Origin of the sequence: Kitasatospora sp. NPDC048540 (assembly GCF_040651175.1) — a bacterium.
In the GTDB taxonomy this organism is placed as follows: Bacteria; Actinomycetota; Actinomycetes; order Streptomycetales; family Streptomycetaceae; genus Kitasatospora.
In genome coordinates this window covers 1-52,051 of the sequence record NZ_JBEZIR010000055.1, presented here as the reverse complement: position 1 = coordinate 52,051, position 52,051 = coordinate 1, and the positions used below count along the sequence as shown (strand labels likewise).

Here is a 52,051-nt window from a genome sequence, read left to right as displayed (position 1 = left end):
GGCTGGCCGACGACTCCCCGGCGGGCCTGCTGATCGGCGCGTACGCGCTGTTCGGCCCACCCCGGTCGCGTCCCGGCGGCGTGTCGGTTGCCGCCGGGACCGTGGTGTCAGGTGTCAGGTGAGCGGCTTGGCGCCCCGCTCGGCGAGCATGTCCGTGATCAGGCCGATCTCGGCCTGCTGCCCGTTGATCATCGTCTGGGCGAGCCGCTTCTCGGCCGGGTTGGTGCTGGCGTCGACGTACGCCTGGGCCATCCCCAGCCCGCCCTTGTGGTGCTCGATCATCAGCTGCAGGTACCAGACCTCGGCGTCCCGGCCGTTGAGCGAACGCAGCCGGTCCAGCTCGGTGTTGGTCGCCATGCCGGGCATCAGCGAGCCGTCGTGCGCCTCGTAGGTGTGGCCCATCCACGCCATCGGCTTGGCCGCGGAGGTCTGGGTCAGCCCCCACTGGTCGAGCCAGCCCATCAGCATGCCGCGCTGGTTGGCCTGGGTGTTGATGATGTCGAAGGCCAGCGTGCGGACGGCCTCGTCCCCGGTCCGGTCGCGGACGATGAACGACATGTCCACCGCCTGCTGGTGGTGGGCGGCCATGTCCCGGGCGAAGCCCGCCTCCGGGGAGTCGGTGGCGGGTGTCGCCGCGGCGGTGACGGCCGTGCCGGAGGCGGGCGGACCGCCCGCCAGCAGGGCGGGCAGACCGAGGCCGAGCGCCACCACGGCCGCCAGAGCGGCCGGCCACCAGAGCCGGCGCCGGGGTGCCCCGGCCGGTCCGGCGCCGAGCTCCTCGGGCCCGGCCACCGCGGTGGCGGTGGCGCCGGCGTTGGCGTCCGGGCGGTTCTTCCCGGCCGGGGTCACTTCATGGCCCCGTTGCTGCAGGACGCGCCGGGCTCCTGGGTCTGCGGCCCCTGCACGTACTTGGTGAAGAACTGCTCGACCCGCGGGTCGGTGGCGCTGTCGACCTTCAGCTGGGTGCCCCAGGCGTTGAGGGTGATGGTGCCGGCCTCGTCCGGGTACGGGCTCATGAAGGAGTACGGGGTGACCTTGACCTTCTCCGAGAGCGCCTTGATGTCGTCCGGGGTGGCCTTGGCGTTGTAGGTGACCCAGACGGCGCCGTGCTCCAGCGAGTGGACGGCGTTCTCGTTCTGAACCGGCTGGTCGTAGACGTTGCCCATGCAGGTCAGCCAGACCGGGTTGTGGTCGCCGCCGACCGGCGGGGTCTGCTGGTAGGTGACCTTGGTGCTGACGTGGTTGCGGGTGAGGTTGTCGAAGGTCTGGACGCCGTCGATCGGGGCGTTCGCCGCGTCCTTGCGCGCCTTGTCGGCGGCCGCGGCGGCGGCCTTCTTGTCGTCCCGCTTCTGCTTGGCGTCCAGCGCGATCCAGCCGCCGACGGCGACCATGCCGCCGATCAGCACGGTGGCCAAGCTGATGGCGATGAACTTGTTGCGCTTGTCGCGGCGTTCCTCGGCGGCGCGCAGCTCGGCGATCCGGGCCCGGCGGTCGGCGGCCTGGTCGGCGCGGCCGCCGGGGCGGCCCTGCCGGTTCGCCGACTGCTTGGACTGCTTGGAGGCGGAACCCATGGGATGTCCTTGTCCCCGCCGTGCGTTCTGGCACAGCGGTGTGCGGGGTGGTGGGGTGCGGCGGAGCCGCCGGGCCGAGCGGGGTCGGCCGTGATCCGGCGGTGGGTTCCGCTCAGGTCCGGTTGACTTGGAGGATGTGCAGGTCGGGCGAGTGGTCGGCGCCGTGCAGTGCCCCGACGCAGGCCCCGGCCGCGGTCGGCAGCCGGGCCGGGACCAGCCGGGCCGCCACCACGGTGGCGGGCTGCGGGGGAGCGTTCGGGAGCTGGGCCTCGGGTCCGCAGAACGGATGGTTCGAGCAGCCGCTGCCCGGGACCGGGTGCCCGCCGTCGGCGGTGCACCAGGTCAGCGGGGTGTTCTCCGACCCGGCCGGGGCCGCCGGCCGGGCCGTGGTGGCGGTCCTGCTGGCGGTCCTGGTGGTCCGGGACGGCGTGGCCGACCACCGTGGTCACCGGGAGCGGGGCGGCGGCCGGGTGCGCGCCGACGGCGCCGGACCGGTCCGCGCAGGGCAGCAGCGCCATCAGGCCGGTCAGGAGCAGGGACCACAGCACCACGGCCGGACGGGGGACCGCGGGTGCGGCTCTCCCCGGCGGGGGTACGGTCGGCCCTGGCACGGTCATGCGCACATATTAATCAGCCGAACGAGTGATGTGATGCCCCTCGTCGGCCTTCCTGGGCCTGCTGGTCACAAGCGGGTTGCCGCTTCATCGCCCCTGGTTGGGGCACTTCCGACAAGCCCGGACGGATCGTCCCCCGAGATGGCCGGAACGCCCCTCCCACGGGATGGCCGGTTGTCCCGGAATCCCGGACACGGTCGGTTCCGGTCGGGAACAATGACGACGAGGCCGGCACCGGGGGCCGCTCGGCGGTCGGCACGCGCTCGGCAGACGGCACACACGGACGAGGAGCGGCCAGTTGAGCGACCAGGGTGCACACCCGCAGCTGCGGCCGGAGGACGGCTGGTGGCACGCGGTCTACCAGGGCCCGGCCGGCACCCTGCCGGACACCCCGGACGCGGTGCCGGACGCGGGCAGTGTGGACGACTGGTTCAACTCGGCGGCCGGGGTGATCGGTGCCCCGCGCACGGCCGGCTCCGTTCCCCACCCGCCCGAGGGCACCGTCCCCGCGCCGGAGAGCCCGGCGATGGACAGCCCCGCGCCGGCGCTGACCGCCGAGCCTGCCGTGACCGCCCCCGTACCCGCGGCCGCACCTGTCCCCAGTCCTGAACCCGTACCGGTACCGCTACCGGTAGGGGTACCCGTATCCGCACCTGAGCCTGTCCCGGTGCCCGCCACCGTCGAGGCCGAGCCGCCGGCGGCGCCCGAGGCCCAGGCCGGTCCGCGGCCGGCCGCCACGCCCGCCCCCACTCCGGTCCCCGCGCCCACTCCGGTCCCCGCGCCCGCCCCGGCTCCCGCCCCCGCCGCGGCTCCTGCGCCCGGCCCGGCTCCCGGCCCCGTACGGCCGGCGCAGCCGATCCAGCCGCTGCGCCGCCCTCGCGTCGAGCCCCCGGTGCCGCACGTCGGCGACCGCCCGCCCACGTACGGTCCCGAGCCCACCGCGCTGCCCGCGGCCGAGCCGGCGACCCTGGCCGCCCTGGTGCCGGACACCGCGCTGGACGGCGCCCAGTACGGGTCCGCCACGCTGCGGGCGGCCTCGGTGCGCGGTGACTCCGCCCGGTACCGCGGCGAGCCGCGCCGGGACGCCCTGCTGGTCACCCGCTTCGGCGAGGGCGAGGACGGGCTGCTGCTGGCGGTTCTGGCGGCGCCCGGGCGGCGGGAGTCCGCCGAGGCCGGCGCCGGGTCGGCTGCGGAGGCGGCCCGCCGTCTCGCCGCCGCGATCGGCCGCAGCCGCAGCGAGCTCGCCGCGGACCTCCGGGCCGGCGCGCGCGACCGGCTCCGCTACGGGCTGCAGCGGCTGACCGTCCTGGCCTCCGGCCCGCTCGCCACCGCGGTCGACACCACCGCCGACGGCCCGGATCGGGCGGGCGCGGCGGGCGGCCACGACAGCGAGGGCGATGAAGGAGGGGACGGCGACGACGAGGCGGACCGGGGCTCGCTGCACTGCATGTTGATCTCGCTGGATCCGTCGGCGACCCACCGGGCCGCCTTCGGCACCGGCCCGGGCGCGCTCTACCTGCTCCGTTCCGGCCACTGGATCGACGCGTACGCGGCCCGGCTGCTGCACCATCCCGACGGGCAGCCTCCGTTGCCGCCCGCTCCGGCGCCCACGCCCCGGCCGTTCCGGTTCCGGCTGGTACCGGCGACGCCCGGGGACATCCTGCTGCTCTGCACCCCCGGTCTGGCCGCGCCGATCGCCGAGGAGCCGGCGGTGGCGCACTTCCTGTCCAACCACTGGGCGCACCCCCACCCGCCCGGCACGGTCGACTTCCTGCGCCAGGTGCAGGTCAGGGCCAAGGGGTACGCCGACGACCGCACGGCCGCCGCGCTCTGGACGGAGTGAGCAGCCGCCCGGGTCCGGTCACGGGCCGCCGTTGCGGGGCGCGGGTCAGCGCGGTCCGAGCAGGGCGGTGGTCACCGCGGCCACCTGGGCCAGGGCGTCCTCCCGGCGGGCGCCGGGCAGCCCGATCGCGATCGGTACCGCGAAACCGTCCAGCAGCGCCCTGATCTGCGTCGCCACGTCCTGGACCGACCCCCGCCCGGCGGGCGCGGACTCCGGCCCGGTGGACGAAGCGTCCGGCCCGGTGGGTGCCGACTCCGGGGCCGGGCCCGGCCGCGCTCCGGCGAGGGCGAACTCGCCGGTGGCCACGCCGTCCTCGATCACGCCGACCAGATCGGCGTGCCACGGGACCTCGATCGCCTGCTGGCCCTGCCGGATCTCGGCACTGGCGGGGGAGCGCCCCCAGACCTCGACCCACAGGATCCAGCGCGGGTCACCGGGCCCCTCGGGCAGGTACAGCCCGGCGTAGGCGGCCAGCCGTTCCCGGCCCGTCGCGCCGGGCCGGGCGAGGGCGGCGCGTCGGCGTTCGCCGAGCTGCTCCTCGCTCCAGTGGAGGGTCTCCAGCAGCAGCTGGTCCTTGCTGCCGAAGTAGTAGAGCAGGTGTCCGGCGCTCATCTGGAGCTGTTTGCCGAGTCCGGCCATGGTGAGCTTGGCGAGCCCGTGCTCGGCGATGGCCGTGCGGGCCGCCGCGAACACCTCCTCGCGCGGCCGGGCAGCCCGGCGCGCCCGTGGCTCCGCCATCTGCTGTTCCTCCCGGCTGTTCGGCACGATCACTCACGATACGTGGTGCCGCCGCCGGGCCGGCCCTCCGTCCGTCCGCAGGCCGGAGCCGGTCGCGGCCATCGCGGGGCCATCGCCTGGCCATCGCACGGGAACCGGGCGGGGTGCCCGCCGGGGCCGGCCGTTCGGCCGCGGCCCCGGCGGACGTGCGGCGTCAGCCCTTGGTGGCGGCGTACGCGCTCTGTGCGGCGAAGCCCCAACTCGGGGTGGCGTCCCACGGGTTGAGCATCACGTCGTCGGTGACGTAGGCGTAGCCGGCGCCGCGGTCGAAGGCCTTGTCGAGGGCGTCGTGCATCGCGGTGGCGTCCGGGGTGGTGTGCACCAGGTGCCAGAACGCGGTGCCGCTCGGGTCGAGGGCGGCACCCGAGTAGTAGCCCACGGTGTAGTTGAAGACGTTGCCGCCGAGCCAGCCGGCGCCGGTGTACGCGGCGTAGGTGTTCTCGAAGGTGACGAAGGTGTCGGCGGTGCGGTGACCGGGCTCCAGGTAGCAGTCGGCGACGGCGGTGCCGGGGTTGTCCACCACCATCTCCTCGACCTCCGGGTCGAGCGCGGAGACGGTCTCCTGCACGTACGTGCGCAGGGCGAGGTAGTAGTCGCGCAGCGCGTTGTCGGTGCCGCAGTCGCGGCCGGACTGGTCGAAGAAGATGCCGTCGACGTGGACCTTGTGGTCGGCGGTCCTCAGGTAGTTGTCGACGGTCGCCTTCACCGCCGCGAGGGAGCGGTTGCCGTGGTCGGTGTCGACGTAGCCGAGCACCTTGGTGTGGCCGCCGGTGGCGGTGGTGGCGGTGCGGAGCGTGTCGGCCTGGGCCTGCCAGGTGGCGTCGAACGGGTCGTAGCCGTTGTTCGGGTTGAGGATCACGACCGACGCCGCGGGCTGCGCGGACCGGATGCCCGTCAGCATCGGGTGGCCCGGCGCGACGTACGCCGGAACGGCGATCTCCAGGCCGCGGGTGTGCCCGGCGGCGGCTGCGCCCGAGGTGCTGCTCGCGGTCGCGAGTGCGGCGCCGATCAGCGCCACCGGCAGGCTCTTGGTCAACATGCGCATAGCGAATCCCCCATGATCGATCGAACGTGATCGCATTCTTGCACCCGTGGGCGACAGCCTCGTGGCGCTCGCCGTAACCCCCGTCGACCATCGGACGGAACGTCAGCTCAGCATCCCGGTCCGGTGCCCGGCCCGTGGCCGCCCGCGCGCGCATGGCCACGCCCGTACGGCCGCGTGACATCCGACGCAGGGTCAGCCGGGCAGCCCGAGCAGCACCTCGGCGGCCGCCGGTACGTCGCGGACCGCGTGGTCCGGCGCGGGGTGGTCGGCCTGCCAGGGCAGCTCCGGCGAGATCCAGATGCTCCCGACGCCCGCCGCCTGCGCGCCCAGGATGTCGGTGGCCGGGTTGTTGCCGACCATCCAGGCCCCCGCCGCCAGGTCGTGGCCCGAACTCCGGGCCGCGACCCGGAAGATCTCCGGGTCGGGCTTGCGGGCGCCGGCCTCCTCCGAGATGCAGACCGTGTCCACGGCCTCCAGCAGACCGGTCCTGGCCAGCTTGGCGCCCTGGATCGCGGTGTACCCGTTGGTCAGCACGGTCACCGTCCAGCCGGCCGCCCGGAGCCGGCCGACCGCCTCCAGCGCACCGGGCAGGACGTACACGCGTTCCGCCAGCCCGTCCACGTACCGCGTCCACAGGTCCGGCCCGGACCGGTCCGTTCCGTGCGCCGCCGCCAGCCGCTCGAAGGTCTCCGCGGTCGGTGCCGCCAGGATCGCCGGCTCGGCGGCAGGCGGCAGGCCCCGTTCGGCGCAGAACTCGGCGGTCCACTCGGTGGTCGGGCACCGGCGTTCGACGAGGGTGTGGTCCAGGTCCACCAGGACGAGCCGCTGCATGGCGCCAGCGTAGCGACGCGGCACCGCCGGGCCGCGGAACCGCGCCGCACCCGCCGGGCCGACCGCTGAGCGGCCGCCCGGCGGCGGGCCCGAGTGCGGCCTGAGCCGGCCTCAGGCCGGCGGCGCGGGCTTGGCCGCGGTGTACAGCCAGGCGTCGAAGAACGCCCCCAGGTCCCGGTGCGAGATCTGCTCCGCCAGTGCGCGCAGGTCGCAGCTGTCGGCGTTGCCGTAGCGGTACCGGGTCGGCCACTCGGCCAGCAGGGTGGCGAAATCACGCTCCCCGATCAGCTCGCGCAGCGCCTGCAAGGTCATCGCGCCCCGGGTGTACACCGCGTCCTGGTCGAAGATGTTGTCGTGCCCGGGGTCGCCGGTCTTCAGCTGCCAGAACGGGTCCGCGGCCGGGGTCGCGTAGTACCCGTCGAAGGTCTCCCGAGCGGTCGGGCCTCCGTGGTCCTCCTGCCAGCGCCACTCGGCGAAGGTCGCGAACCCCTCGTTCAGCCAGATGTCCCGCCAGGTGCGCGGGGTGACGGAGTCGCCGAACCACTGGTGGGCGATCTCGTGCACCACCGCCAGCTCGTCCGGCTCACCGTCGTACACCGGGCGGCTCTGGGTCTCCAGCTCGTACCCGACCCCGATCCGGTCGATGATCCCGCCCACCGAGTCGAACGGGTACCGGCCGAACCGCCGGGCCTGCTCCACCACCGCCCGCTCGGTCGTCGCCCGCAGGAACGTGTCGTCGCCGCCGGCCGCCGGGTCGTACGCCGTCACCGACGGGATGCCGCCGGCCTCGCCCCGGGTCACCCGGAAGTCCCCGATCGCCACCATCGACAGGTAGCTCGCCATCGGCCGCCGCATCTCCCAGGTCACGGTCGACCGGCCGCCGTGGACCTGTGCCTCACCGTGCTGCTCCCCGTTGGCCAGGGCCTTCACCCCGGACGGGGTGGTGATCCGGAAGGTGTAGGTGGCCTTGTCGTTCAGGTCGTCGTTGACCGGGTACCAGGTCCGCGCGCCGTCCGGCTCGTTGAGGGCGACGGCACCGTCATCCGTGTTCAGCCAGCCGTAGTCGCCGAGCACCGGGTCCGAGATCCGCTGCGGGACGCCCTGGTAGGCGACCTTCACCGTGAACCCCTCGCCGGGGTGCGGCGGCCGGACCGGCTCGACCACCAACTCCTGTCCCTCGCGCCGGAACCGCGCCGGCCGCCCGTCCACCTCCACACCCGTGATCTCCGGCCCCGAGTAGTCCAGGTCGAAGCTGCGCAGGTACCGCTGCGCCGTCGCCCGGATGGTCGCCTCGGCGGTCAGGTGGTGGGTCGCCGGGGTGAAGTCGAGGTCCAGGTCGTAGTGCGCCACGTCGTACCCCTGGTTCCCGGCGAGCGGGAAGTACGGGTCGCCGGACCCGGCGCCCCCGGCGGTGGGCGATCCGGTGTCAGGGCCCGGGGCGGCGAACGCGGCCGAGGCCGTCGCGGCCGGTACGCCGGTGAACAGGGCCATCGCGCAGGCGATCCGCAACGCGACCGCTCCAGCTGAGCTTCTCGTCATACGGCGCATCATCGGCCACTGCGGCCCGCGGGCCCGGTCGGCGACACGGCCCGGACGGCCGGTCGCACCGTCGTCCGGCCCCGGTTCACCCGTACGGGTGGCACCGTCGGCTGGCCACCTTCGGTTGGCTCCATGCCGGTAGCCGTCAGCCCAGTCTGGTTCGGGTGCCGCCGGGGCGGACCCGGCCGCGGCCGGTGCGGGCCGGCCGGGTCGGGCGCCGGTCCGGCCGCCGGGCCGCCTCCCGCCGCAGCCGCGCGGCCAGGGCGGTCCGCAGGGCGCGCACCGCCAGGAGCATCGCGACGGCCGCCAGTTCGGCCGGCTCGGCGACACCGCCGTCCCGGGCGGCCGTCTGGCAGGGGCCGCACCACACGGCACTGGCCCGGCCGCCCCCGGACCGGACCAGGTCGGCCGGCGTCAGATAGCGGGCGCCGCAGTGCTGGCAGACGAACAGCAGCCGCATCACTGGATCACCGTCGCACCGTGGCACAGACTGCACGCCGACCAGTGCCGGTCCTGCCGGTGCACCTGGTCGCCCTCGGCATCCAGCTCGACGGTGTGCGTGACCTTCTCGGTGCCTCCCGCGCCGTGGCACGCGGTACAGAGCTGCGATTCTGACAAACTGCCACCTCCTGTGCACCGACCGTAGCGTGCGACCCACCATGATCGGCGGCAGTTCACCGACTCGCGTCCTGGAGACGAAGGCTTCGGTCGCAGGCGGTGGGTGCGCGGCAGTGCAGCACCGACGGGTCAGCGCACGACCGGGCTGCCTGCACGCCAGTCCGTGAGCCGCTTCCGGATGCTGTCCACCATCGGCAGGCCGTCGGTCTCCTCCGGCGTGAACCAGGCGACCTCGGTGGACTCGTCGGACACCGCGATCGTCCCGCCGACCGGGCGGCCGAGCAGGCAGATCGAGAACTCCTGACGGACCTCGCCGTCGTCGTAGGCGAAGACGTGTCCGGGGTTGGTGCAGGTGCCGACGATGCCCGTGATCTCGATCCGGATGCCGGTCTCCTCCAGGGTCTCCCGGATCCCGCACCCGGCCAGGGACTCGCCCAGCTCCATCTTTCCGCCGGGCAGGGCCCACATGCCGTTGTCGGTGCGGCGCTGGAGCAGCACCTTGCCGTCGTCGCCGACCACCACGACGGATGCGGCCGGTACGAGACTGTTGGCCTCCGGTGCGCCCGGATCGTCCTCGTAGTCACGCCTCGGCATGCTGCGCCTCCATCGTCCGGACGTCACGGCCCGTGCCCCACAGATCCTCCACGTGCCCGGCGAATCTGTCGAACATCCCGTCGTCCTGGGCCCGCCGCAGGTGCATCATCGGGGCGCCGGTGGGGGATCCGGAGCCCGCGGGGCCGTTGGATCCCGACCCGTCCGGCGGGCGGCCGCACCTGTTCGTGTCGAGGGCCGGCGCGGGGCGTACCGGCGGAAGCTGTGGAAGACCGGAGCCGGGTCGGCCCGGGCGCCCGTACGGCGTCCGGCGACTCGGCTCCGGCTCAAGGTGTCCCGGTGTCCTGCTGTGTCAGGCCTTCGGCTGCTGCTGGGTGATGCAGTGGATGCCGCCGCCGTTGGCGAAGATCTCGCGGGCGTCGACCAGTTCGATGACGCGGCCCGGGTAGGCCTTGCCGAGGATGGCGGCGGCCTCCTGGTCGCGGGGGTCGTCGAAGGCGCACAGGACGACCACGCCGTTGCCGACGTAGTGGTTGATGTACGAGTAGTCGACCGGCTCGCCGTCCTCGTCGGTCAGGACGGTGGGGGCGGGGAGTTCGATGACCTCCAGGGGGCGGCCGTGGGCGTCGGTGGCGGCGCGCAGGCCGGCCACGATCTCGCGGCAGACCTCGTGGTCCGGGTGGGCGGGGTCCGGCTGGACGTGGGCGACCACGACGCCGGGGCGGACGAAGGAGGCGACGATGTCGATGTGGCCGCGGGTGCCGAACTCGTCGTAGTCGCGGGTGAGTCCGCGCGGGACCCAGACGGCCTTGGTGGTGCCGAGGTGGGCGTGCAGCTCGGCCTCGACCTCCTCGCGGGTCCAGTCGGAGTTGCGGCCCTCGCCGAGCTGGACGGTGTCGGTGACGAGTACGGTGCCCTCGCCGTCGACGTGGATGCCGCCGCCCTCGTTGATCAGGCGGGAGGCGAACCGCTGGACGCCGGTCAGTTCGGTGATGTGCTCGGCGATGTGCTGGTCCTTGTCCCAGCTGGCCCAGGACTGGGCGCCCCAGCCGTTGAAGATCCAGTCGGCGGCGGCGACCGAGCCCTTGCCGTCGATCAGGAAGGTCGGGCCGATGTCGCGCATCCAGGCGTCGTCCAGCGGCTTCTCGACGATCTCGACCTCGGGTGCGACGTACTCCCGGGCCGCCGCGGTCTCACCGGTGTTGACGATCAGGGTGACCGGCTCGTACCGGACGATGGTGTTGGCGACCTGTGCCCAGGCCTGCCGGGCGGCGTGCAGGTGGTCGGGGGTGTCGAAGGTCTGGTTGTCGGTGGGGAACGCCATCCAGGTGCGGTCGTGCGGGTGCCATTCGGCGGGCATCCGGTAGCCGAGCGAGGCGGGAGTGGTCATGGAGGCAGGTCCTAAGCGGTGAGCGGTGAGCGGTGGGGGAGGGAGGAGGAGGGTACGGAGGTGGCGTCAGAGGAAGTACAGGCGGCTGAGCGAGACGCTCTCGGCGGGTTCGGAGCGCAGCGGGGCGCCGTCCAGCGAGACCAGGCCGGTGTCGGCCTCGACCTGGACCTGGCCGGTCCGGGCGTTGCGGACCATGTTGCGCGGTCCGATGCCGCGGGTGTTGCGTACGCCCACCCGCCGTCTGCGGGTGGGGAGTTGGTCGGCGGCGACGTCCAGGTACGAGCCGTCGGCGGCGGCCTGGGCGACGAAGGCGACGGAGAGGTCGGCGGCGGTGGCGCCGTGGGCGCCGAACTGCGGTCCGAGGACCAGGGGTTCGCACCGGTCGGTGGAGGCGTTTGGATCGCCGGTCACGCCGTACGCGGGGAAGCCGGCCTTGAGCACGAGCTGCGGCTTGGCGCCGAAGTGGTCGGCCCGCCAGAGCACGAGGTCGGCGAGCTTGCCGACCTCGATGGAGCCGACCTCGTGGGAGAGGCCGTGGGCGATGGCGGGGTTGATGGTGAGTTTGGCGATGTAGCGCAGGACGCGCTCGTTGTCGTCGCCGCCGTCGCTGGTCCCGTAGCCACCGTCGAGCGGGCCGAGTTCGGTCTTCATCTTGCCGGCCATGGCGAAGGTGCGGCGGACGGTCTCGCCGGCCCGGCCCATGCCCTGGGCGTCGGAGGAGGTGATGCCGATGACGCCGAGGTCGTGCAGGACGTCCTCGGCGCCCATGGTGCCGGCCCGGATGCGGTCGCGGGCCATGGCGGCGTCGCCGGGGAGGTCGACCTTGAGGTCGTGGGCGGAGACGATCATGCCGAAGTGCTCGCCGAGGGCGTCGCGGCCGAACGGCAGGGTGGGGTTGGTGGAGGAGCCGATGACGTTCTCGACGCCGGCCATCTTCAGCACGTTGGGGACGTGTCCGCCGCCGCAGCCCTCGATGTGGAAGGCGTGGATGGTGCGGCCGTCCAGCACGGCGAGGGTGTCCTCCACCGAGAGGCACTCGTTGAGGCCGTCGGTGTGCAGGGCGACCTGGACGTCGTACTCCTCGGCGACCCGCAGCGCGGTGTCCAGGGCGCGGGTGTGGGCGCCCATGTCCTCGTGCACCTTGAAGCCGGACGCGCCGCCCTCGGCCAGCGCCTCGACCAGGGGGGCCGGGTCGGAGGAGGAGCCGCGGCCCAGGAAACCGATGTTGACCGGCCAGGCGTCGAAGGCGTTGAAGGCGTGGCGCAGTGCCCAGGGGGAGTTGACGCCGACGCCCCAGACCGGGCCGAACTCCTGGCCGATGATGGTGGTGACGCCGGAGGCGAGCGAGGCCTCCATGATCCGCGGGGAGAGCAGGTGGACGTGGGTGTCGATGGCGCCCGCGGTGGCGATCATGCCCTCGCCGGAGACGATCGTGGTGCCGGTGGAGACCACGACGTCGACGCCGTCCATGGTGTCCGGGTTGCCGGCCCGGCCGATCGAGACGATCCGGCCGTCGCGGATGCCGATCGAGGTCTTGCGGATGCCCAGCACCGCGTCGATCACGACCACGTTGCTGATCACGACGTCGCAGGTCTCGCGGACGGCGGTGGCCTTGAGGTGCAGGCCGTCGCGGGCGGTCTTGCCGAAGCCCGCCAGGAACTCGTTGCCGGGTTCCTGCGAGTCGGACTCCACCCGGATGATCAGCCCGGAGTCGCCGAGCCGGATCCGGTCGCCGGTGCGGGCGCCGTGCACCGCGATGTAGTCGTGGGGGGTGATGGCACTCATGCTCCGGCCTCCGGGGTGTGGGACGCGGGGGTGACGGGGGCGGGACGGCCGGTCACGACTCCACCTCCGACTCGTCGAAGGTGGTGAGGTAGCCGGTCGCGCGGGCCTTCGCCAGGGCGGCCTGCCGGGCGCCGGGGGCGTCCAGCGGGCCGTCGACCAGGCCGGCGAAGCCGATCGCGACCCGGGCGCCGCCGATCGGGACCAGGCCGACCTCCACGGTGGCGCCCGGGTCGAAGCGGACCGAGGAGCCGGCCGGGACGGCCAGGTGGGTGCCGTACGCGGCCTCGCGGTCGAAGGCCAGCCGCGGGTTGGCCTCGAAGAAGTGGAAGTGCGAGGTGACCGAGATCGGGACGGCGGAGGTGTTGTGCACGGGGAGCACCACGGTCTCCTCGACCGGGTCGTAGCCCGCGCCGGAGCCGGCCAGGGCCGCTCCGGGGGCGTCGTCGCCGAGTGAGCCGCGGCCGCAGAAGGGGTCGTTGACCACGGCGAGCCGGGTGCCGTCGTCGAAGACGGCCTCGACCTGGATCACGGTGACCACGTCCGGTACGCCCGGCAGCACGTCCTCGGCGCCCAGGACGGTGCGTCCGGCCTCGATCGCCTCGGCGAGGCGCCGCCCGTCGCGGGCGGCCTCGCAGACGGTGTCGGCGATCAGTGCGGTGGCCTCGGGCACGTTCAGTTTCACGCCGCGGGCACGGCGGGCGCGGGCCAGTTCGGCCGCCGTGAAGATCAGCAGCCGGTCCCGTTCGGTGGGGGTCAGTCGCACGGTTCCTCGCTCACGGGTGCCGGTGGATGATCTGGTTAGAACGGCGTTCAAACATCTGCGGCCCATTGAACCCGGGCCCGGCCGTCATGTCCAGCGTTCCTCCTTCCGGGCCGGTCCGCGTGCCGGGCGCGCCGCCGGGCCGCCATCTCGCCCCGATGGCCCGTCGGTGCGGGCCCCCGCGGCCTCCCGCTGATCTCCAGGGTCAGGGTTATGACAGAACTCTGATACAAATAAGAGCACACCCTTTCGGGTGTGGTCTGCCTCGGTGTGGGGCGGACGGGGAGATCGAACTGAGGGGGAGCAGCCGTGCGCGCTGTCCGCTACACCCGTACCGGTGGCCCGGAGGTCCTGGAGACGGTCGAGATCGAGGCCCCCGAGCCGGGGCCCGGCGAGGTGCTCATCGACGTCACCCACAGCGGTGTCCACTTCGCCGACGTGATGTTCCGGCGCGGGCGGTTCCCGCTCGGGCTGCCCGCCGTGCCCGGCATCGAGGCCGCCGGCACCGTCGCCGCCCTGGGTGACGGCGTGACCGGACTCGAGGTCGGCACCCCGGTCGCGGCCGTGCTCACCGGCTTCGGCGGCCACGCCGAGCAGGCGGTCGCGAGCGCCGCGACCACCATCGCGCTGGAGGGCACGCTGGCCGGCCTGAGTCCGCTCCTGGCGGCCGCCACCGCCTGCAACGGCGCCACCGCCGTCGGTACGCTCCGGGGTGCCGCCCGGCTCGCCGAGGGGGAGCGCGTCCTGGTGCTCGGCGCCGCCGGGGCACTCGGCGCCCTGCTCGGCGACCTCGCCCGGTCCTACGGTGCGGGTCTGGTGGTCGGCGCCGCGGGCACCCCGCAGCGGGCCGCCCTCGCGGCCGGACGCGGCTACCACCGGGCGCTCACCTACGGAGAACTCGAGTCGCAGGCCATGGAGTTGACGGACGGCCGGGGGTTCGACGTGGTGGTCGACCCGATCGGCGGCCCGCTCCGGGAGCGGATCCGCCCGCTGCTCGCGGTGCTCGGGCGGCACGTGGTGATCGGGGACGCGGCCGACCGGGACACCTCGATGGCGGCCAACCAGGTCTGGTACGACAGCTACTCGCTGGCCGGCTACAACCTGGGGGCGCTGATCGGCCGCCGCCCCGACCTCTTCCGGGCCCAGTTCGCCGAGGCGCTGCGGCTGGTCGCCGACGGCACGCTGCGTCCGGAGGTCGAGCAGATCGGCTGGGACGCGGTGGCCGAGGCGCACCGGCGGCTGGAGGGCCGCTCGGCCGAGGTCAAGTACGTGCTGCGGACCGCCTGACGCGGGAGACGGTCGCACCCTGGGGCTGATGGGTCGTCAAGGGGCTTGCGGGGGACTGGCGTACGCCTGGGCGCTCCCGGTCCGAACTGGTCATCGGACACCGCAAACCTCGACGGCCCCACCAGATGGATCACTCGCCCGCCCCCGAGCCCCGCTTCACCCCAGGTGGACGCGGATGCACTGTTGCCATCCCCCGAGAGTGGGCAGGAGGATGGTCGGCAAGCGGACGTCGCCGCTGGGGGACTCGGCGCGGCCGTCAGGAGAAGGGCGGGGGCGTACGTAATGGATGGACAGGCAAGGTTTCCGCGACAGCGCTCGGCCTCGGGCAGTGGCCCGGTCACCCCCGGCGGCAGGCTTCCCCGTGGCGGCGCGTCCTCCGCCGACGGCCCCGCCCGGATCCCGGCCCCGGCACCCGGCCCGCGCCACGGCCCCGGGCCCGGCCGGGCCGGACTGCCCGACGGGCCCGGGCTGCCGGACCAGCCCGAGCAGCACGACCACGGCCACCAGGACCGATACGACCACGACCACGACCGCGGCCACGCACATGACGACGAGAGCACGCCCGACGAGGGCTCGCCCCACGACGACGGCACACCCGACCGCGAGGGCGCACCCGCGTACGAGCCGGGCTGCGTGCTGCACCACCGGCTGCACGCGGCCTTCGCCCCGGCGGACCTGGTCGCGGTCGGGGCGATCCGGCACCGGCTCCGGGCCGCGCTCGGCCACTGGGGCGTGCCCGAGCTCGCGGACACCGCCGAGCTGCTCACCTCGGAGCTGGTGACCAACGCCCTGCTGCACACCACCAAGGGGGCCGTGCTGGAGGCGGTGCTCACGGCCGGGCAGCGGCTGCGGATCGAGGTGCAGGACTGCACCACCCGGCTGCCCGGCCGCCGGGTCCCCGAGGAGTGGGCCACCTCCGGTCGCGGGCTGATGCTGGTGGACTCGCTGGCCGACGCCTGGGGCGTCCAGCTGCGGGGCGAGGGGAAGGTCACCTGGTTCGAGCTCGGCCCGGCCGGGGCCGACGCGGCCTGAGCCGGCCCGGCCCGGTCCCGGGCCGTGGCCGGGCCGTGGCCGGGAGCCGATGGCGGCCCCGGAGGCGGCCCGCCGCGCCGCGAGGTCACTCGGATCGTCCACGATTGTCCCCCGGATGGTTCGTCGGCATTGCCGCCTTGCCGAACATACGAGAGGCTAGTGAGAATGTGTGTCCGGGACGGCGGGGAGAAAAGCGCCTCGACCGGTCACCGTGACACAGCAGGCACACCAGCCAGACCAATCCCACGGCTAACGCAGTCCGTCCGACCCGACCGGACCGCATGCCCCGGCAGCGGCAGGAGAAGCATGGCCACAGAGCCCGAGCCGCCCGGGTCCGCCCGGCGCGTCCCCCCGGCCCAGGCCACCAGGAGCATTGCCGCGGTCAACCCGCTGCGCAGCGCTTCCGGCATGCCGATGAGCCGGATCGGCCCGGCGGTCTCCCGCGGCCTGCCCACCCGCACCGGCGACTCCACGCCGGACTGGCTCGAACCGGCGATGGCCGCCAACGGCATCGGCTCCTTCGACTGGGACATCCGGCACGACGTGCTGGAGGCGGACCCGCGGGCCTGCGCCATCCTCGGCCTGGACGCCGACCGCTTCGACCGCAGCGCCGCCGCCTTCCTGGCCATGCTGCACCCGGAGGACGCACCGGTGGTGCGCCGCCGGGTCGAGCGGGCCGTCGCCGAGCTCGGCCAGTGCGGCGCCTACTACCGGACCCTGTTCCCCAGCGGTGAGCTGCACGCGGTCCGCTTCCGCGGCCGGGTGCTGGCGGACGCCTTCGGGCGGCCCTCCCGGATGGTCGGCTTCGTCTGGGACGCCACCGTCGAACTGCACAAGCGCGAGCGGGCCGGCGAGCTGGCCGCGCTGCGCGAGGAGCGTTCGCGCTTCATCAAGGAGGCCGCCCGGGCGCTGGCCGAAGCCGTCACCGTCCGTGACGTGGCCCGGGTCTTCACCGAGCTGCCGCTGCCCGGCCTGCCGCCGGACGGCCTGGTGCTGGCCGCGATGGAGGCCGGCCGGCTGGCCATCCTGGGTGCCAGCGGCTACCGGGAGGAGGACGTCGCCCTGTACGACCGCTCCCCGCTGGCCCCCGCGCACCCGCTCGCCGAGGCGGTCCGCACCCGCGCGCCGATCTTCATCGCCAGCGGCACCGAGTACCGGGAGCGCTACCCCGACGCCTGGGACTGGGCCAGCGGCACCGGCCGCAGCGCCTGGGCCTTCCTGCCGCTGGTGGCCAGCGGCCGGGCGATCGGCGTCTGCGTGGTCAGCTTCGACGACGACCGCGAGCTGGACACCGACGAGCGGACCCTGCTGTCCACCCTGGGCGGCCTGGTCGCCCAGTCGCTGGCCCGGGCCCGGCTGCACGACGCCGAGCACGAGCTCGCCGCGGGCCTCCAGCGGGTGATGCTGCCGCGAACCGTCCCCGCCGTCCCCGGGGTGACCACCGCCGTCCGCTACCTGGCGGCCGGCTCGGGCCTGCAGATCGGCGGCGACTGGTACGACGTCGTCCCGCTGCCCGGCGGCCACGTCGGCCTGGTGATCGGCGACGTCCAGGGCCACGACGTGCACGCCGCCGGCATCATGGGCCAGCTGCGGATCGCGCTGCGCGCGTACGCCGCCGAGGGCCACCCGCCGGCCGCCGTGATGGCACGGGCCTCCCGGTTCCTCGCCGACCTGGACACCGACCACTTCGCCACCTGCACCTACGCCGAGGTCAACGTCGACTACGGCGTGGTCTACGCCGTACGGGCGGGCCACCTCGACCCGGTGGTCCGCCGGGCGGACGGCTCCGCCCACCTCGTCCCGGTCGCCGGCGGGCTGCCGCTCGGCATCTCCCCCGACGAGGAGTACCGGGTCACCCGGTTCAGCCTCGACCCGGGCGAGACCGTGGTGCTCTGCACCGACGGCCTGGTCGAGGCCCGAGGGATGGACCTGGACACCGGCTTCGACCGGCTCTGCCGGGCGATCTCCGGCCGGCTCCCCGGCATCGACGAGGCCGCCCGCGAACCGCTGGAGGACCTCGCCGACCGGATCGCCTCCCAGGCCGCCGACTCCAGCGAACGCGAGGACGACATAGCGCTCCTGCTGCTGCGCTGGGACGGCCCCGCCGGCGGCCTGGCCGCCCAGCAGCTGCGCCGCCGGATCGGCCAGGCCGACCTGGCCCGGATCGCCGAGCTGCGCGGCGAGCTGCGGGACGCGCTGCGCCGCTGGGGCGTGCCCGACCTGATCGACACCGCCGAGCTGCTCTCCTCCGAGCTGGTCACCAACGCGATCCGGCACACCGACCGGGACGCGATGTTCACCGCGCGGCTCTACCGGGAGCCCGGCAGCGGCGCCCGGCTGCGGGTCGAGGTGGAGGACGAGTCCGACCTCTGGCCGACCCGCCGCACCCCGGGCGAACAGGCCTCCTCGGGCCGCGGCCTGATGCTGGTCGAGGCGCTCGCGGACGGCTGGGGCGTCGAGCCGCGCGGCTCCGGCAAGCGGATGTGGTTCGAACTCTCGGCGGACGCCGGGCCAGCCACCGGACCCGAGGGCTGACGGCCCGCACCCGGCGCCGCCGTACGCGGGGCGGTACGCGGTCGGGCGGTACGCGGTCGGGCGGGTCACCGGAGGACCGCTCCGGTGACCCGCCCGACCCAGTCCGGGGAGCCCGTCCCCGGAGAGCCCGTCCCCGGGGAGCCGGGGACAGGCCTCAGCCGAACTGCTGCTCCAGGTCCTTCAACTTCTGCTCCAGCGAGTCCAGCCGGGGGATGGCCAGGGTGTCCTCCTCCGGCGTCAGGTCGACGCTGCTGCGGTCCGTGCCGCGGGCCGGCCGGGCCGGCAGCCCGGGCTGGGTGGCCCGCCCCTCGACCGCCGGGGCGGCGAGGACCTGGTCCTGCTCGGTGACGTCGGCTATGGCAGGCTCCGATCCGGCCTCCAACTGGTGCTCCAGATGGTGCTCCAGCTGACGCGGCGCCGCCCGCTGCCGCCAGACCCCGCCGTTGGTCCGGCCGATCGCCCGGATCTCGGCCCGCTCACGGCGCTGCGCCATCCGGCGCTGCTCGCGGTTGACCGAGGCCTGGCGCTTGTCGTCGCGGACCTCCTCGACCGCCTCGTCCAGCGTCCGCACGCCCTCGAGCAGCATCAACGACCAGGCGGCGTACGTCTCCAGCGGTGCGCGCAGCCAGCGCACGATCCGGATCTGCGGCAGCGGACGGGGCACCAGGCCCTGCTCGCGCAGCGCCGCCACCCGGGTCTGCTTCAGCGCCCGGTCGAAGAGCACGGCGGCCGACAGCGACATCCCGGCGAAGAACTGCGGCGCCCCGGCATGGCCGAACCCCCTTGGCGCGTGGACCCAGTTGAACCAGGCCGAGGCGCCGGCGAACAGCCAGACCAGCAGCCGGGACCCCAGCGCCGCGTCCCCGTGGCTGGCCTCGCGCACGGCGAGCACCGAGCAGAACATCGCCGCGCCGTCCAGACCGAACGGCACCAGGTACTCCCAGCCGCCGGAGAGGTTGAGGTTCTGCACGCCGAAGCCGACCAGGCCGTGGAAGGACAGCGCCGCCGCGACGGCCGCGCAGCAGAACAGCAGGACGTACGAGGCGCCGCCGTACATCGATTCCTTGCGCCGTCGGCGCTCCTCGCTGCGCTCCCAGGAATCCGAGCTGCTCGCCGCTGCCGCGGCGGCCCGGGTCCGGGCGACGGCCACCAGGATGGCGGTGACCACCAGGGTGGCCACCCCTGCGACGGCCCAGCCCAGCGGTATGTCCGACAGTCTCATGACCTGAACCAGCCTCGCTTTCCTGCCTAGTGATGGGCGGGGACCATCATGGCGGAGAAATGCGGAGGGAATGACTGGTTTGCCGTCAATACACCGGGGAGAGGGAATTCCGAACGCGGGATCGAAATATCGTCAGAATGTATCCCGGCGAAGGTGTTCGAAACGGAATTTGGCCCGCCGGGGCCCCGGGCGGGCCGGGCGGCGGGCCTCCCGGCCCCGGGCGCCGACGCCCCCGGGACCGGATCCCGGCCGGCTCAGCCGATCCCGTCGGGCACCGGCCGGTCGATGCGCCCGTCGGCGGAAGCGCCCGGCGCGGGCAGCGCACGCAACCGGCGCGCGAGCCACACCGGTACCCCGCCGAGTGCCTGGACCAGCCGGGCCGCCTCGGCGCGCAGCCGGGCCGCCTCGGTCCCGTCCGAGGCGTCGGCCAGCGCGGCCAGGACCGGCGCCACCCCGACCGTGAAGCCGAGTTCCTCGCGCAGCCGCAGCGAGGCCCGGAAACCCTCCCGGGCCCGTTCGCGGTCCCCGCCGGCCAGCGCCAGCGACGCCAGGTGCTGCCAGGTGTACGAGTGCAGCAGCCGGTCCCCGTGCTCGGCGGCGCCGTCGTGCGCCCTCCGGTACGCGATCCAGGCCGCCCCCGGGTCGCGCAGCAGGTTCTCGGCGACGAGTCCGCGCCGGAAGTCCAGCAGCGGGCGGCGCGGCGAGGCGGGCGGCAGCATCGCCGAGGCCCGGCCGAGCGCGGCCTGCGCCTCGTCCAGCCGGTCGCGCGGACCCAGCACACTGGCCACGTAGGCGAGGAAGCCACGGGCGCAGGATGCGGCGGCGCGCTGCTCGGTACCGGCCACCCGGGCCTCCGCCAGCCGCAGCGCGTCCTCGGCCGGCTCCCAGTGGTCAGCGGTGAACAGGCTCTGTTCGATGAGGAGTTCGGCGCGGTGCAGGGCCGCGGCCGGGTCGTGGGCGGCGCCCGGTCTGAGCAGTTCGGCGGCCTCCTGCCAGCAGCCGCGCGACCGCAGCCGCCACACCGCGCCCGCCGTCCCCCCCGGGGCCGTTCCGTGCTCCGACAACGCCACCTCCTTGTGTGCGCCATCCGGCAAGCGGGATTCTCGGCAAGCGGGCCCGCTGTGGCCGCAATTCAACACGGGGGTGAGCTTGTGCACCAGATCACGAGCGCGACGGGATCCGGAACCCGGCGGTCCGTCAACTGCCCGCGCCGGCCGCCGGTGGACGGCCCGGAGCCCGGGACCGGCCCGAGGCGTGCAGGTCAGGAGGTCCAGCCGGTCTCCATCAGCGCCTCGGCCGCGCCGTTCGCCGCCTGCGGGATCCCGGCCGCGTCCAGGGTGAACAGGGCGACCAGCAACTGCTCACCGCGCACCATCGCCTGCCGCGAGTAGCCCGCGGTGGTGAACATCGCGGCCGCCACCTGCTCCGCGTGCAGCGTCTCGAGCCACAGGCACTCCACCGCCTTCACATCGGCCGGCTCCGCCCAGGTGTCCACCCTGGCGACCATGTGACCGCCCAACAGCGTGACCGCGTCGCGGTCCTGACTTTCCGTCAGTTCGAGATCGTCGAAGCCAAGCCACTGCAGGTAGCGTGCGGCCGTCAGCACCGCGTCCTGCGAGGTGTGCACCGGCTGCGGCCGGAACGGCGGGCGCATCAGCCGCTGCCCGTGCCCGCTCGGCGGCCCGGTCGGCTCGACCGGGTCCGAGGGCACCGCCGTGGTGTACGGCCGGGCGGCCGCGGGCCGGCTGCCCTGCGGGCCGGCCGCGGCCGGTGCACCGGGCAGCCCGGTGCTCTGCAGCCGGGGCGCCCGGTCGACCGGCAGCCGGACCGTGGCACCGCAGTTGCAGGTGAACTCGGGCTGCGGCCACTGGTCGCTGCGGCCGCAGTGCGGGCAGCGCATGCTCAGCCAGGAGTCCTCCCAGGACCGGAACCGGACCTGCACCGGCACCCCGCCGCGCAGCAGCGGGACCCGCAGCTGGGCCCCGCACGGGCAGGGCAGGCTCGGCGGCTCGTACAGGTGCTCCCGGCGGCAGGCGGGGCAGCGGATGGCGCTCGCGCCCGAGGGCGGGTTGGACCCGAACCGGGCCGGCTCGCTGAAGTCGTCGGGCAGCGGCACTGCGGCCATGGCTGGCACCCCGTTCCGTCGGCTGGGCGGCTATTCCTCCCATCCTCGCCCATTCGCGCAGGTTAGGACGCGGAATGCGGCAATCCTCCGGGACAGTTCGGGGGCGAGGTCCCGCCGTGGGAGGAGGGCCCCGCGCCGTCGTACAACCGCCACCGCCGGGCCGCGGGACGGCTGACGGTCAGTCGGCCCGGCCCGTCCAGCGGGCCAGGTCCGCCGGGGTGTCGAGGTCCTCCGGGGTCGCGATGTCACCGCACTCGACCAGCAGTAGCTCCCCGGGGTGCGCCGCGAGCAGCGCCCGCGCGCCCGCGTCGCCGACCGCACCGGCACTCGCCTCGGCGAAGTGAGGCGCCCCGATCAGTACCGGGTGCCCGCGTACGCCCGCGTACCCGGCGGCGGCCAGCTGCGCCCCGGCGGCGTGCGCCGCCAGCAGCCGGGCCACCGCGGCCGGGGTGACGCCGGGGGTGTCCACCAGCAGCACCAGCGCGGCCGGTGCGCCGGGCGGCAGGGCGGCCAGGCCGGTCCGCAGCGAGGAACCCATGCCGGTGGCCCAGTCGGGATTGTCGACGGCCCGGCAGCCGCCGAGCTCGGCCGCGGCCCGGACCTCGGCGGCCGCCGCGCCGAGCACCACCACCGCCGGACCGCAGCCGCCGGCCCGGGCCACCGCTAGGGCGTGCTCGACCAGCGGCCGGCCGCGGTAGCGGATCAGCGCCTTGGGACGGCCGCCGAGCCGCCGGCCGCCGCCGGCTGCCAGGATCAGCGCGGGGACGGGGACGGAGGGTGCCCCATGGGCGGGGGGAGCTGCCATGTCCACAGTCTGTCCTCCCAGGTCAACGCCGGACAGTTGGACGATCACACGACGGGCGGGGGCGGGGCGGCGGCCCGGCCCGGCGTTTCAGCCGCTGGATCTGCGGCCCCGCGCCCCCTGTACTGGGTCGATGGCACCACGTACAGCGCACGGGCACGGCGCACCCTCCCCCCTGGTCGACCGCTTCGGGCGGATCCACACCGACCTGCGGGTCTCCCTCACGGACCGGTGCAACCTGCGCTGCACCTACTGCATGCCCGCCGAGGGCCTGAACTGGCTGCCCAAGGCCGAGGTGCTCACCGACGACGAGATCGCCCGGCTGGTCGGGATCGCCGTGGACCGCCTCGGCATCCGCACCATCCGCCTCACCGGCGGCGAACCACTGCTGCGCCGGGGCCTGCCCGGCCTGGTCGCCCGGCTGACCGCGCTCGGCGCCGAGCTCTCGCTCACCACGAACGGCATCGGCCTGGCCCGCACCGCCGCCGAACTCGCCGCGGCCGGCCTCGGCCGGGTCAACGTCAGCCTGGACACCCTGCGGCCCGAACGGTACGCGGCGATCACCCGCCGCGACCGGATCGCCGACGTGTTCGCCGGGCTGGCCGCCGCCCGGGCCGCCGGACTGGACCCGGTGAAGATCAACGCGGTGCCGGTGCGCGGGACCAACGACGACGAGATCCTCGACCTGGTCGAGTTCGCCGCCGGGCACGGCTACCGGATGCGGTTCATCGAGTCGATGCCGCTGGACGCCCAGGGCGCCTGGGACCGCGCCACCATGGTCACCGCCGACGAGATCCTGGAGGTCCTCGGCCGCCGCTGGTCCCTGGTGCCGGTCGGCCGGCACGGCAACGCCCCCGCGGAGGAGTGGCGGATCGCCGGGACCGACACCGTGATCGGCGTGATCGCCTCCGTCACCCGGCCGTTCTGCGGCGGCTGCGACCGGGTCCGGCTCACCGCCGACGGCCAGCTGCGCAACTGCCTGTTCGCCACCGAGGAGTCCGACCTGCGGGCGCTGCTGCGCGGCGGCGCCGACGACGCGGCCGTCGAGTCGGCCTGGCGGAACACCATCGCCCGCAAGGGCCCCGGGCACGCCATCGGCTCCGCCGACTTCGTCCGGCCCGAGCGGCCGATGTCGGCGATCGGCGGCTGAGCGCCCCGGGCCCGCCCGGCGGCGGCCCGGCGGCGGCCCGTACGCCCGGTGTGAGCTTCGACCCGCTCCCGGCGAGCCCCGCAGCGCCGACTTGACCCGGCGAGAGCGGCCCTGGTCTCCTGGTGCGCCGTCAGCCTCACTCCAACGGGGGAGAACCCGTGCGCGCCCGCCGCCCCGCCCTGTCCGCCGCCACCGTCCTCCTGCTCCCCGCCCTCGCCCTGGCCGGCTGCACCGGCGGGCCCGCCACCTCCTCCTCCGACGCCGCGTCCGCCCGGGCCCGCGGCACCAACCCGCTGCAGAACCCGGACGGCACCAGGCCCGGCCTCGCCGCGATCACATCCGACCAGGACCGCAAGGCCGCCCGCGACCTGATCGCCCAGGTGAAGACCGCCGAGCCCGGCCCGAAGACCGGCTACGACCGCGACCAGTTCGGCCCGGCCTGGACGGACAACGTGGACGGCGTCCCGCTCGGTCACAACAGCTGCTCCACCCGCGACGACCTGCTCGGCCGCGACGGCACCAAGGTCGAGCACAAGGACGGCTCCGCCTGCGTGGTCACCGGGATGACCATCTACGACCCCTACACCGGCAAGCTGGTGACGTTCACCAAGCAGCAGGCGTCGAAGATCCAGATCGACCACGTGATGCCGCTGTCCTACGACTGGCAGCAGGGCGCCGCCAAGTGGGACAAGGGCAAGCGGGTCCAGATCGCCAACGACCCGCTCAACCTGATCCCGGCGGACGGCTCGCAGAACGCCTCGAAGGGCGACTCCGGCCCGGCCGCCTGGCTGCCCGCCAACACCGAGATCCGCTGCTCGTACGTGGTGCGGTTCGCCCAGGTCTCGCTCAAGTACCAGCTGCCGGTGACGCCCGCCGACAAGAAGGCCATGTTGGCGCAGTGCGGCGGCTGACCGCCCGCGGCCGTCGCCCCCGGCCCTGAGCCGGTCGGGCTGACCCGGTCGGGCTGACCCGGTCGGGCTGACCCGGGCCGCTTCCCGGCGCGGGAGCCGCCCGCCCCGGCCGGACGCCGGTATGCAGGACTGATGTCCTACCAGCACCCGGTCCGGCCGGGCCGCGGCCACCGACCCGGACGCAGCGACCGATCCGGACGCGGCGACACATCCGGCCGTGGCGACCGACCTGCGACGCGACGGCGCGCCACCGCGAACCAGGGGCCGGGTCCGTACGCCGGGCGGGCCCTGCGGCACCTGTCCGACTACGCCTGGCGGCTGCTGGTGGTCGCCGCGGCCGGATACCTGATCCTGATGGTGCTCGGGAAGTTCCACCTGGTCACGCTGGCCTTCTTCCTGGCGCTGGTGATCACCTCGGTGCTGCGCCCGTTGGTCGACCTGCTCGCCCGGCGGATGCCCAGGTCGGCGGCGGTACTGCTCGGGCTGGTCGGGGCGGTGCTGGTGATCGCCGGGCTGCTGGCCCTGATCGGGGAGACCGTGGCGATGGAGGCGTCCAGCCTCGGCGAGGAGTTCACCGGAGGCGTGGACCGGCTCGAACGCTTCCTGGCGGGCAACCCGTTCCACGTCGACCCCAAGGTCTTCGACGACCTGCGCGGCAAGGTCACCACCTACGTCTCGGAGCACCGGTCCACCCTGATCAGCAGCGCCCTGAGCGGCGCCGGGCGGGTGGCCGAGGTCGCGACCGGGGCCGCGCTCGCGCTGTTCACCACCGTGTTCATGCTCCACTCCGGCGACCGGATGTGGCTGTGGACCAGCGGTCAGCTCCCGGAGGGCGCCCGCGACCCGTACCACCGGGCCGGGCGCACCGCCTGGCGGACGTTCGCCGGGTACACCCGCGGCATCGTCATCGTGGCCGGGACCAACGCGATCCTGGTCGGCATCGCGCTCTTCCTGCTCCGCGTCCCGCTCGCGCTGCCGCTGACCCTGCTGGAGTTCTTCGCCTCCTTCATCCCGCTGGTCGGCTCGCCGATCGCGATGGCCGTCGCGTCGATCGTCGCGCTCGCCTCCCGGGGGCCGGTGATCGCGCTGGTGGTGCTGGCGCTGATCGTGGTGATCGGCCAGATCGAGGGGCACCTGCTGCACCCGCTCGTGATGAGCTGGGCGGTCAACCTGCACCCGGTGGTGGTGGCCGCCTCGGTCCTGTGCGGCAGCATCGCCGCCGGGGTGATCGGCGCGGTGGTCGCTGTCCCGGCGGTCTCCGTGGTCTGGGCGGTCACCAGGGAACTGCGGAGCGGCGAGGAGCCGACCGGTGCCGCGGACCGGGGCGCCGGACAGTCCTCGTGACGGCGCGCAGCCTGATGGATGGCGTTCGTTCCCGAGCTCCCTCGGCGCGGGGGAGCAAGTGGGAAGGGAGCGGGTGGTACGGGGCTGGAGAGCATGCCTTCGGTGGAGTGGCGGATCTGCGACGCGAGGGCATACGACTCCGAGGAGGAGACGCTCCCTGCCCTGAGCCCGGTACGGGGGAGCAGCACAGCGGCCCTGCCGTCCGCGGTGGGACGACAGGGCCGCTGTCGGCAGGAAGCGGGTGTTGGTCAGCCGAGCTGGGTGAAGTTGGGCCGGTCGGTGTCCAGGGTGGCGATGGTGGCGGGGGTGAGGGCGGTGTTCCAGGTCTGGACGTCGCTGATCTGGCCGGGGAAGTAGTCGCCGGTCTTGGCGCTACCGATGGTGAGAGGACCGGTCGAGTTCCAGGGGCTGGGGTTGCTGCCGGTGGCGACGAGGGTGCCGTTGACGTAGAGCCTCATGGCCTTGCTGGTGATGTCGTAGGTGGCGACCAGGTGGGTCCACTTGTTGAGCTCGGGCGGACTCGGGGCGGCTGCGGGGGTGGAGAAGCCGGGACCGGCGGTGTCGCTGTCGGGGCTGATGAAGGTCCAGGCGCCGTAGGCCGTCGAGTACTGGAGGTAGAAGGCACTGAGGTTGGTGCCGGACTGGCCGACGACGGTGGCGTAGCCGTTGGTGTTGGTGAGGTAGGCCCAGGCGGAGATGGTGTAGCTCTGGGTGGTGTCGAGCACCGGGCCGGTGGTCTTGGCCGTTGACGGGCTGTTGCCGTCGAGGTTGAGGGCCTTGCTGGTCCGGCCGGTGCTGATGGTGGCGGCCCCGGTGAGGGTGAGGTTGTTGGCGGGCCGGACGCTGTCGGTGGTGTCGGTGAGTGTCCAGCGGTCGCTGGGCTGGTGGACGGCGCCCATGGGGACGGCGGCACCGAATCGGGCGAGGCCGGCGGTGGGCCGGGTGCCGGGGTAGCGGGTGATCTCGCCGCCGGTGGTGGTGTAGAGGTCGGGGTAGGTGTCGGCGTCGATGTCACCGGGGGAGGAGATGGTGGTGGTCCGGTTGCCGCCGCCGATGGCCAGGATGTTCTGTGGGATGGGCTGGGTGGTGCTGTCGGCGGTGGTGGTCCACTTCTGGTTGCCGTCGCTGTTGCAGCCCCAGATGACGAGCTTGTTGCCGGGGGTGTTGGAGGCGAAGGGGTCGTCGAGGCACCGGCCGGAGTTGGTGTTCTTCAGGGTGCCGGGGGTGGGGCCCGGTTCCCACTGCTGGGCAGCGGTGCCGTTGCAGTCCCAGACCTGCACGGTGGTGCCGTCGGTGGTGCCGGAGTTGCTGACGTCCAGACACTTTCCGTTGATGCGGACGGTCTTGTCGGTGCCGAAGGTGACCTGCTGGGCGCCGGTGCCGTTGCAGTCCCACAGCTGGATGGCGGTGCCGTTCGCGGTTCCGCTGTTGGTGCCGTCCAGACACATGGTCTGCCCGGCGGCGTTGCGGACGCCGGAGACCAGAGTGGAGGCGGCAGGGGCGGTGATGGTGGTGGTGGGCGTGCCGTTGGTGAAGGTGAGGGGGTAGCTGGTGATGGCTCCGGCGGAGTTGTCACGGGCCCACAGGGTGGGTGCTCCGGCGACGGTTCCGGGAGCGATCAGGGTGGTGTTGGACCAGTCGCCGGTGCCGATCCTGACACCGGTGCCGAGGTAGCAGCCGTCGCGGAAGGTGCCGGGGTAGTACCAGAGCTCCTTGTTGTCGACGGTGATGAGGTCACTGGGGGTGTTGGGCTGGGCGAGGGCACCGGTGGCGAGGATCTGGGTGACACGGTTCCAGGTGCCGTCGGAGCCCTTGGCGGGGCAGCTGCCGACGTTCTTGATGTTGCTGTAGCCGCCGTTGGTGAAGTGCCCCGGGACGCCGGCTTCCCCGTTGATCAGCGTGCTGCCGTCATTGGGGACCGAGACCGGCGCATCCATCGCGGTCACCTACCGCGACCCCGAGTGCTCGCGTTCCAAGGGCACCATGCCGGCCTCCGCAGACAGCAACACCATGGCCTGCTACCCGGTCTACTGGGCGACTCCGGGAGCCAAGGACCCCATTGCGGACTGGTTCAACAAAACCCTGGTCACTCAGATCACTTCCAGTGACCGCACGAAGGCCGGATCTCCCGCACGGGTCGTCAAGTACGACTACAGCGGCGGCGCTGCCTGGCACCGTGACGACTCTGAGCTCACCGACGACAAGTACCGCACCTGGAACGACTTCCGCGGCTACCGCACCGTCACCACGACCGCCGGCACCGCTCCGGACCCGATCACCCAGAGCACGGTCTCGTACCTGCGCGGTATGGATGGCGACTACAAGGCCGACGGGACCCGGCGTAGCGTCAAGCCGGCCAACTCGCTCGGGGAGCAGATCACCGACAGCTCATGGCTTGCGGGCACACCGCAGGAGGCTGCCTCCTACACCCAGGCCGGCGGAACCGTCACCGGCAAGTCCCTGATCGACGAGCCCCTGGTTGCGACGGTGCTCGATCTTCCGCGCACCGCGTGGACCTCCGAGACCCCGGCGCCGGCGCGCCTGTCGACCCTGCCGGACCTGACCGTCCACCGGACCCAGGCCGTGTCCTCCCGCTCGCTCGGACTGATGTCGGACGGCGTCACCTGGCGGACCGCTCAGGACCGCACCACATTCGACGGACTCGGGCGGGTGTCGCAGGTCGACAGCAGGGGTGACCTCGCAGTCCCCTCGCAGGAGACCTGCACCACCACTTCCTACGCGGCTGCTCCGGTCGGCAATCCTATGATGCTCGGCTACCCGAGCGAGACCGTCACGGTCGCCGGGTCGTGCTCCACCGCGGCCGGCAGCACCACGACGATCAACCACAACCGCGTCTTCTACGACGGTGACGGCACCGTCACCAACCCCGGAACGCTCGGCACGCTCGGTCAGAACGGCTCCACGCTCGGCCTGGTGACCTCGAACCAGATCATCACGGGCTACGACGGCGCCGGCGCTCCGCAGTTCCAGACGACCGGCGCGGTGGCCTACGACGGCTACGGCCGGGTGATCAAGAGCCTGGACGTGGGTGGTCAGGCGACCCTCACGTCGTACTCCCCAGCGACGTCGACGCTGCCGACGTCGTTCTCCACCACGAATCCGATGGGCTGGACCGGTACCAGCAGCATTGCGCCGGCTCGTGGGCTGGTGACGAAGGCGGTCGACGCCAACGGCAAGGTCACCGAGTCGACCTACGACACGCTGGGCCGCCGTCTCGCGGTGTGGACCCCGGGCCGGGACAAGGCGACCCAGAGCCCCGACCGCAAGTTCGGCTACTCCGTACACGGCGCGGGCGACAACCCCGACCCGACCACTGTCACCACGCAGACCCTCCTCGAGGGCGGCCTCTACAACACCGCCGTCACCCTCTACGACGGCTTCCTGCAGCCCCGTCAGGGCCAGTCGACCCGACCCGACAACGGTGCCGGGCGGCTGATCTCATCCACTTTCTACGACTCGCACGGCTGGAACGTCCGCAGCATCGCTCCGTACGTCGACACGACGACCACGCCGGGTACCACCCTGTGGGCGGAGACCAACCAGACCGGACCGTCGGTCACCCAGATCGGCTACGACGGCCAGGGCCGTGCCGTCACCAGCTCGCTCCGTTCCTTCGCGGACGTGCTCTGGCAGTCCGCAACCACCTTCAAGGGCACGGACCGGGTCGACACCACTCCGCCCGCGGGGGGAACCGCCACCACCACCTACACGGACGCGCTCGGGCGGACCACGTCCACCGTCGCTCGTGACACGACCCCCGACCGGCAGCTGGCTGGCGGGACGACGATCACGCCCGGAACGTCCGTGCTCTCCAAGAGCGTCCGGCTGTCGATGCAGGCCGACGGAAACCTGGTCCTTACCGGCATCGCCAGCGGCCAGGTGCTCTGGTCCAGCGGTACCGCGGGCCACCCGGGTGCCGGCGCAAAGGTCACGGCCGACGGCAACCTCGTGGTCCTCGACACCAACGGCACCACCCAACTGTGGTCCAGCAGCTCCGGAACCCACCCCGGCGGCTACCTCAAGGTCCAGGGCGACGCCAACCTCGCCCTCTACGACGCGGCCAACGTCAAGATCTGGTCCAGCAACACCGTTAACGCCGCACCCGCCGCCGACATCACCACCACTTACACGTACACCCCTGGCAGCCAGCTCGACACTGTCAAGGACAGCGCCGGCAACACCTGGTCCTACACCTACGACCTGCAGGGCCAGCTCACGTCCAAGACCGACCCCGACAACGGCTCGTCCAGGACCACCTACGACCAGTACGGCCGCACCGCCACCACCACCGACGCCCGCAACCAGAGCCTCGCCTTCAGCTACGACCTGGCGGGCCGGCGGATCGGCGAATACTCCGGGACCAGCACCACCGACAGCTCCAAGCTCCTCGCCGAGTGGACCTACGACCAGAAGTACAAGGGCCTACCCGACAGCTCCACCCGGTACGTCGGCGGGAAGACCGGCAGCGCCTACATCAAGAAGATCGACTCCTACAACTCCAACTACCAGCCCACCAGCACCACCACCACCATCCCGGCGGCCGAGGGCAACCTCGCCGGGAGCTACACCGCCAAGACCGACTACACCCAGGACGTCGGCTGGCTCGGATCCACCACCTACGGCACCGAAGGAGGTCTGCCGGCTGAGACCGTCGGGTACGGGTACAACGCCCAGGGCCTGCTGATCGGCGCGGGATCCGACTCCACCAAGTACTCCGGTCCCGTTGCCTACAGCCCGCTCGGCCAGGTCCTGCAGACCACCGTCGGCATGCCCGGCAAGCAGTTGCGTACCAACCGGACCTACGACCAGGCCACCGGCCGGCTCGCCACCAACAAGGTCACCCTCCAGACCAACACCGCCAACCCCATCTCCAACACCACCTACGGCTACGACCAGGCCGGCAACCCCACCACCATCACCGACACCCAGTCCAGCGGCGGAACCGACCGCACCACGGACACCCAGTGCTTCGGCTACGACGCCCAGAACCGCCTGACCACTGCCTGGAGTGACACCGGCGGCATCACCGCGGTCACCGCCGGCCAGCTCGCCAAGTGCGTCAACGCGCAGCCGACGCCGGCCACCATCGGCGGCCCCGCCCCGTACTGGATCGACTGGCAGTACAACCAGCTCGGCGACCGCACCCAGCAGGTCCAGCACGACGTCACCGGCAACCCCGCCAAGAACACCACCCAGACCAGTACCTACCCCGGCGCGGGCACCGCTGTCGCGGCCCAGCCCAACACCGCCACCGCCATCACCACCACCAACCCGACCACTGGCACCACCACCCTCACCCCCCACTACGACACCGCAGGAAACACCACCAGCCGCGACACGAGCGGAAGCAAGACCGGCAACCAGGCCTTCACCTACAACGAAGAAGGCCGCACCGACACCGTCACCACCAACGGCACCGCCACCAAGTACGTCTACGACGCCGACGGCGGGCTCCTCGTCCAGCGCGGGCCGACCACCGGCTCCAACGTCCTCTATCTCTTCGGTGGCGCCGAACAACTCACCCTCAACAACACCACCAAGGCCGTCACCGGGCAGCGCTACTACTCCTCACCCGACGGCACCGCCATCGTCCGCTCCAGCAACGGCACCATCAGCTACCAGCCCACCAGCACTCAGGGCACCGCCCAACTCCAGGTCGACAGCACCACCCTCGCCATCACCCGGCGCAGCTTCGACCCTTACGGCAACCCCCGCGGCACCCCGCCCAACGCCTGGGCCGACAACCACGGATACCTCGGCCGACCCACCGACACCACCACTGGCCTCAGCCTTCTCGGTGCCCGCAACTACGACGCCGCCATCGGCCGCTTCCTCACCGTCGACCCCGTCTTCGAGGCCGGCGACCCGGACCAGATGGGCGGCTACACGTACGCCGCCAACAACCCCATCACCGGCAGCGACCCCACTGGCCTGATCGCCAACCGGTTCGACATGAGTGGCGGGGACGCACTCCCACCGCAGGGTGACTACCACGACACCGCTGCTGGCTTCATCGACGAAGGCCTCGAGATCGACAATCTCACGGCCAAGGTCCTCTTCCCCTGGGCCGCGCCGATCAAAAAGAAGATCAACTCCGCTATCTCGGAGTCGGTTTCAAAGCATTTGAAACCCAGGAAGAACACGTCGCAGTACGAGGCGGGGAAGTTCCTGGCAGATGCATCGACCCTTGCGGTCGGTCCCGAGATCGAGGTGGAAGGTGGGCTCAGCGCATTTGCCCGACGCTACGCGGCCAAGATCGGGTCCAAGGTCAAGGGGCTTCTGACCAAGGGGGCCGAGGACAGCGCTGCTGTCGCCGAGAACACGTTCGACGACACCCTGCGCCTCGGAAAGACCGACAAGCCCGCCACGCCCAAGGGCGACGACCCCCACCCTCCGTCCGATCCCTCGCCACCTGCCGAGCCCGCCGCCGAGCCGTCGAGCCCGAGCGAAGGGGCAGGCGGAGGCGGCCATGAACCGGAGCCGGTCACCTGTAGCTTCACCCCCGACACTCCGGTCCTCATGGCGGATGGGTCGGCGAAGCCGATCGGCGATCTGTCCGTCGGCGACCAGGTCGAGGCGGCGGACCAGCACGACGTCGGGACCCAGGGTGCTCAGCCCGTCACGGCAAAACTGGTCCACTCGGACGAAGACCTGATCGACGTCACGGTCAAGGATGTCGCGGGGACCGACGTCACTCTGCACACAACCGCCCGACACCCCTTCTGGGACGAGACGACGGGATCGTGGACGCCGGCCTCGGAACTCGTGGCAGGCCACAGCCTCAAGAGTGCTGACGGCAAGCAGGCACAGATCGCCTCAGTGGTCGCAGTGCCCGGCACCAAGTCGATGTACAACCTCACTGTCGCCAGCTACCACACGTACTATGTGCTCGCAGGCACCACGCCGGTGCTTGTGCATAATGAGTGCGGCCCCAGCGAAGTAGATGCGATCGGCGCACGGGGCAGGGCTGAGGAACTCCAGGGTAAGCGGAATGACTATCCGAACGCGGATCAGCATGGCACTACCGCAGTGATCGGTGTGTTTAATACCGAGACGAAGACCTGGGTAAACCGGATTGCCATCAACGGTCCGGGCGAGATGCCATCTACCTGGACCCTGCGTCCAGGGGAAGAGTTCGTTCAGGGTCGCGGACATGCGGAGGAAACTATCCTGGATAATCTCGGACCAAATGAGATTGTTGGCTACGGAGGCACTTCCCGAAATATCTGCTGGGATATTTGCTATGGTCGCCTGGATTCAAAGGGCCTAGTGTTCGGTGGCGCTGGATATCGCGGCGGGAATGCCGATAAATCGCCGTTCTCGCTTTTCTGGTCTGAAGGATGGTAACAATGAGGCGAGTCAGACATGAGAGCGCCGAAGGGTTTGCCCGCGGCGATCGCCTGATCCTCTCCGCCGAGCCGTTTGACGTGCATGTATCTTCCGTGACCGCCACTCGGGTCTTCATTGAGTGGCCGTGGCGCGAGATCGACGGCGAGTCGAAGAATCGTTGGGATGGAACGGTTGGATTCTCGCGCGATCCTGACCACTGGGATTGGCGCAATACTCCGTGGAGAGTGGAGCCCGATCCGTCCGAGCTTTCGGCTGGGGAAACCTGCATGCTGGGAATCCCGCCAACCGAGGTTCAAGTAGTCGCCATCGACCAGTACGATCCGCCCGCTGATTTCGGATGGACGCCTCGGCCGACATGGGTACTCGGGGTTTGTCCTGTTTCCGATCTCTCGGATGAGGAAGCCGGATATGTCCTCTACTTGAACTCGGGAGAGCCAATCGTCATCGACCCGGCTTAGTCTCTGCCGGACTGAGTCGTGATCTTCGAGAATTAGAGGCTCATGTGGAGTGCTTCAATTGGCTCCGCGGATATCCTCGAAAGTGGCTCGAAGGACTTTATTGAGCTGAAACTCAGGGGCCCCATCGGAAGCGTCTCCGATGGGGCCCCTGAGCGTTTGACGGCAGTAGTTGACGGCAACGTCAGCGGACGGGTGCTGCACAAAGTGGCGGGTCGTCGCTGTCGTCGGGGTTGATGGCGGGCCCGGAGGGCTTGCCGAGGGTACGGCCGAGGAGGTCGATGGCGTCGCGCTGGAGGCGGAGGCGGACGTGGGCGTACACGGTCGCGGTGACGCCGATGTGGGCGTGACCGAGGAGTTCCTTGATGACGACGAGTTCGACGCCCTGTTCGAGGAGGAGAGTCGCGGTCGAGTGCCGCAGGTCGTGGAATCGGATCGCTCGCAGGCGGGAGCAGCGGAGTAGGGCGTTGAAGTGCCGTGTGAGGGTGGCGGGTTCGATGGGGTGGCCGTCTGGGCGGGTGAAGACGAGGCCGTGCTCCAGCCACTCTGCGCCGGCTTGCTGCTTCTCGCGGGCCTGTCGGTCACGGTGTATGCGGAGCGCGGCGACGCAGGCGGCGGGGAGGGCGATGCGGCGTTCGGAGCTGATGGTCTTGGTGGGCAGGGTGGTGAGGCCGCTTGTGCGGGTGCGCTGGAGGGTGCGGCGGATGCTGGCGGTGCCGTTGGCGAGGTCGAGGTCTTCCCAGCGCAGGCCGAGGAGTTCGCCCTTGCGGAGTCCGGTGCGCAGGGCCAGTTCGAACAGTGCGTGCAGGCGGTGGCTCTGTGCGGAGGTGAGGAAGGTGCGGGCCTCGTGGGCGGTGAGGGGGTTGAAGCGGCGGGGTCGGGGTGTGCCGGTGCGGACGCTGCGGGCGACGTTGCGCGGGATCTCTTCCTCGCGGACGGCGTGTTCCAGGGCGGACTTGAGCACGGAGTGGATGTAGGCGAGGGTCAGCGGGGAGAGGTACTTGCGGCAGCACTTGCCGATGGCGCAGCAGCGCGGGCGGCGGTCGGCCTGAGCGTCGGGCTTGCGGCGGGCGTCGAAGCCGCGTGCGCAGCACTGGCAGATGGTCCGCAGGTCGTTAAGCCAGGTGCGAACGTCCTTGGCGGTGAGCTTGGCGAGCTTCTTCCTGCCCAGGCCCGGTATCAGGTACTGGTGGACGACGGCGGTGTAGCGGGTGTGGGTGGTCTCGCGGAGCTGGTGGACGGAGACGTTCTCCAGCCAGTACGTCAGGAAGGCGGCGAGGCTGCCCTGGGCGGTGACGACGGGGACGCCGCGGTTGCTGGCGGCGATCTTCTCCGTCAGCTTGGCGAGCGCCTCCTTCCGCGTGGTGCCGTAGACGCGGACGCGCTTGCGGGCACCCGCTGGGGCAAGGACGTAGCCTGCGGCTTCCCAGCGGCCGTCCTTGCGCTGGTAGACGGTGCCGTCGCCGTTGGCCCGGACACGGCGTGAGGCGGCGGGGGCGTTGCGGGGCGTGGTCATCAGGCGGCTTCCTGTTCGAGTCGAGTGGTGATGAGCTCGGCGAGCGCGTGGGCGGGGATGCGGCGGGCGCGGCCGAGGGTGATGGAGGCGAGTTGCCGGGTGCGGATGAGGTCGTAGACGGCGGAGCGGCTGATCTTGAGCCGGGCCATGACCTCGGGGACGGTGAGGAGCTCAGCACCGGCGGTCACTCGATGACCCCTTGCCGGTCGGCGTGGGTCGACCGGTGACCGGGGTGACCGGGTCGGTGACCGCCGGAGTGACCGGGGGCGTCCGGGCGGCGTCCGTCAGGCCGGGTGGGCCGCTTGGCTTCCAGGAGGTCGGCGAGGTGGGCGAGTTCGGGCAGGAGTCCGGTTCCTGCGTATTGCCAGTGCGAGAGGACGAGGGTCGTGTCCGTGCCGCCGTGCTGACCGGCCCGGTGCCCGGCGGTCAGGTCACCGTGGTCATCGCGGTCACCGCGCCGGTCACTGTCCGGCTGTCCGCCGGTGGGCAGGATGTTGCCGGCCTCCGTCTGCTCAGGGCGCGGGCCGACGGCAGCCGGAGCGGTGGCCTCGGATTGGCGGGCTCGCCAGGCGGTGCGTTCAGCGCGCAGTTGGGTGAGAGTGGTCGAGTAGTGGCGGGTGCGGGTCGAGAAGTGTCCTCGGAAGCCGAGCATGTGAGCCCATTGCCGCAAGCGGAGGTGGGCGTGCTCCGGGCGGGTGGCGAGGTGCCAGGCGGTGTGGATCATGCGGCGGGCGTGGTCGGTGATGTCGTACTGGGCGAGCTCGGCGAGGAGGCGGAGGCGGCGGTCGAGGGTACCGGTGGTGGTCTCGGCACCCTTGGTGGCGTACTTGGCGATGTAGGCGGCAACGTGCCGGTCGGTGACAGGACTGTCGGTGAAGTCCGTGCCGCGGATGGGCCGGACGTCGATCTGCCGCCCGAACCGGAATACCAACGCCCGTGCCCGATCAGCGTCCTGTGATCGGGGTGTGTCCCCGTCGCGCTGCCGCAGCTGGCCTTCGGGCAGGACACGGGTGCGCACGGCGGCGGTGCGGACGGCGTGGTCGAGGAGCTCGGTGGTGGCCCAGGCGGGCGGGGTACTGGCGGGCCCGGTGGGTCCGTCGAGGCGGATGACGGCGTGGAAGTGGACCTGGCCGCGCTTTTGGTACTCGGCGACCTTGGCGTAGGAGAGGGTGGCGTGGTGGCGCAGGGTGCGCTGGGTGAGTCCGGCGGCCTTGGCGATCTCTCGGCGCAGGTGGGTGGTGAAGCGTGCCCACAGGGCGGGGGCGTGCGCGTTCCACAGCACCGCGCCGGTGTAGTCGTAGCGGTCGGGGTCGAGCGGGCTGCCGAGCAGCGGATCGCCGTCCGGGTGGGCCTGGCCGCAGGGGCAGTGGCCGGAGCCGGGCTGGTTGTGGACGGGGCCGAAGCCGGGCGCGGTGAGGGTGGCGAACACGCGCGGGTGCGCGGCGACGCTGGTGGGGACGGTCTTGCCGCCACGCAGTCCGGCGGCGATCAGCTGGTAGGTGTCGTAGCGGTAGACGGTCGAGCAGGCCGGGCAGCGGGTGGTGCGGCGGTTGCCGCAGCGCAACAGGAGTTCGCCGGCGGGCAGGTGGCGGGTGTCGAGGTGGTCGAGGATCTGGCCGGTGGCGGTGTCCAGGCGGGTGCGGTGTCCGGTCATCCGGATCGGGCGGGCGCAGCCGCCCAGGGAGCCGATCTGCCGGGCCAGGGGCGCGAGGTGTCCGGCAGCGGCGAGCTTGGCCAGCCTGGCGGTCAGCCGCGCCCGGCGTTCCAGCGCTGAGTTCCTGTGCGCGGACGCGTCGGCCTTCCTGTCGTGCGCTGGTGCAGCGAACGTCGCGTTCGAGATCGCGGACGTGTCTGTGGGGGAAGGGAGTTGGAGCTGTGCGGGCATGGGGACAGACCTCCGGCAGGGGTCGGGAGAGGAAGGGAGGTGGTTGAGGGCGACCCGGGGGCGTTGGCGCGCGAGGGAACGGGGCGTGCCATGGCGGGCGCGGGCGGTGGGCCGGGGGCATCTGGCCTGGTCAGCGGTGGTGTTCGCCAGCGGTGCGTGAAGGTAGCATCGCTTCAAGTGCGCATTCAAGTGCATCCCTCCTCATCTGTTTCGGTGGCCGGTGGGGACGCGAGTACTGTGGCCCCGGTCTTCCGTTTTGGACGGGCCGGATTTCGGTGGTAGAGGCGCAGAGAAAGTGGGGTGACCTGCGGTGACGGTGGGGCGGCGGGGGCGTAGACCGGCGGGCGGCACGGTGTTGCTGACGTTCGAGGTCATCGCCGAGGCCCTGCGGGAGCGGATCCGCTCCGGGGAGCTGAAGCCGGGGGACGCGCTGCCGACGCAGGCCGTGTTGATGGCGGAGTACGGGGCCTCCAGCCTGTCCGTGCAGAAGGCCATGGCCCTGCTGAAGCAGGACGGCTACGCGATCTCCCGCCCAGGCAAGGGAGCCTTCGTCGCCCACCCCGACGCCGACACCGACGATGATCCAGGTGACGGGGAGGCGGGGAGCACGCCCGCCGGCGGGATGGTGGCGCGCGTCGAGGCGCTGGAGCTGGCGCTGGCCGAGACGCTTGATCAGCTCACCGTCCTGCGTGCCCGCGTCGAGGCCCTCGAAGCGGGCGGCACCGAGCGAGACCGCTGACCCGTCGGCCGGTGGACGGCAGGGGCTGGAGCTGTGCGTCCAGATTTTCTCTACGAGGTTCAAGGCGGGCCCCGCCCGCTGGAGCCGGCCCAACGTCGCCGACCGACCCAGGGTCAGACCGGCCCCGAGGTCTTCACGGGTGTCGGCGATCAGCGGTCTGCCAGGTCGTGACCAGGGCTCGACTGGTGCCCGATGGGAGCAAGTTGTGGGGTAAGCGCCGCTTACCCCAGCACCGCCCAGGGTCGGAGCAAGTTGTGGGGTAAGGACTCCTTGCACCTTGCGGAGCAAGTTGTCGCCTGCGACCGTCCTACGGTCGGATCGCGGGCACAGGGTCGGCCAGGGGTCCGACCCTCCCTCTCCCGCCGCCGGGCCCGCTGTGGGCGATGTCCGACGCCGCCTCGGCTCCGCAGCGCAGGCTCCCCGCCGACCGCTCCTGTGCCGAGCGATCAGAGCGTGCGCAAGCCCGCCGAGTGCCGAGACGCCCGCAAGCAGCAGTCCGAACTCGACCCCCGCGCAATCGGGACGATCAGGACGCCAGCAGCTCGGCGACTTCGGGAACGCTGCGGAACGCTCGCAGCCGGTCCATCATGATCCGTGCGCGCTCGGTGGTGCGTTCGCTGCCGCTCTGCCCCAGGGCGAGCATCCGGCCGGCGGTCCCGGCTGCAGCCTCGGGCTCGTTCGCATCGGCGTAGGCCACGGCCAGCCAGGACAGGTACAGCGCCAACTCCCTCGCGTGACTGGCGTCGTAACGGCCCAGGACGTCCGTCAGCAGCGGTACGGCGCGAAGCGGCCGGTGCAGCTCGGTGTAGACGCGGGCCTCCATGACCTGGAGTTCCCCGGCGTCCATCCAGTACAGGTACGACGGTGACTCGGTGCCGGCCGAGTCCTGGGCCAGGGCTTCGCCGGCTTCCCCGAGGGCGGTCATCGCCGGGCGGTCCTGCCCGGCGCGAGTGTGGGCCCAGGCCACGCGGTCCAGGTAGAGCGCGCGAGCCTTGGGCGGGGCGTCCGGCCCGGCGCTGTCCAGGGCGGCGCGGGCCAAGTGCACCGCGTCGGTTGCCCGTCCGGTGTTGCTCCACTGGTAGGCCAGCGAGCCCGCGACGTTCCCCGACAGCACCCCGTCCCCCGCCGCACGGGCCGCACTCATGCCGAGCCGGTAGATCCGCTCGGCCTCGGCATGCTCGCCCGCGTCGGAGGCCACCCACCCGGCGATCTGAGACAACTCACCGATGACCCGGAGCAGTTCGCTTCCCACCTCCTCGGTGTGGGTGCCCTCCCGGTAGAGCGTCACCGCTGCCCGAAGCTCCCGCAGGGCGGGGCCGATCAGGTCCTTGCCGTACACCACGTCATCGGCCAGCCGCAGGCCGTGGACCCGCTGAGCCAGGTCGGCCACCTGCCCAGCCCCGATCCGACGGCCCGTACGGGCGCTCAGCAGGGACAGCGGGTCGCCCGCGGGCAGGAAGTCGGCCACGGTCAGCACACGCGGCGCGGACTCGGCCAGTGGGACGGTCTTGGCCGCCTCCATCAGCTCGCGCGGCACCTCCAGCACCAGGGCGAGGAAGGGCAGCCACTCGCGCGGGGACCGAGTGCCGATCTCCCAGCGGGACACGTCGTTGCGCGTCGGAGGAACGCGCCCAGGAGCAGCATCGGCCAGCGCCTCGGCCAGCCGCCGCTGACTCCAACCGCGTGCCAGGCGCAGCCGCCTGACCAGTTCCCCGACCGTCTCCCTCACCCGGCCAGCTTGGCAGACAGCAAGGCAGACACGCTGGCTACTCCGCAAGGTTCGCGCCAAAGGGGACCCTGATCAACAGCCACAGCGGAGCCGACCACGGGCGGGCACGATGAACCAGAACAGCAGCCAAGCGGAGCGCCTGCCTCATCGGAGTGCGGGGTCCGCAGGGGAAGGGCCTCGGTTGCTCCCTTGGACCACCCCGGACGGGAACCCCTGCTACCTGAGCACCGACGGCAGGGGCTACCTCTCGACCCTCGCCGACGACATCGAAACGGTGCAGATCGGCATGGGCGAGGAACTGTTGGAGTACGCCCGAGGCGTCCTGGCACCTGGAACGCTCGCGCGGCCAGCCGTCGAATACCGCTGGCTGGCCTGCCGGCTGACCGAGGCCCTGTCGGATGCCCTCAGAATCGCGGACTCACGCGGGCAGCGCATCCCCGCCCCGCAGGAGGCGACCGAGGATGCCCGACCTGACGAGTAGTGACGGCCAAGTCCGCTACGTCTCCACGGCAGCAGACCTTCGATACCAGATGAATGGACACGCTGATGGGCACGACCACCCGCTACCGGTTCCGCGGGTACAACGTGACCACCGACCCTGACCCCCTGGCGCTGCCGATCTTCGAAGCCGTCTGCATCACCGGCGAAGAACAGGACTGCGGAGCCGCGTCCGGCGAGCTGCACACCCCGGAAGAGCTGACGCGCTGGATCGCCGGCCACTGCGCGCAGACCGGTCACCAGTCGTACGAGCAGACCACCCGCACCGTCGTCCGCGCCGAGCCCGGAGCATGGCAGTAGGATCACGCGCGCGGCCGACAACAGCACGACTGGTCTACACCTCTGACGGCAGTAGTGACGGCAACAACCACGGACTTCAGCGCACATCTACGGACGCCGACGGACCGTCAAACCACTGTTGACCTGCGAAAAGGCAGGTAGGGAGGGGTCGCGTAGCACACGTACTATGTGCTCGCGGGGACCACGCCGGTCCTGGTACACAACACGTGTGAAATTGGTGCAGCGCAGACTGCTACCCAAATTAGGAATGCGCCGGGACCCGCTACTGGCGGCTACAGCTTGTCGGACGCTGGCGGGAGTTGGCTGAGGGGATCGCAGGGTAACTTCGGGCGAATTCCGGGCCAGATTGCCGATCAACTGCGCGGGCAGACTTTCAGAAGCTTCGACGACTTCCGCGAAGCGTTTTGGGCCGCAGTTGGAAACGACTCTGACTTGGCCTCTTCATTCTCGGCATCCAATGTAAGCAGAATGCAGGGAGGAAGATCTCCATTCGTCGCATCCGGCCAATCGATGCCTGGGCAGTATAATTATGTCCTTCATCATGCGACGCCCATTTGGGCTGGTGGTGGGGTCTATGACATGGACAATATTGTGATCTTGACCCCACGACTACACTCGGAGATCCTGGACCCTGGCTTCCACTACGGAAGGTGAGTGAGTTGGCTGGCTTTGACCCCCGGCAGCCGAAAGCTGTCGAACTTGTCGAAATGATCCGCCATGGCGGATTCTCGGATGAGCGGTGCGCCGAGTTGATCGAGGAGCTGCAGCGACTTCTTCCGCATCCCGCATGGACTGACCTGATGTTCTATCGGGAGCCGCCACTTTCTGATGAAGGTGTTGTTCAGGAGGCTCTTTCGTATCGGCCCATCGAACTCTAGACGCCTGGAGTTTGACGCGTAATTGCTAACACAGTGGCCCCGCCGAAGACGATTTCGGCGGGGCCACTGTGTGTCTGACGGCAGTAGTTGACGGCAACGTCAGCGGACGGGTGCTGCACAAGACGGCGGATCGTCGCGGTCGCCGTCCTCGACTCCGGTTTCGGCGAGGTTGCCGAGTGCGTGCCCGAGGAGGTCAATGGCCTTCCGCTGAAGGCGGAGCCGGACGTGCGCGTACACGGTCGCAGTGACGCCGATGTGGGCGTGGCCCAGTAGCTCCTTGATGACGACGAGTTCGACGCCCTGTTCCAGGAGGAGTGTCGCGGTCGAGTGCCTCAGGTCGTGGAACCGGATCGCCCGCAGGCGGGAGCGGCGAAGCAGCGCGTTGAAGTTCCGTGTGAGGGTGGCGGATTCGATGGGGTGGCCGTCCGAGCGCGTGAAGACGAGGCCCCTGTCCACCCACTCCGCGCCGGCCTGCTGCTTCTCGCGGGCCTGCCGGTCGTGGTGCGCGCGCAGCGAGGCGATGCACGCAGCCGGGAGGGCGATGCGGCGTTCCGAGTTGACCGTCTTGGTCGGCAAGGTGGTGAGGCCACCGGTGCGGGTGCGTTGGAGGGTGCGGCGGATGCTGGCGGTGCCGGCGTCGAGGTCGAGGTCTTCCCAGCGCAGGCCGAGGAGTTCTCCCTTACGAAGACCCGTGCGGAGAGCGAGTTCAAACAGGGCATGGAGGCCGTGGCCCTGCGCGACGGTGAGGAAGGTGCGGGCCTCGTCGGCGGTGAGGGGATTGAAGCGACGGGGACGGGGTGTGCCAGTGCGGACGTTGCGGGCGACGTTGCGCGGGATCTCTTCCTCGCGCACGGCGTGTTCCAGCGCGGATTTCAGCACGGAGTGGATGTAGGCGAGCGTCAGCGGTGAGAGGTACTTGCGGCAGCACTTGCTGATGGCGCAGCAGCGCGGGCGGCGGTCCGCCTGAGCGTCGGGCTTCCGGCGGGCGTCGATGCCGCGTGCGCAGCACTGGCAGAGGGTCCGCAGCCCGTCCAGCCAGCTCCGGACGTCCTTGGCGGTGAGCTTTGCGAGCTTCTTCTTGCCCAGGCCGGGGATGAGGTACTGGTTGACGCAGGCGGTGTAGCGGGTGTGGGTGGTCTCCCGGAGCTGGTGGATGGCGACGTTGTCTAGCCAGTACGTCAGGTAGGCGGCCAGGCTGCCCTGGGCGGAGACCACTGGGATGCCGCGGTTGCTCGTGGCGGTCTTCTCGGTGAGCTTGGCGAGTGCTTCCTTGCGGGTGATGCCGTAGACGCTGATGCGCTTGCGGGTGTCGCCGGGGGCGAGGACGTAGCCGGCGGCTTCCCAGCGGCCGTCCTTGCGCTGGTAGACGGTGCCGTCGCCGTTGGAGCGGACCCTGCGCGAGCCGGTGCTGGGGGTGGGGTTGGTGTCGAGGGTGGTCATCAGGCTGCCTCTTCGAGGTGGTGGATGAGAACGGTCAGGGCGTGGGTGGGGATGCGGCGGGCGCGGCCGATGGTGAGGGAGGCGAGCTGCCGGGTGCGGATGAGGTCGTAGACGGTGGAGCGGCTGATCTTGAGCCGGGCCATGACCTCGGGGACGGTGAGGAGTTCGCTGTCGGCGGTCATGCGATCGCCCCCGTCTGGACGGTGGTGGTCAGCGGGTCGGTGGAGTGACCGGCCCGGTCACCCGAGCGCTGTGCGTGCCGGGGGCGGCTCGGTTGCTCGGTCCGGGGGCGCGGTGTGGTGGCCAGGAGGTCAGCGAGGTGGGCGAGTTCGGGCAGGAGGCCGGTTCCCGCGTACTGCCAGTGCGAGATCACCAGAGTCGTGTCCGTGCCGCCGCGCCGCCCGTCCTTCGCGCGGTGGCCAGCGCGGTGACCGGGGCCGGGGCCGGGGTCGGAGTGACCGGCGGTCAGGTCACCGCGGTCATCGCGGTCACCGTGCCGGTCAGTGACCGGCTGACCCTCACCCGCCGGTCCCTGCTCGGCGGATCGGCCGACCAGAGCTGGGCCGGTCGGTGTCGTGGTGGGGGCTTCGTCTTGGCGGCCACGCCAGGCGGTGCGTTCGGCCCGTAGTTGGGTGAGGGTGGTGGAGTAGTGGCGGGTGCGGGTGGAGAAGTGGCCTCGGAAGCCGAGCATGTGGGCCCACTGGCGCAGGCGGAGGTGAGTGTGCTGAGGCTGGGTGCCGAGGTGCCAGGCGGTGTGGATCATGCGGCGGGCGTGGTCGGTGAGGTCGTGCTGGGCGAGTTCGGCCAGGAAGCGCAGTCGGCGGTCGAGAGTGCCGGTGGTGGTCTCGGCGCCCTTGGTGGCGTACTTGGCGATGTAGGCGGCGACGTGCCGGTCGGTGACGGGCGCGTCGCCGGTGAAATCGGTACTGCGGATCGCGCGGACGTCGATCTGCCGCCCGAGGCGAAACACCATGGGCCCTGCCGACTGTGCCGGGTCGGCCTCCCCGGACCGGGAGGGGTGTTGGTGCTGGACGCGAGTGCGGTTGGCGGCGGCGCGGACGGAGTGGTCGAGGAGTTCGGTGGTGGCCCAGGTGGGTGGGGTGCTGGTGGGGCCGGTGGGTCCGTCGATGCGGATGACGGTGTGGAAGTGGATCTGGCCGCGCTTTTGGTATTCGGCGACCTTGGCGTAGGAGAGCGTGGCGTGGTGGCGCAGGGTGCGCTGGGTCAGCCCGGCGGCCTTGGCGATCTCGCGGCGCAGGTGGGTGGTGAAGCGGGCCCACAGAGCGGGCGCGTGGGCGTTCCACAGCACCGCGCCGGTGTAGTCGTACCGCTGCGGGTTCAGCGGGGTGCCGAGGAGCGGGTCGTCGTCGGGGTGCCGGGTGCCGCAGGTGCAGGGGGTGGTGCCGGGTTGGTTGTGGACGGGGCCGAAGCCGGGCGCGGTGAGGGTGGCGAAGACGCGGGGGTGGGTGGCGACGGTTGTGGGGATGGTCTTGCCGCCACGCAGTCCGGCGGCGATGAGCTGGTAGGTGTCGTAGCGGTAGAGGGTGGAGCAGGCGGGGCAGCGGGTGGTGCGGCGGTTGCCGCAGCGCAGCAGGAGTTCGCCGGCGGGCAGGTGGCGGGTGTCGAGGTGGTCGAGGATCTGGCCGGTGGCGGTGTCCAGGCGGGTGCGGTGGCCGGTTATGCGGATCGGGCGGGCGCAGCCGCCGAGGGAGCCGATCTGGCGGGCCAGGGGTGCGAGGTGCCCGGCGGCGGCGAGCTTGGCCAGCTTGGCGGTCAGCCGCGCCCGGCGTTCCAGCGCCGAGTTCCTGTTCGCGGACGTGTCGGGGCTGGTGGTGAGCGCCGGCGCGGCGAACGCCGTGCTGGCGGGAGTGGAGGTGGTTGCGGGGGTGGGGAGTTGGAGCTGCGCGGGCATGGGGACAGACCTCCGGCAGGAGTCGGGAGAAGAGGAGAGGCGATTGAGGGGCGACCCGGGTGATCGGCGCACGTGGGCACGGTGCGCGTGACGGCGGGCGCGGATGGTGGGCCGGGGACGTCTGGCCTGGTCAGCGGTGGTGTTCACCAGCGGTGCGTGAAGGTAGCATCGCTTCAAGCGCGCATTCAAGTGCATCCCTCCTCATCTATTTCGGTGGGCGGTGGGGATGCGAGTACTGTGGCCCTGGTTTCCGTTTTGGACGGGCCGGGTTTCGGTGGTAGAGGCGCAGAGAAGGCGGGGTGACCTGCGGTGACGGTGGGGCGGCGGGGGCGTAGGCCGGCGGGCGGCACGGTGTTGCTGACGTTCGAGGTCATCGCCGACGCCTTGCGGGAACGGATCCGCTCCGGCGGGTTGAAGCCGGGAGACGCGCTGCCGACGCAGGCCGTGTTGATGGCGGAGTACGGGGCCTCCAGCCTGTCCGTGCAGAAGGCCATGGCCCTGCTGAAGCAGGATGGCTACGCGATCTCCCGCCCCGGCAAGGGAGCCTTCGTCGCTCACCCCGACGACGCCGATGACCTCGACGGCCTGGACGTCGGGACCGCGCGCGTCGGCGGGACGGTGGCTCGCGTCGAGGCGCTGGAGCGGGCGCTGGCCGAGGCCGTCGAGCGGATCGCCGACCTGCGTGCTCGCGTCGAGGCTTTGGAAGCGGTCGGCGCGCGGAAGGGTTGAGCTGCGGTATTCCGGCCCGCAGCCGCTGGATCGGGTGACTTCTCCGGCTTCTCGACGCGTCGGATGTCAGGGCAGGGTTAGGGTCGGCCAGGTCCGGGATCCCGGGCGTGGCGGTGGTGTGTCGACGCCTGGGGTGCCGGGGAGGCAGACTGGGGCGAGTAGTAGGAGAGGCAGGGAGCTGGGATGTCGGTGCAGCCGATCGAGGACGCCAGGGATTCGGTGCCGCGCAACGCGGAGGGGATCGCGGCGGCGCTGTCCGGGGCGCGGCGGATGGAGTTTTACCGGGAGTTGCTGGCGGCCGCGCCGCAGGACGCGGAGGCGGTGCTGCGGCGCTGGTGGTGCGAGGCGGTCCTCGATGTCGAGCAGGCCCGCGGCGACCAGTTGACCGCTGCCGCCCTGGCAGGCACGCTGCCCCTCCGCAGCGTTGCCTCCGTGATCGAGCACCGTCGCGCGGCGGGGCTGCCCGTTGAGTGACGCCGACCAGCCGTACGACGAGGACGGCGAGGGTGGCGAGGACGAGGGCTGGCCCTGCTACCTCTCTCCGGAGGTCGAGGCCCTGTTCCAGGACCCGGCAGCGACCGGGGCGGTCTTCAGCGCCATCGTCTCCGCCACCGTGCGGATCAACGCCACACGCGGCCTCGTGCCTGGCAGCACTGCCTCCGAGCGCTGGCCCCAGCAACGGCGTATCGCACTCGGCCCCGGAGGCTCCCTCGGGGTCGCCGAGTACGTCATCGTCGCCGACGCCCCCGAACCCCACTGCGTCATCACCCGCGTCCAGCTCTACTGACCAGCCACCCCACGCGGGCGCGAGCCGCCGGGACGCCGGTCGAGGCGGTGCGTCCAGATTTTCTCTACGAGATTCAAGGCGGTGCCCCGCCGTCTGAGCTGGCCGAACGCCGCCGACCGACCCGTTGTCGGGCGTTCAGCCGCTGCCCGCGTGGAGCGCCGGTGGAGCCAGCAAGCCGACGTCCGGAACACTGCCCGGCCGGGTGCCCGCAGGGAGCAAGTTGTGGGGTAAGCGCTGCTTGCCCCAGCACCGCCCAGGGTCGGAGCAAGTTGTGGGCTATGGACTCCTTGCCCGCAACGCGGAGCAAGTTGTCGCCTGCGACCGTCCTACGGCCGGATCGCGGGCAACAGGGTCGGCCAGGGGTCCGACCCGCTTCTATCGGCCGGGCTCGCCGAGGACGGTGGCCGATGCCACCTTCGGCACGGAGCGAGGCTCCCCGCCGACCCCACCCGCGCCGCGCCGTTCCAGTCAACCGCTTGCCCGGCGCTGCGCGTGGCGGTAGGTCACCGTCTCGGTGGGTATCTGCCCAGAGAGCCCGGTCAGTTCGCCCACCAGGCGTACCGTGGCGCTGGAGGTGGTGAGCAGATGACGATGGAACTCGCGGACAACGTACGGAAGTACCGGCGCCGTGCCGGTATGAGCCAGGAGGAACTTGCCCACGCGGCGGGCCTGTCCCCGGCGACGGTCCGGAAGGTCGAGCAAGGCGGAACGGTCCGCATGGAGACGCTTCACGCTCTGGCCCGCGCTCTGGGCATCCCCACGGCGGCGCTCGTCGCGTCCGACGCACCGGAGCCCGTGGGACGGGCGGAGGAGCCGAACCGGCTCAACCTCATCCAGCTTCGCGCCGCGCTCACCCCGGCGGTGGGGCTGGTGGACCAGGACGCCCAGGCCGTGGGCGAGGAGCCGAACATGCGTGCTTACGCCCGAACGGTTCGAGACGCGCGGGTGCTGTACTTCTCCGACAGCTACAAGAGCGTCGCCGCCCAACTGCCCGGCCTGTTGCGGGACGCCGCGCGGGCCGTCGCCCACTACGACAGCGGAGACGAGCACCGGCAAGCCCTGCTCGCCGAGCCGAGGCGTTGCGCCTGGCCGGCACGTACCTCACGCAGGTGAGGCAGTACGACATCGCCTACACGGCCCTGCGAGGCGCCATCGCGGACGCGCGGGAGGGCGGGGACATGCTCGCCGCAGGGTCCGGGGTCGGCTGCATGTGCTGGCTGCTAGTGCGGCAAGGCCGGCTGGAGGAGGCGGAGCTGATCGCCGCCCAGAGCATGGATGTGGTGGAGCCGAAGATCACCGGCGCCGAGCCCGACCACTACGCGGTGTGGGGAGGGTTGGCCATGGAGGCCGCAGCCGCGGCGGCACGCAACAACCGCCCGGACGAGGCCAAGGAGTACCGCAGGGCGGCGCGGGTGGCGGCAACCGCCGTCGGCACGGCGCACCGCAACGTCTCCCGGCACTGGTCCGTCTTCGGACCGGTGACCGCCGCCGTCAAGGCACTCGAAGACTCCATGGTCGTCGGGGACGCCCGCGCGGTGGTGCGCAAGGCGGGCGAAGAAGTCGAGCTGTCGCCGAAGGCGTGGAAGCGACTGGGCAGGCCCAGCACAAATGACGGGAACCGCTTCACCCTGGACATGGCGCGCGCCCACACGCGAACCGGAGACCTGTCGGCGGCCATGGACGAGCTGACCCGCGCTCGTGAAGCCGCCCCCGAGTGGCTGAGGCACCAGAACTCGGCGGCCGAGACGATGCAGGAGATCCTGAGCAAGCGCAAGCGCACCCTGACCAGCGACATGCGCGAGATGGCCGCCCACCTGGGCGTCGTCGGATAGGTGCTACGCAGCGTGGCAGTTCGCGGACCTTGCGTTGCGATCTGCCCCGCTGGGTCCGTGGATTGACGTGAAGTCAGGTCGTTTCGGTCGCCGTGTCCTGTTCCAGCGACCGAGGCCGGAGATCCACTATGGGCATGCCGAGGGGCGACGCGGACCGTCTGCGTCGCAGGGAGTTGCACGAAGCGGCGTCGGGCATGGCGGGACCCCGCCTGCTGCCATGGACCACCGAGGACGGGCGCCCCTGCTACCTGAGCACCGACGGCAAGGGCTACATCTCGACGCTCGCCGACGGCATCGAAACCGTGCAGCTCGGCATGGGTCACGAGCTGCTGGAGTACGCCCGGGGCATCCTGGCCCCCGGTGCCAAGACGCAGTCGGCGATCGAGTATCGCTGGCTCGCCTGCCGGCTGACCGAGGCCCTGTCGGACGCGCTCAGGGTCGCCGAGTCGCGCGGAGAGCGCATCCCGGCACCGCAGGAAGAGGCGGCCGAGGAGGGTGAACCCGCGAACGCCAGCCCCCTTGGCGGACAGGAGGAAGGCTGATGGGTAAGGCCACCCGCTACCGCTTCCGTGAGTACCACGTGACCACCGTGACCGACCCCTTGGCGCTGCCGACCTTCGAGGCGGTCTGCGTCACCGGCGAAGAACGGAACTGCGCCGCCGCGTCCGGCGAGCTGCACGCCTCCGATGAACTCACGCGCTGGATCGCCGGACACTGCGCGCAGACCGGTCACCAGTCGTACGAGCAGACCACCCGCACCATCGTCCGCGCCGAGCCCGGAGCTTGGCAGTAGGATCACGCGCGCGGCCGACGACAGCACAATCGGTCTATACCTCTGACGGCAGTAGAGACGGCAACAACCACGGACTTCAGCGCACATCGACGGACACCGACGGACCGTCAAATCACCGTTGACCTGCGAAAAGGCAGGTGGAGAGGGGTCGCGTAGCACACGTACTATGTCCTCGCAGGTAACGCGCCTGTGCTGGTGCATAATGAGTGCCCGACTTCTGCAGCTCTCCGCGCGGCACCGCATCCAAATAATGTGACCTTCCCCCCGTTTGATGCTAAGAAGACGGCGGCTCAGGCCGGCTCTGCGCACGTACTTAGCGGATATGCAGACGAGGTCCCTGCGGGATTCGTTCGCGCCACTCCTGAGCAGGTTCTACAAATTCAGGGGGCGATGGGAATTCTTCGAACCCCGAATGGATTCCTAGATAACAGCGCCGGGGCAGGGGCGTACTATCTGTCGCATGCGGAAAAGCAGGCGTCAACGCTGATCCCCGGAAATCCAATATCGGTTTCCAGGGAGATGTGCGATAACTGTATCGATTGGTTCATGGCAAGAGCCGGTTCGCTGGGTCATTCAATTTATGTGTCAGACCCGGATGTAATCAATGTCTTCCATCCGAATGGAGGGTGGGAAGTATTTGACTGCCCTGGATGGGGTGGTTAGGTAAGTCAAGTGTTCAGGTGGCCGCATCGGGGTGCCTCATGCGGCCACCTGTGCTATACCCCGTAGTGGAGTGCTAGGCAGCACAGCTGCTGGATTCTCCCTGTATGCAATATGATCTTCAGGGAATGTTCAGTGCGGCTGACGTCGATCGAGAGGACCTATCCATGCCTGACCATCCCCGACCCTGGTGCCCGTATCCGGAGGGCCGGTCGGTTCAGTCATTGCTGGAGGCGGCTGATGAGGCTCAGCGCGGGGGTGACCTTGTCGCGGCAGGAAACTGGTACGTATATGCGGCTCGGCTGGGCGACGTAGGGGCCCGGGAGCGGCTTTCGGCCCTACTGTCTTCCATTGAGGACCTATCTGTGGCGGGGGATGCAGACGCAACGGCACTTCTGGCGGGAATTATGCTGATTGCCGGCTCTGATCTTTCTAGGGCCCGGGCCTTGTTTTTGGAAGCCGCTGCCCAAGGGGTTCCGGAGGCCAAGCGCGGCATGGGGTTTATGCTGAATAGCGGGGTTGGCGGACCGAAGGATCTTGCTGAGGCGAACGCATACTTCCAGAGTGCTATGGAGGGTGGCGACTCGTACGCTGCCTACAACCTGGCGGTGAATGTCAAGGTAGGTGCTGGAGCCAAGCCGGACCTAAAGAAGTATATGGATCTTCTGCGATTCGCGGCCCGAGAGGGTCTGCCCGAAGCATGTGCCTTGCTGGGCGATGAGCTCTCGGCTGTCGATCGGGACGTGGAGGCATTTCAGTGGTACCTTCGGGCGGCTAAATCTGGACACGCCCCCGCCATGTTTGTAGTTGGTTGCTGGTATCGGGGAGGGATAGGAACTCAGGTTGACGGTGTTCAAGCTATTCGATGGTTTCTCTCGATGCTTGACCGCGGGAATGCTGATGGCATTCATCAGGCCAACGATCTCGCGCGTTATATGACCGCAGACCAGGTTCGCGAAGGAGGCCGCCTTGCCGGGCGTGAAGTGGAGGCTGAGCTCCTCATTGGCAGTCATGGCCAATAAGGTTGACTGGGGCGCCTAGATGCAAACCTATTGCCGATATCGGTGCCGAAGGTAGGATGAAATCGCAAAACCATGTCACCGGAACCATCGCTTCTCTGCGGTGCCGCACGGCAGCGGCGAGGAGTTCCGCGCCAGGGTTGCACCCGAGCCGTAGTGGGCCCAGTGGCCGATAACGAGGGTTGTGCTCGGGTCGAGGTCGGGCCGCCCGGCGTGTGCGCGGGCCTGTGTACGACCCTCAGCACCGGTACAGGCGAAGGAGCCGGCGAGGATCGTGGCCGCCGGGAGTGGCGCGCTCGGGGTCGAGAGGGTCGGCGTGCCGCAGACGGTTCATGACGGTTCATGACGGTGTGGCAGGCGGTGTAGCTCAGCCGCCGGTCCTGCAGGACGGTGTTGGGGAGGACCGTGAAATTGCGCGTGGGCGCGCTACGATGGACGTGCATCAGGCTTGTTCCCTGTTGCCGGACCCCGGGGTGTTGGCGCACCGCCGGGGTCGATCATGTCTGGAGACCAACTGAGGACATCGTAGGGCTCCTGAAACGCATATGACGCTGCGTCACACGATCGAGTGATCCGGGCGGTGGAGCGGGACCGGCCCGCCGGAAGGTGCTCCGACGGGCCGGGGTGTGGGCGGTGTGAACGGTGGGGGCGGGGGTCAGGAGGTCTCGGTGGGCAGGCCCGCCTCGACCCAGTCCTGGATGCCCTCGCGGTACTTGCGGACGTCGGTGTAGCCGAGGGCGGTGAGCCGGTCGGCGACCTGGCCGCTGTTAGGGCAGGCCGGGTTGGAGCAGTAGGTGACGATCGTGGCGTGCCGGTCGGGCAGCAGGGTGGGTGCCTGGGCGTCGGTGTCGGCCGGGGTCAGCGGGATCGCGCCGGGCAGGTGCTGCTGCTCGTAGTACGCGCCGCCGAGTGCGTCGACGACGGTGACGGTGCCGTCGGTGATCGCCTTGGCGAGGTCGTCGCGGGAGATGAGTGTGGTCATGGCAGTGCCTCCGAGAGAATTCCGAGAGAATCGGACTACAGTCCTCTTGTGACTCACCATGACAGTAGCGGACCGCAGTCCGTTTCGCCAGAGCCGTTGGAGCTGCTGCTGACCCCGCCCCCCAAGGAGCGCGCCGACGCGGCCCGCAACCGGGCCGCGGTCCTGGAGGCGGCCGCCCGGCTGTTCGCCGAACGCGGCGTCGAGGCCGTGTCGATGGACCAGGTGGCCGCGGCCGCCGGCGTCGGCAAGGGCACCCTGTTCCGGCGCTTCGGCGACAAGTCCGGCCTGGCCGCCGCCCTGCTGGACGCCCGCGAACGCGTCCTGCAGGAGCAGGTCCTGCACGGGCCGCCCCCGCTCGGCCCCGGCGCCGACCCGGCCGAACGCCTCGATGCCTTCCTCGACGCCTACTTCGACTACCTGCTGGAACACCTGGACCTGGTCCGGATGTCCGAGACCGCCACCCCTGGCGCCCGGTACCGGATCGGCGCGTACCGGTTCTGGCACCGCCACCTGGCGATCCTGCTCGGCTCCGCACCCGACCCCGACCAGACCGCGCACGCGCTGCTCGCCGCGCTGGCCGCCGACCACGTCGCCGCCCTGCTGCCGGAACTCGGCGAACCGCGGATGCGGGCGGGCCTGCGCCGCCTCGCCCGCGCCGCGGGCTGAGCCGGGCGGGCCGGGCGGGTCGGCCAAGCCGGGCGGGTCGGCGGTCTACGAGCAGGCCGACCGGCTGCGCGGTCTGGCCAACGACCTCGGCCTGATATCCGAGGAGTGGGATCCGCTTGCGGGCCGC

At 71.4% G+C, this 52,051-nt stretch carries 48 protein-coding genes; 23 read left to right on the top strand and 25 right to left on the bottom strand.

Annotated elements, in window-relative coordinates:
- Window positions 1-114: 114 nt before the first annotated feature.
- Together AB0D08_RS21970 and AB0D08_RS21965 are read right to left on the bottom strand one after the other, a co-directional pair.
- The gene (locus AB0D08_RS21970) at window positions 115-720 is read right to left on the bottom strand and encodes a DUF305 domain-containing protein (RefSeq protein WP_233289035.1); all 606 of its coding nucleotides are present in this window, start codon (window positions 718-720) and stop codon (window positions 115-117) included.
- 125 nt (window positions 721-845) lie between these two features.
- Window positions 846-1,571 carry a DUF3105 domain-containing protein gene (locus AB0D08_RS21965; RefSeq protein ID WP_033820682.1) on the bottom strand — a complete coding sequence of 242 codons (726 nt, stop codon included), beginning with the start codon at window positions 1,569-1,571 and terminating at the stop codon, window positions 846-848.
- 912 nt (window positions 1,572-2,483) lie between these two features.
- On the opposite strand from AB0D08_RS21965, the gene AB0D08_RS21960 reads away from it, so the two are divergent.
- The gene (locus AB0D08_RS21960; protein ID WP_359890839.1) at window positions 2,484-4,028 is read left to right on the top strand and encodes a hypothetical protein; all 1,545 of its coding nucleotides are present in this window, start codon (window positions 2,484-2,486) and stop codon (window positions 4,026-4,028) included.
- Between the two features lie 45 nt (window positions 4,029-4,073).
- On the opposite strand, the gene AB0D08_RS21955 is transcribed toward AB0D08_RS21960, so the two are convergent.
- The 10 genes from AB0D08_RS21955 to AB0D08_RS21910 form a co-directional block, all read right to left on the bottom strand.
- Window positions 4,074-4,766: a TetR family transcriptional regulator C-terminal domain-containing protein gene (locus AB0D08_RS21955; protein ID WP_033820441.1), complete on the bottom strand. Its 693-nt coding sequence runs from the start codon at window positions 4,764-4,766 to the stop codon at window positions 4,074-4,076.
- A gap of 193 nt (window positions 4,767-4,959) precedes the next feature.
- A complete protein-coding gene (locus tag AB0D08_RS21950) occupies window positions 4,960-5,844 on the bottom strand; it encodes a spherulation-specific family 4 protein (RefSeq protein WP_233289025.1) in 885 nt (294 codons plus the stop codon).
- Between the two features lie 198 nt (window positions 5,845-6,042).
- Window positions 6,043-6,681 (bottom strand): HAD family hydrolase, encoded by a 639-nt coding sequence (locus AB0D08_RS21945; RefSeq protein WP_359890836.1) that lies wholly within the window; start codon window positions 6,679-6,681, stop codon window positions 6,043-6,045.
- Window positions 6,682-6,792: 111 nt separating this feature from the next.
- Window positions 6,793-8,220: a M1 family metallopeptidase gene (locus tag AB0D08_RS21940; RefSeq protein WP_359890833.1), complete on the bottom strand. Its 1,428-nt coding sequence runs from the start codon at window positions 8,218-8,220 to the stop codon at window positions 6,793-6,795.
- Between the two features lie 145 nt (window positions 8,221-8,365).
- Window positions 8,366-8,680, bottom strand: coding sequence for a hypothetical protein (locus AB0D08_RS21935; protein ID WP_359890830.1), 315 nt, complete (start codon window positions 8,678-8,680; stop codon window positions 8,366-8,368).
- The gene (locus AB0D08_RS21930) at window positions 8,680-8,838 is read right to left on the bottom strand and encodes a hypothetical protein (RefSeq protein ID WP_158515627.1); all 159 of its coding nucleotides are present in this window, start codon (window positions 8,836-8,838) and stop codon (window positions 8,680-8,682) included. The genes AB0D08_RS21935 and AB0D08_RS21930 overlap by 1 nt, the downstream gene beginning before the upstream one ends.
- A gap of 129 nt (window positions 8,839-8,967) precedes the next feature.
- Entirely contained in the window at window positions 8,968-9,432 is a 465-nt protein-coding gene (locus AB0D08_RS21925) for an NUDIX domain-containing protein (RefSeq protein ID WP_359890828.1), read from the bottom strand.
- Between the two features lie 310 nt (window positions 9,433-9,742).
- Window positions 9,743-10,780, bottom strand: coding sequence for an agmatine deiminase family protein (locus tag AB0D08_RS21920; protein WP_033824763.1), 1,038 nt, complete (start codon window positions 10,778-10,780; stop codon window positions 9,743-9,745).
- A 66-nt stretch (window positions 10,781-10,846) separates the two neighbouring features.
- Entirely contained in the window at window positions 10,847-12,565 is a 1,719-nt protein-coding gene (locus AB0D08_RS21915) for an urease subunit alpha (protein ID WP_359890825.1), read from the bottom strand.
- Between the two features lie 52 nt (window positions 12,566-12,617).
- Window positions 12,618-13,328: an urease subunit gamma gene (locus AB0D08_RS21910; RefSeq protein WP_033824761.1), complete on the bottom strand. Its 711-nt coding sequence runs from the start codon at window positions 13,326-13,328 to the stop codon at window positions 12,618-12,620.
- A gap of 306 nt (window positions 13,329-13,634) precedes the next feature.
- On the opposite strand from AB0D08_RS21910, the gene AB0D08_RS21905 reads away from it, so the two are divergent.
- The 3 genes from AB0D08_RS21905 (at window position 13,635) to AB0D08_RS21895 (ending at window position 18,179) form a co-directional block, all read left to right on the top strand.
- Window positions 13,635-14,612, top strand: coding sequence for a zinc-binding dehydrogenase (locus AB0D08_RS21905; protein WP_359890821.1), 978 nt, complete (start codon window positions 13,635-13,637; stop codon window positions 14,610-14,612).
- A 282-nt stretch (window positions 14,613-14,894) separates the two neighbouring features.
- A complete protein-coding gene (locus tag AB0D08_RS21900; RefSeq protein WP_082527101.1) occupies window positions 14,895-15,644 on the top strand; it encodes an ATP-binding protein in 750 nt (249 codons plus the stop codon).
- A 306-nt stretch (window positions 15,645-15,950) separates the two neighbouring features.
- The gene (locus AB0D08_RS21895) at window positions 15,951-18,179 is read left to right on the top strand and encodes a SpoIIE family protein phosphatase (protein WP_082527100.1); all 2,229 of its coding nucleotides are present in this window, start codon (window positions 15,951-15,953) and stop codon (window positions 18,177-18,179) included.
- A 154-nt stretch (window positions 18,180-18,333) separates the two neighbouring features.
- Here the strand turns inward: AB0D08_RS21895 and AB0D08_RS21890 are convergent, their stop codons facing one another.
- The 4 genes from AB0D08_RS21890 to AB0D08_RS21875 all read right to left on the bottom strand — a co-directional run bounded on the left by AB0D08_RS21890 (window position 18,334) and on the right by AB0D08_RS21875 (window position 22,331).
- On the bottom strand, window positions 18,334-19,401 hold the full coding sequence (locus tag AB0D08_RS21890; RefSeq protein WP_033824760.1) for a DUF2637 domain-containing protein: 1,068 nt from the start codon (window positions 19,399-19,401) through the stop codon (window positions 18,334-18,336).
- Between the two features lie 254 nt (window positions 19,402-19,655).
- Window positions 19,656-20,465: a hypothetical protein gene (locus AB0D08_RS21885; RefSeq protein ID WP_233289343.1), complete on the bottom strand. Its 810-nt coding sequence runs from the start codon at window positions 20,463-20,465 to the stop codon at window positions 19,656-19,658.
- 197 nt (window positions 20,466-20,662) lie between these two features.
- Entirely contained in the window at window positions 20,663-21,526 is an 864-nt protein-coding gene (locus AB0D08_RS21880; protein WP_082527098.1) for a hypothetical protein, read from the bottom strand.
- Window positions 21,527-21,704: 178 nt separating this feature from the next.
- Window positions 21,705-22,331 carry an NTP transferase domain-containing protein gene (locus tag AB0D08_RS21875; protein WP_359890817.1) on the bottom strand — a complete coding sequence of 209 codons (627 nt, stop codon included), beginning with the start codon at window positions 22,329-22,331 and terminating at the stop codon, window positions 21,705-21,707.
- A gap of 130 nt (window positions 22,332-22,461) precedes the next feature.
- Here AB0D08_RS21875 and moaA point away from each other — a divergent pair, with 130 nt between their 5' ends.
- The 3 genes from moaA (at window position 22,462) to AB0D08_RS21860 (ending at window position 25,733) form a co-directional block, all read left to right on the top strand.
- A complete protein-coding gene (moaA, locus tag AB0D08_RS21870) occupies window positions 22,462-23,478 on the top strand; it encodes a GTP 3',8-cyclase MoaA (RefSeq protein ID WP_033824759.1) in 1,017 nt (338 codons plus the stop codon).
- A 158-nt stretch (window positions 23,479-23,636) separates the two neighbouring features.
- On the top strand, window positions 23,637-24,389 hold the full coding sequence (locus AB0D08_RS21865; protein WP_033824758.1) for an HNH endonuclease family protein: 753 nt from the start codon (window positions 23,637-23,639) through the stop codon (window positions 24,387-24,389).
- A 132-nt stretch (window positions 24,390-24,521) separates the two neighbouring features.
- Complete coding sequence (locus AB0D08_RS21860; protein ID WP_359890814.1) at window positions 24,522-25,733, top strand: AI-2E family transporter; 1,212 nt, start codon at window positions 24,522-24,524, stop codon at window positions 25,731-25,733.
- 248 nt (window positions 25,734-25,981) lie between these two features.
- Here the strand turns inward: AB0D08_RS21860 and AB0D08_RS21855 are convergent, their stop codons facing one another.
- Window positions 25,982-27,670, bottom strand: a complete 1,689-nt coding sequence (locus AB0D08_RS21855) for a LamG-like jellyroll fold domain-containing protein (protein WP_359890811.1) — start codon at window positions 27,668-27,670, stop codon at window positions 25,982-25,984.
- Here AB0D08_RS21855 and AB0D08_RS21850 point away from each other — a divergent pair.
- Together AB0D08_RS21850 and AB0D08_RS21845 are read left to right on the top strand one after the other, a co-directional pair.
- Window positions 27,645-33,101: a polymorphic toxin-type HINT domain-containing protein gene (locus AB0D08_RS21850; RefSeq protein ID WP_359890809.1), complete on the top strand. Its 5,457-nt coding sequence runs from the start codon at window positions 27,645-27,647 to the stop codon at window positions 33,099-33,101. The two genes, AB0D08_RS21855 and AB0D08_RS21850, sit on opposite strands and share 26 nt — an antisense overlap.
- A 2-nt stretch (window positions 33,102-33,103) precedes the next feature.
- Window positions 33,104-33,562 carry a hypothetical protein gene (locus AB0D08_RS21845; RefSeq protein WP_359890806.1) on the top strand — a complete coding sequence of 153 codons (459 nt, stop codon included), beginning with the start codon at window positions 33,104-33,106 and terminating at the stop codon, window positions 33,560-33,562.
- Between the two features lie 181 nt (window positions 33,563-33,743).
- Here the strand turns inward: AB0D08_RS21845 and AB0D08_RS21840 are convergent, their stop codons facing one another.
- From AB0D08_RS21840 to AB0D08_RS21830, 3 genes are read right to left on the bottom strand one after another with little or no spacing between them, the layout of a single operon-like run.
- Window positions 33,744-35,075, bottom strand: a complete 1,332-nt coding sequence (locus AB0D08_RS21840) for a site-specific integrase (protein ID WP_359890803.1) — start codon at window positions 35,073-35,075, stop codon at window positions 33,744-33,746.
- Complete coding sequence (locus AB0D08_RS21835) at window positions 35,075-35,263, bottom strand: helix-turn-helix domain-containing protein (RefSeq protein WP_359890800.1); 189 nt, start codon at window positions 35,261-35,263, stop codon at window positions 35,075-35,077. The genes AB0D08_RS21840 and AB0D08_RS21835 overlap by 1 nt, the downstream gene beginning before the upstream one ends.
- On the bottom strand, window positions 35,260-36,960 hold the full coding sequence (locus AB0D08_RS21830) for a replication initiator (protein WP_359890797.1): 1,701 nt from the start codon (window positions 36,958-36,960) through the stop codon (window positions 35,260-35,262). The genes AB0D08_RS21835 and AB0D08_RS21830 overlap by 4 nt, the downstream gene beginning before the upstream one ends.
- A 352-nt stretch (window positions 36,961-37,312) precedes the next feature.
- Between AB0D08_RS21830 and AB0D08_RS21825 the strand changes: the two genes are divergently transcribed.
- Window positions 37,313-37,699 (top strand): winged helix-turn-helix domain-containing protein, encoded by a 387-nt coding sequence (locus AB0D08_RS21825; RefSeq protein WP_359890795.1) that lies wholly within the window; start codon window positions 37,313-37,315, stop codon window positions 37,697-37,699.
- Between the two features lie 526 nt (window positions 37,700-38,225).
- On the opposite strand, the gene AB0D08_RS21820 is transcribed toward AB0D08_RS21825, so the two are convergent.
- The gene (locus AB0D08_RS21820) at window positions 38,226-39,428 is read right to left on the bottom strand and encodes a helix-turn-helix transcriptional regulator (protein WP_359890792.1); all 1,203 of its coding nucleotides are present in this window, start codon (window positions 39,426-39,428) and stop codon (window positions 38,226-38,228) included.
- Window positions 39,429-39,609: 181 nt separating this feature from the next.
- Between AB0D08_RS21820 and AB0D08_RS21815 the strand changes: the two genes are divergently transcribed.
- From AB0D08_RS21815 to AB0D08_RS21800, 4 genes are all read left to right on the top strand, one after another.
- The gene (locus AB0D08_RS21815; RefSeq protein WP_359890789.1) at window positions 39,610-39,909 is read left to right on the top strand and encodes a hypothetical protein; all 300 of its coding nucleotides are present in this window, start codon (window positions 39,610-39,612) and stop codon (window positions 39,907-39,909) included.
- 65 nt (window positions 39,910-39,974) lie between these two features.
- Window positions 39,975-40,226, top strand: coding sequence for a hypothetical protein (locus AB0D08_RS21810; protein ID WP_359890786.1), 252 nt, complete (start codon window positions 39,975-39,977; stop codon window positions 40,224-40,226).
- 168 nt (window positions 40,227-40,394) lie between these two features.
- A complete protein-coding gene (locus AB0D08_RS21805) occupies window positions 40,395-40,880 on the top strand; it encodes a hypothetical protein (protein ID WP_359890784.1) in 486 nt (161 codons plus the stop codon).
- Window positions 40,877-41,104 carry a hypothetical protein gene (locus AB0D08_RS21800; RefSeq protein WP_359890781.1) on the top strand — a complete coding sequence of 76 codons (228 nt, stop codon included), beginning with the start codon at window positions 40,877-40,879 and terminating at the stop codon, window positions 41,102-41,104. Before AB0D08_RS21805 ends, AB0D08_RS21800 begins: the two co-directional genes overlap by 4 nt.
- A gap of 99 nt (window positions 41,105-41,203) precedes the next feature.
- Here AB0D08_RS21800 and AB0D08_RS21795 read toward each other — a convergent pair whose 3' ends face one another.
- The 3 genes from AB0D08_RS21795 to AB0D08_RS21785 are packed head-to-tail and all read right to left on the bottom strand — an operon-like array spanning window position 41,204 to window position 44,321.
- The gene (locus tag AB0D08_RS21795; RefSeq protein WP_359890778.1) at window positions 41,204-42,544 is read right to left on the bottom strand and encodes a site-specific integrase; all 1,341 of its coding nucleotides are present in this window, start codon (window positions 42,542-42,544) and stop codon (window positions 41,204-41,206) included.
- On the bottom strand, window positions 42,544-42,726 hold the full coding sequence (locus AB0D08_RS21790) for a helix-turn-helix domain-containing protein (protein WP_359890775.1): 183 nt from the start codon (window positions 42,724-42,726) through the stop codon (window positions 42,544-42,546). The genes AB0D08_RS21795 and AB0D08_RS21790 overlap by 1 nt, the downstream gene beginning before the upstream one ends.
- On the bottom strand, window positions 42,723-44,321 hold the full coding sequence (locus AB0D08_RS21785) for a replication initiator (RefSeq protein ID WP_359890842.1): 1,599 nt from the start codon (window positions 44,319-44,321) through the stop codon (window positions 42,723-42,725). The genes AB0D08_RS21790 and AB0D08_RS21785 overlap by 4 nt, the downstream gene beginning before the upstream one ends.
- Before the next feature lie 486 nt (window positions 44,322-44,807).
- Here AB0D08_RS21785 and AB0D08_RS21780 point away from each other — a divergent pair, with 486 nt between their 5' ends.
- The 8 genes from AB0D08_RS21780 (at window position 44,808) to AB0D08_RS21745 (ending at window position 50,279) form a co-directional block, all read left to right on the top strand.
- Window positions 44,808-45,185, top strand: coding sequence for a winged helix-turn-helix domain-containing protein (locus AB0D08_RS21780; protein ID WP_359890772.1), 378 nt, complete (start codon window positions 44,808-44,810; stop codon window positions 45,183-45,185).
- Between the two features lie 183 nt (window positions 45,186-45,368).
- Window positions 45,369-45,659 (top strand): hypothetical protein, encoded by a 291-nt coding sequence (locus tag AB0D08_RS21775; RefSeq protein WP_033824756.1) that lies wholly within the window; start codon window positions 45,369-45,371, stop codon window positions 45,657-45,659.
- Window positions 45,652-45,972: a hypothetical protein gene (locus tag AB0D08_RS21770; RefSeq protein WP_033824755.1), complete on the top strand. Its 321-nt coding sequence runs from the start codon at window positions 45,652-45,654 to the stop codon at window positions 45,970-45,972. Before AB0D08_RS21775 ends, AB0D08_RS21770 begins: the two co-directional genes overlap by 8 nt.
- 585 nt (window positions 45,973-46,557) lie before the next feature.
- The gene (locus tag AB0D08_RS21765; protein ID WP_359890769.1) at window positions 46,558-47,085 is read left to right on the top strand and encodes a helix-turn-helix domain-containing protein; all 528 of its coding nucleotides are present in this window, start codon (window positions 46,558-46,560) and stop codon (window positions 47,083-47,085) included.
- A complete protein-coding gene (locus tag AB0D08_RS21760; protein WP_359890766.1) occupies window positions 47,082-47,804 on the top strand; it encodes a hypothetical protein in 723 nt (240 codons plus the stop codon). Before AB0D08_RS21765 ends, AB0D08_RS21760 begins: the two co-directional genes overlap by 4 nt.
- Window positions 47,805-47,932: 128 nt before the next feature.
- Window positions 47,933-48,346: a hypothetical protein gene (locus tag AB0D08_RS21755; RefSeq protein ID WP_359890763.1), complete on the top strand. Its 414-nt coding sequence runs from the start codon at window positions 47,933-47,935 to the stop codon at window positions 48,344-48,346.
- Window positions 48,346-48,597 (top strand): hypothetical protein, encoded by a 252-nt coding sequence (locus AB0D08_RS21750; RefSeq protein ID WP_359890761.1) that lies wholly within the window; start codon window positions 48,346-48,348, stop codon window positions 48,595-48,597. Before AB0D08_RS21755 ends, AB0D08_RS21750 begins: the two co-directional genes overlap by 1 nt.
- A gap of 767 nt (window positions 48,598-49,364) precedes the next feature.
- On the top strand, window positions 49,365-50,279 hold the full coding sequence (locus AB0D08_RS21745; protein ID WP_359890758.1) for a tetratricopeptide repeat protein: 915 nt from the start codon (window positions 49,365-49,367) through the stop codon (window positions 50,277-50,279).
- A 652-nt stretch (window positions 50,280-50,931) separates the two neighbouring features.
- Here the strand turns inward: AB0D08_RS21745 and AB0D08_RS21740 are convergent.
- Entirely contained in the window at window positions 50,932-51,258 is a 327-nt protein-coding gene (locus AB0D08_RS21740) for a rhodanese-like domain-containing protein (RefSeq protein ID WP_033824754.1), read from the bottom strand.
- Window positions 51,259-51,354: 96 nt separating this feature from the next.
- Between AB0D08_RS21740 and AB0D08_RS21735 the strand changes: the two genes are divergently transcribed.
- A complete protein-coding gene (locus AB0D08_RS21735; RefSeq protein WP_359890755.1) occupies window positions 51,355-51,924 on the top strand; it encodes a helix-turn-helix domain-containing protein in 570 nt (189 codons plus the stop codon).
- Window positions 51,925-52,051: the final 127 nt, after the last annotated feature.

What these genes read in the sequence shown, in the direction of transcription:
- AB0D08_RS21940 (WP_359890833.1), bottom strand. Translation starts at nt 8,220, where the DNA reads ATGACGAGAAGCTCAGCTGGAGCGGTCGCGTTGCGGATCGCCTGCGCG.
- AB0D08_RS21895 (WP_082527100.1), top strand. Translation starts at nt 15,951, where the DNA reads ATGGCCACAGAGCCCGAGCCGCCCGGGTCCGCCCGGCGCGTCCCCCCG.
- AB0D08_RS21950 (WP_233289025.1), bottom strand. Translation starts at nt 5,844, where the DNA reads ATGTTGACCAAGAGCCTGCCGGTGGCGCTGATCGGCGCCGCACTCGCG.
- AB0D08_RS21935 (WP_359890830.1), bottom strand. Translation starts at nt 8,680, where the DNA reads ATGCGGCTGCTGTTCGTCTGCCAGCACTGCGGCGCCCGCTATCTGACG.
- AB0D08_RS21965 (WP_033820682.1), bottom strand. Translation starts at nt 1,571, where the DNA reads ATGGGTTCCGCCTCCAAGCAGTCCAAGCAGTCGGCGAACCGGCAGGGC.
- AB0D08_RS21920 (WP_033824763.1), bottom strand. Translation starts at nt 10,780, where the DNA reads ATGACCACTCCCGCCTCGCTCGGCTACCGGATGCCCGCCGAATGGCAC.
- AB0D08_RS21945 (WP_359890836.1), bottom strand. Translation starts at nt 6,681, where the DNA reads ATGCAGCGGCTCGTCCTGGTGGACCTGGACCACACCCTCGTCGAACGC.
- AB0D08_RS21795 (WP_359890778.1), bottom strand. Translation starts at nt 42,544, where the DNA reads ATGACCACCCTCGACACCAACCCCACCCCCAGCACCGGCTCGCGCAGG.
- AB0D08_RS21810 (WP_359890786.1), top strand. Translation starts at nt 39,975, where the DNA reads ATGGGCACGACCACCCGCTACCGGTTCCGCGGGTACAACGTGACCACC.
- AB0D08_RS21765 (WP_359890769.1), top strand. Translation starts at nt 46,558, where the DNA reads ATGACGATGGAACTCGCGGACAACGTACGGAAGTACCGGCGCCGTGCC.
- AB0D08_RS21750 (WP_359890761.1), top strand. Translation starts at nt 48,346, where the DNA reads ATGGGTAAGGCCACCCGCTACCGCTTCCGTGAGTACCACGTGACCACC.
- AB0D08_RS21830 (WP_359890797.1), bottom strand. Translation starts at nt 36,960, where the DNA reads ATGCCCGCACAGCTCCAACTCCCTTCCCCCACAGACACGTCCGCGATC.
- AB0D08_RS21890 (WP_033824760.1), bottom strand. Translation starts at nt 19,401, where the DNA reads ATGAGACTGTCGGACATACCGCTGGGCTGGGCCGTCGCAGGGGTGGCC.
- AB0D08_RS21845 (WP_359890806.1), top strand. Translation starts at nt 33,104, where the DNA reads ATGAGGCGAGTCAGACATGAGAGCGCCGAAGGGTTTGCCCGCGGCGAT.
- moaA (WP_033824759.1), top strand. Translation starts at nt 22,462, where the DNA reads ATGGCACCACGTACAGCGCACGGGCACGGCGCACCCTCCCCCCTGGTC.
- AB0D08_RS21740 (WP_033824754.1), bottom strand. Translation starts at nt 51,258, where the DNA reads ATGACCACACTCATCTCCCGCGACGACCTCGCCAAGGCGATCACCGAC.
- AB0D08_RS21900 (WP_082527101.1), top strand. Translation starts at nt 14,895, where the DNA reads ATGGATGGACAGGCAAGGTTTCCGCGACAGCGCTCGGCCTCGGGCAGT.
- AB0D08_RS21745 (WP_359890758.1), top strand. Translation starts at nt 49,365, where the DNA reads ATGCAATATGATCTTCAGGGAATGTTCAGTGCGGCTGACGTCGATCGA.
- AB0D08_RS21790 (WP_359890775.1), bottom strand. Translation starts at nt 42,726, where the DNA reads ATGACCGCCGACAGCGAACTCCTCACCGTCCCCGAGGTCATGGCCCGG.
- AB0D08_RS21855 (WP_359890811.1), bottom strand. Translation starts at nt 27,670, where the DNA reads ATGGATGCGCCGGTCTCGGTCCCCAATGACGGCAGCACGCTGATCAAC.
- AB0D08_RS21880 (WP_082527098.1), bottom strand. Translation starts at nt 21,526, where the DNA reads ATGGCCGCAGTGCCGCTGCCCGACGACTTCAGCGAGCCGGCCCGGTTC.
- AB0D08_RS21775 (WP_033824756.1), top strand. Translation starts at nt 45,369, where the DNA reads ATGTCGGTGCAGCCGATCGAGGACGCCAGGGATTCGGTGCCGCGCAAC.
- AB0D08_RS21860 (WP_359890814.1), top strand. Translation starts at nt 24,522, where the DNA reads ATGTCCTACCAGCACCCGGTCCGGCCGGGCCGCGGCCACCGACCCGGA.
- AB0D08_RS21755 (WP_359890763.1), top strand. Translation starts at nt 47,933, where the DNA reads ATGGGCATGCCGAGGGGCGACGCGGACCGTCTGCGTCGCAGGGAGTTG.
- AB0D08_RS21955 (WP_033820441.1), bottom strand. Translation starts at nt 4,766, where the DNA reads ATGGCGGAGCCACGGGCGCGCCGGGCTGCCCGGCCGCGCGAGGAGGTG.
- AB0D08_RS21840 (WP_359890803.1), bottom strand. Translation starts at nt 35,075, where the DNA reads ATGACCACGCCCCGCAACGCCCCCGCCGCCTCACGCCGTGTCCGGGCC.
- AB0D08_RS21875 (WP_359890817.1), bottom strand. Translation starts at nt 22,331, where the DNA reads ATGGCAGCTCCCCCCGCCCATGGGGCACCCTCCGTCCCCGTCCCCGCG.
- AB0D08_RS21925 (WP_359890828.1), bottom strand. Translation starts at nt 9,432, where the DNA reads ATGCCGAGGCGTGACTACGAGGACGATCCGGGCGCACCGGAGGCCAAC.
- AB0D08_RS21915 (WP_359890825.1), bottom strand. Translation starts at nt 12,565, where the DNA reads ATGAGTGCCATCACCCCCCACGACTACATCGCGGTGCACGGCGCCCGC.